Origin of the sequence: Actinoplanes cyaneus (assembly GCF_016862095.1) — a bacterium.
In the GTDB taxonomy this organism is placed as follows: domain Bacteria; phylum Actinomycetota; class Actinomycetes; order Mycobacteriales; family Micromonosporaceae; genus Actinoplanes; species Actinoplanes cyaneus.
This window is the reverse complement of record NZ_BOMH01000016.1, coordinates 230,541-284,751: the sequence shown is the minus strand read 5'-3', so window position 1 is coordinate 284,751 and position 54,211 is coordinate 230,541. Positions and strand designations below refer to the sequence as shown.

Genomic DNA, 54,211 nt, shown 5'->3' with positions numbered 1-54,211 from the left:
CGGGCGTGACCATGGCATCCGCGGGCGTGACCATGGCATCCGCGGGCGTGACCACGGCGGAGCCGGTGGACGCCGCCCAGGGCGGGGGGCGGTGTCCACCGGGCGGCTCCGGCCCGCCGCCAGCGGAGGTCTGCGAGAGCCCGGAGGCTCAGGAACTGGAGGCTCAGGGATCGGAGGCTCAGGAACTGGAGGCTCGGGAACTGGAGGCTCAGGGGAACTGCATCCGCCGGGGGCGCGGGATCACCGGAGGCGGGAGCGGCAGATCGTCGAGATGGCTCCAGTTCAGGGTGCCGTTGTCGGTGGACTTGACCTCGCCCAGGCAGGCCCGGAGAAGCCCGAGGTTGGGCGCCCCGGCGTAGCCCGCGATCACCACCTCGGGCTTCGGCTCGATGCGGGCGATGGCCGCGCAGATCTTGGCGACCTCCCGCTCGTCGACCGCGTCCAGCGGGAGCGGCGACTCCACCGGCGACCGGCGCCACGGCGGCCCGAACCGCCCGAGCAACTCCCGTGCGAGCCGCCCGAACGACCGGCCCACCTCGGCGTCGGCCATCGACAGCCGCGCGGACTGCCCGTAGCACCACGGCACCACGATGTGGCCGTTGATCAGAACCAGCTGGTAGACCGAGCGCGGAACACTGATGATCTCGGCACCCGGCAGCGTGCCCAGGAAGAGGACCAGTTCCTCATAGGGCAGTGCCCAGCGTGGGTTACCCAGCACGCGCTCCACGGTCTGAGTCATGGCCGAGTGTGCGTGCACCTCACGGTCGATCGCCGTGCTCAGCGCCTCGGGCACCCGGGTCCACAGCTCGTCGGCAATCCTGTCGCCGAACTGCTCGACCAGCCAATCGCTGGGACCGACGAGAACGTCTGGACGCATTCTCCACCACCACCGTCCGTGATTCCGGCGTCACTGCTGGCTAGAAGAGTTGCACTTCCGATGATCGACTGGAAGAGGCGGCAACGAGATCATAAAAACGAGCGTGAATGAAATCGCGCATGCCGATCAAAGGCGGGCCACCACGACGGGGCATCGAGCCGAGAAGAATCGAAACCTGCAACTTGCGCGGCGAACCGCACGCGCAAGTTGCAAGCCGGTTTCGCTTTTACCCGTGCCTGTCATTGGACACTGAACTTATTTCCGCCCGGTGACAGAGAAGCAACCATCACTTCACGAGCCTCGATCAAATAGACCGCGACCTGCGATGCCGCACTGACGCTGATCATCCGGCGTGAAGATGCAGGGTGGACCGGATGGACAGAAATCTCTTCCGATCCTTGCTTCCGCCTTCCATCTAGATCCACACATGCGTCGCCACCTCGTGGCAACCGGGTGAACCCCGGGCGTTTGCGCAACTTGGGACAAGCCCACTGTCGGATTCCCGTCAGAACATCTGTTCTTTGATCAAAAACTCCGGGCAAACGCTCTCCACGTGTCGACGCCCACCGCAGATCACCGATCTTGACGGGACGGGGCAGCCTCCCGCCGGACAGCCGGATCCGGACATCATGGAAACGGCGGATCAGCAACCGAATGGAACACCTCAGACTGGTATCGGTCCAGATCGCACCGGCAACAATTCCTGCGACGGCCGACGACCACTCCCTTCGGCAATCAGGCCGAGCCGGACGTCAATTCCTATTCAGCGGCGGACACCTGTGCCGCATATGCCGCCGCTACCGCACGCCCGGTCGCCGACTGCGCCCCGACCGTCTCCGCGGTCGCCTCTCGCACCGCCTCGGCCAGCGCCTCGCGTGCAGCACGCACCGTCACCTCGATCTCCCGGGCGGTCTCCGCCGCCGCCCGCCGCCGGACACCCTCGCCCAACTCGAGCCCGAGCAGGTCACCGCCGGGCCCGACGGTGGCGCTGACCAGCCCGTCCGGGCTTCGCGCCGTCCCGGACAGGCGAGGCAGCCGGGCGGACAGCGCACGCGCCCACCGTGCTCTCTCCGTGAACCCGGACCGCCACTCGTCGAGCCACGCCTGCGCGTCACCCAGCTCACGATCGTCGAGCATGGACCTTCCCCCTTCGCCGTGGCGCCCACGCTAGCCCCGTCGGCAAGATCACGGAGGGGCCTGTGGACAACCTCGGTCAGCCGGGCTCGACGGTGTCCCAGGAGTAGTCGAAGCCGGCCGGCGGCAGGCGCCAATCCCGCAGCACAGCGAGGAGTTCGGACTCGTCCGCGGCCTCCGCGTGCCGCAACCGGACGCCTGCGGGATCCTGGTCGTATCCCTCCAGCCGGTCCGACTCGTACTCCCAGTGGGTGACCAGGAAGCTGCGGCCGGCATCGCTGCGCGCCGCGCCGGCACGCAGGGCCGCCTCGTCCGCGGACCGGCCGCTGGGCACGATGTGCACGAACGACCAGCGGTGCGGCTGCGAGGCCGGGACCAGCACCGCCAGCCTCCGGCCGAGCCGCAACGCCGCCAGCTTCGGAGCCGGCCAGCTCCATTCGCGATGATCCATGACGCGCGGAAGCGTACCTGCGAAACGTCGGGCGAAGCCTGTGGGCGCCTCCGAGAATCTTCGCCGGAAAGGCCCCGAACTGGGCGGACGACCGGTGTTGAGTACCGAAGTTTCCGCAGACCAGCACCGGCCTCGACGATTCTGTCGGGGGCCCGCGCTACGGTGCCCGGGTGAATGAGGTCAGCCCGGCCGAGGAGGCCGCCACCGTGATCGCCGCCGTGCTCGGCGATCTCCGTTCCGGCCAGCATCGGGGCGTCGTCGTCGACTCGCCACCCGGCGCCGGCAAGTCGACGCTGGTGGTGCGCGCGGCCGGCGAGCTGGCCGCGACCGGCGAGCCACTGATGATCGTGGCGCAGACCAATGAGCAGGTCGACGACCTGATCGAGCGCCTCGGCACGCGCTCGCCGGAGGTGACGGTCGGCCGGCTCTCCGCCGTCGACTACGAGCGGACGGATCGGGTGAAGGAACACCCGGCCTGTCGCGTCGCGGCGAAGGTGCCCGACCTCGGCTCGCCGGCGATCACCATCGGCACGGCGGCGAAGTGGGCGACCGTCGCCGAGGGGAGCTGGCCCTGGGCGATCGTCGACGAGGCCTATCAGATGCGGTCCGATGCGCTGCTGCGGGTCGCGCCACGGTTCGAGCGGGCGCTGTTCGTCGGCGACCCCGGTCAGCTCGACCCGTTCTCCACCGTCGAGGTGGAGCGCTGGACCGGCCTGTCCTGGGATCCGATGCAGAGCGCGGTGGCGGTGCTGCTCCGGCACAACCCGGAGCTCCCGGTGCACCGGTTGCCGGTGTCCTGGCGGCTCCCCGCGTCGGCCGCGCCGGTGGTCGCCGAGGCGTTCTATCCGTTCACCGGCTTCCGCTCCGGCACCGGCCCGGGCGACCGCACGCTGCGCTTCGAGCGCCCCGCCGAGACCCCGCTCGACCAGGTGCTGGACACCGCCGCGAAAACCGGCTGGGGCCTGCACGAGCTGCCCGCACGCTTCACCGTGCGCACCGACGCGGAAGCCGCCACGGCCTGCGCCCAGCTCGCCGCCCGGGCGCTGGCCAGGGGCGGGGTCGCCGAGTCCGAGGCGGGGCGGGGCACGCTGTCGCCGTCCCGGATCGCGATCGGCGCCGCGCACCGCGACCAGGCCGCGGCGATCCGCGCGCTGCTGCCCCCGGAGGCGGCCGGCATCACCGTCGACACGGCGAACCGGCTCCAGGGCCGGGAGTATGACCTGACCGTCGTGCTGCATCCGCTCTCCGGCCGGCGCGACGCCACCGCGTTCCACCTCGAGTCCGGCCGGCTCTGCGTGCTCACCTCACGGCACCGGCACGCGTGCGTGGTGGTGGCCCGTTCCGGCATCCCGGAGCTGCTCGACGCGCACCCGTCGACCGAGCCGATGCACCTGAACGTGCCGGTCAAGTTCCCGGACGGCTGGGAGGCGAACCAATCGATGCTCGCGCATTTGTACCGGCTGTAACCCACAGTTGACCGTCGATGCGGCTACGGTGGTGCTATGACGCCCATCGGGGCTTATCGACCGATTCTCCGGCCACGTCGTGGCGAGTTCACGGCACTCGCGCACCTGTCCGAGGAGGAGGCCGCTCGCGTCACGCCGATCGTCGAGCTGGATCCGGCGATCGGCATCGTCCCGCTCCTCCGGGAGCTGCCGCCTCGCACGGACACGCTGGCCCTCGACTTCGGGCACGTGCCGGAGCCACCCGCGCCGCTGGCCCTGGCGGCGCAGCTCACGCGGCTGGGTGTGGCGATGGTGCCGGTGCTACGGCCGTACGAGAGCGGTCGCCGCCTGGTGGCCCATGGCATGGCCGCGCGGATGCACCACCGGCGAGCGGTCCTCCGGCTCCAGCCGCACGTCGACGCGGGCAATCCGGCGCAGGCCGAAGTGGTCACCGACCGGGTACTGGCCGCCACGGAGCTCGACCCGCACGAGGTCGATCTGCTGATCGACCTCGCCGAGACCGCCTGCCTGGCCCACGCCGACGAGGTCGAGGAGCGGGCGCGGCGGGTGCTGCGCTGGGCCCGGAGCATGCCGTGGCGCTCGGTCAGCGTCGCCTCCGGCGCGATGCCGCCGAACCTGGACGACCTGCCCACGGACCGCCCGGTGCCGGTGGGCCGGCTGGACGCGCGGGTCTGGGCCCGGCTCGGCGAGCCCGGCCTGGGGTATGCGGATTACGGCGTCACCTCGCCGGTCCGGCGCCTAGGGGTGCAACATCATCGCCAGTTGCCCACGTTGCGGTACACGTCCGAGCAGGACTGGTGGATCTACCGCTGGGCGCGGCGCGGCGGACGCGGTGACGACCGCTGCCACGACCTGTGCCGCACGCTGGTGACCTCGCCGCAGTGGCCCTCGGCCGGCGCCCGGTTCTCCTGGGGCGACGCCGAGATCGCCCGGCGGGCACGCACGGCCCGGGGCGCGGGCACCTCGGCGAGCTGGATCGCCTGGGGCACCTCGCACCACATCTCGCACGTGCTGCGGGCGCTGCCCGCGGCCTGAGGCCGAACGGCACAGCCACGACGGCAAAGCTGTCGTACGCTTGTTCTAATGTCGCTCACGGCTGCCCTCTCGTACGCCCGGCACGGCATCCCCGTCCTGCCGGTGCACACGCCTGACCGGGGTGGTGTCTGTTCCTGCCCCGGAGGAGAGCGATGCGACAGCCCCGGCAAGCATCCCCGCCTGCGCCACGGGGTCAACGAGGCGAGCACCGACCCGCGCCAGATCGAGATCTGGTGGTCGCGCTGGCCCCGGGCGAACGTGGGCCTGCGCACCGGCGTGATCATGGACGTGGCCGACATCGACTCGGTGGAGGGCTGGCACGCGCTGCGCCACCTCCTCGCCGACGAGATCCCGCCCGGGCCGCAGGTCCACACCGGTGGCGGTGGCCGCCACCTGTGGTTCCGCCCGACCGGCTTCGGCAACCGGGTCCGCCTGCTACCGGGGCTGGACTGGCGCGGTGCGGGCGGTTACGTGCTGGCCCCGCCGTCCCGGCACGTGACCGGCGGCGGCTACACGTGGATCCGCCGTCCCGGCCCGTCGCTGCCGGCCGGCCCACCGGCGCTGCGCGCCATGATCGCCGGGCCGCCGCCGGCGCCGGCGCGGCCGGTCGCGCACCCGGATCGCTACGCGCAGGCCGTGCTGGAGTCGGAGACCGAACGGGTGGCGCGCGCCGCCGTGGGTTGCCGCAACAACACGCTCAACCGGGCGGCGTTCGCCCTGGGCCGGTTCGTGGGGGCGGGCCTGCTCGACGCCGGCACGGTCCGGCGCGAGCTGGAGTGGGCGGCGCGTTGTGCGGGTCTGGGCCAGGCCGAGATCCGTGGCACGATCCGATCCGGCCTGCGCGCGGGCGCCCGGCAGCCGTTCATCGGAGCTTCCGGCCACGCCGCCTGACCGAGCCACCACGCCCCCGCACTGCCACGCCCCCACGCCGCCAGGTCCCCGTGCTGCAACAGCCCAGCCACCGCCGCCGCGCCCCCACGCCCGGGCCGCCACGCCCGGGCCGCAACAGCCCAGCCACCACCGTCACGGCTCAGAGCCGGCCCGTGCCGCGACGACTCAACCGCTCGACCCGCAGCCGCAGCTCGGCACCCGGCCACCGCAGCGACTCCAGGCCGTGACCGGCCGGAAAGCGGCCTTCCACGCTGCCACGACTCCCAGGCCCGACGGCATCACCACGCCCGGGTTGGCATGGATGAGGGGCCGGGGTGACCGATCGGCTGACCGGAAACGGATGATCGGGTCGGGAGCACACGGGTGAACGTGACCGGCGCGCCGGTAGCCTGGCAGGCAACCGGCTGGGGGGCGATGGTGCTTCAGTGGGACGTCATCGGCGACACCGAGCAGAGTGTGCTCGCCGATCCGGTGCGCCTGCGTTCGGTCCGGCGGCTGGGCACGCCGGGGCCGGATGAGGCGTTCGACCGGCTCGCGATGCTCGTCCGCAAGCTGGTGGACGCACCGCTCGGCGTGGTGTCCCTGGTCGACGCGGAGCGGCAGTTCCTGGCCGGCCAGGTCGGCATGCCCGAGCCGTTCGCCACCGAGCGCAGCATGCCGCTGACCCATTCGTTCAGCCGCCACGTCGTGGTGGCCGGCGAGATGCTGGTCATCCCGGATGTGCGCGCCGATCCCCGGATGCGGGGCAACCCGTCGATCGAGGGGTTGAACGCCATTGCGTACGCGGGAGCGCCGATCACCGACCCGGACGGCCTCGTCGTCGGGGCGCTGTGCGCTGTCGACCACGAGCCGCGGAACTGGACCAACAGCGAGATCGCCCTGCTCAGCGAGCTGGCCGCGGTCTGCTCGTCGGAGGTCTGCCTGCGCATCGCCCGGGCCGCCGCGGAGGACGCCCGGCGCGCCGCCGAGTCCGCCCAGCACCAGTTGGCGCTGCTCACCGACCTGACCGAGTCGCTGGCCGCGACGATGGACGTGGCGGAGGCGATGCGCCGCCTCGGCCGGATCGTCACCGGCCGGCTCGCCGACTGGTGCGTCGTCACGTACGCCGACGAGCCGGGCGCGAGTCCGCACGTCTCGGCCACCCACCGCGATCCGGCCCGCGCCGCCGACATGCAACGGCTCGCCGACCTGGCCGCCCGTTCGCGCACCGACCTGCAGGCGATCGTGCTGGCGGCACGGCGGCACGGGCGTTCGGTGCGGCGCGAGAGTGGCTCGGCGAGGTTGCGCGGCCGGCTCAGCGATGTGGAGCTCGCGGCGCTCGCCATGTCGGCCGGGCTCGGCTCGTCGATGGTGGCGCCGATCGTGTCGCCGGTGCGCCGCGTGGTCCTGGGCGCGGTGCTGCTGGTCAACGGGCCGGACAGGCCACCATTCACCGCGGCCGAGGAACGGGTCGCCGCGGAGATCGGCCGCCGCGCTGGGCTCGCGGTGGAGAACAGCCGGCTGTACCGGGAGCAGCGCCACGTCGCCGAGGTGCTGCAGCGGAGCCTGCTCACGGAGCTGCCCACGCTGCCCGGCGTCGAGCTGCACGCGCGTTATCTGCCGGCGCAGGACGGCGCCGCCGTCGGCGGTGACTGGTATGACGCTTTCGCCCAGCCCGACGGCAGCGTGATGGTCGCGGTCGGTGACGTCGCCGGCCACGACATCGAGGCCGCCGCGACGATGGGCCAGCTGCGGAACCTGGTGCGTGGCGACGCGTTCGGCCGCGCCGACGAGCCCGGTGCCCTGCTCACCCAGCTCGACGAGGCGTTGCACGGGCTGCGCGTGCCGGCCGCCGCGACCGCGGTGCTGGCCCGTGTCCGGCAGTCCTGGTCGGGTTACGCGATCAGCTTCGCGAACGCCGGTCATCCGCCGCCGCTGCTGCTCCTGCCGGACGGGCGGGTCCAGGTCTGGTGGATCCCGCCGGAGCCGCTCCTCGGCCTGCCCCCGCACCAGGCCCGCACCACCACCGTCCGTTATGTCCCGCCCGGCTCCACCCTGGTCCTCTACACCGACGGCCTGGTCGAGGACCGTCAGCAGCTCCTCGACGACGGTGTCGCCCGCCTCGCCGAGCGCCTCCGCGAGAGCAGCGCCTACCCCGGCGACGAGCTCTGCGCCCGCCTGCTCGACGTCGCCCCGCGCCGCAACGACGACATCGCCCTGCTCCTGGTCCGCCTCACCGGCTGAGAAAGATCAACTTCAAGATCTTGCGGTCCCCTCTCCGCTGTGGTCCGGATCGTCGCTCCCGCGGGGACCCTTCCGGGCTTCGCAGGGCCGCGAGGCGGCCCAGAACGCGAAACCCGCAAGGGCGACGTCCGCAGGTGGTGCGGGTCACAGCAGGAGAACCCGCGCAGGACCGCAAGCCGGCAGCACCAGCCCGCCGGTGAACCACGCGAGGCAGGCGGCAGCTCGAGCGTGCCGCGCGGCGGAGGTTCCGGCTGGTTCTCATGGTCGTTATGCGTGCCTCATAACGACCATGAGAACCAGCCGGAACCGCGAGCCGCGCCGCAGCCTCGGCCCGGGCGCGGCTCGCGCCCCCGGACGCACTCGACTAGGCCCGTCGGCTTCACACGCAGCGGCGTGCCAGCCGGCTCGACCGCCGCGGGACGCGACGCGGCGGGGCGACGGTCGCGGGACGTGGGCGACGGCCACGGGCGCAGCCGGCTCGACGGACACGGGACGACCACGGGACCCAGCTCGCTCGACCGACACGGGACACGGCGGGGCGACGGCCGCGGGACGGCCGACATGGAAAGTCGGAAGCGAGGGCTATGGGACGGCGGGGACTTGCGGGTCTTGTGGGGGTGGGGGGCCGCCGTGGGTCCAGGGAGTCTCGGTGGGGTCGGGAAGGGCGCCGCCGCGGCGGAACTCCTCGGTGAGCGTCGTCAGGATCACGCGCTCGCCGACGGCCGGAACGGTTCCCGGCTCGGCGACCAGTTTGCGGCCCATGCCACCGGAGAGCTCCAGCAGAACGTCGGTCTCGCCGGTCACGGGCACCGGGGCAAGCGAGATCACGCGGGCCTTCTGGGACGGCCGGGACGGCGAGGTCAGCGACGTGCCCGGCTCGACCCGTACCGACTCGGCGGTACGAACCATGATGCGCGGCCGCAGCACCGGCCGTTTGCCGCTGTCGTCGATCCGGTCGGGCGCGGCCAGCGTGACGGTCCCGGCGAACGCGGCCCCGGCCAGCCGGTACTCGGCGAGGACGAGCGGGTCGTCGAAGGCGCGCTGCACCGCGTACCGGGAGGCGGCCGATTCGAGCCGCTGCAGGCGTGCCGCGGCGGCGACCGCACCGTCCCGGCGGGGCTGCGGCGCTCCGCCGTCGGCGACGTGCTGCGCGAACGCCGTGTAGACGTCCCGGTCGGAGTCCCACCGCTGCCCGACTCGTGAGCCCACCGGCAGCCGGCGCAGCAGGTCGAGCACCCGCCACATCCGCTCCCAGGTCGGCAGCATGAGCTCGCGCAGCACGTCGGGCAGTTCGGGAGCGGACCGTTCGATCAGCGGCGCCAGCACCTTGTTGTCGAAGTCCGGGTCGGTCGCCGGGCCGGCCACCGGGCCGTTCTCCACGGCACGCGCCGCCGCCGCGCCCTCCTGGATCCAGGCCAGCAGCACGCCGAGCTGCGCGTCCTCGGCGCCGCTCTGCCCAGTGGCCCAGTGCAACCCGAGCGCCTGCACCGCGTTGACCAGCAGGGACGAGCCGGGCACCTCGGCGCTGGTGGCGAAGAACGTGAGCCAGCGCCCGAGCAGCGGCACCGACGCGGGCACCGGGTGCTCGCCGTCGACGGTCCGGAAACGGGTGGACCGGCCGAACAGGCGCAGGAAGTCGACGCCGGCCGGGTTCGGGACCCAGAGTTGCGGGGCGTCGGCGTAGCGGGTGCGCACGTCCTTGCCCCGGTCGATCGGGACGTCCTCGGTGGCGTCGGCGAACATGTCGACGTACGCGACGAGGATCTGACCCAGACGATCGGCGAACCGGAACCGTTCGTCGCGGTCCCGCGGCTGGGTGACGACGAGCAGTTCCGGTTTGTCCGGGTCGGCTCCGACGAGCGCGGCCAGCGGCGCATTCGCCTCGCCGGCCATCGCGAGCGGCACGAGCACCAGCGGATAGTCGTGAACGTGCAGGTGGCGGACGGTGGCGATCGGCTGCGCCCGCCCACTGGCGACCGCCTGCGCCCGGGCGAGGGCGGTGAGCGTACTCAAGAAAGCGCCTCTGACCGCAACCGGAGCGCCTGCCGCAGGAGCGCCGCGGCCTCCTCCTGCTCCGGCGTCGGCGTGCGGGTCCCGGAGGCGAGCTCGAGCACCTCCTCGACGCTCTCGATCCCGCCGAGCGCCTCCCGCACGGGCCGGCCGAGCGCCCCGGTCGTCCCGCTCGCCTCGTGCCGGCAGAACGTGGACAGCTCGCACGTGGAGAGGCACTCCGGCGCATAGCGGGGCGCCACGTGCCCGAGCGCCGCGACGATCTCGGACGCCGGCCGGTTCAGGTCGAAGGTCACCCCGGCCGGGAGCGCGTCGATGATCTCGCCGACGCCGGACAGCCGGGACAGTTGCCGGCGCAGCGTGGCGAGCTGTTTGCGCACGTCGAGGCGGACCGCGACCGGGCGCATCGCGAAGTTCTCCGGGCAGACCAGCACGATCTCGTGGTCGACGAGCAGCGGGTCCATCCCGAGGCGTTCGAGCAGTTGGCGCAGCGCGAGGACGTACGTCGCGGCCTGGATCGCCGCCGCGGAGACCTTCGCGCTCTCGGCCTGCCCGTCGACGATCGCGAACGACTTGATCTCGACGACCTGCAGGCGGCCCTGATGCGCGTACGCCACCAGGTCGGGCTCCAGGTAGACGGTCTGCCCGGCGACCTCGAGGGTGAGCAGCGGGTGGTCGATCAGCGCCGCCGACGCGGCGGAGAGCAGCGCGACCGTCCGCGCATGGCGGTCACCCAGGCTGTCGTCGGTGTCCGCCCCGAGGTCCCGGTAGGCGGCGGCGTCCGAGGCGCCGAGCACGGACCGCAGCAGCTCGCAGTCGTCCGCCTTGAGCATCGCCTCGAACGCGTTGCCGCGGGACAGCGCGAACCGGGACTGACCGAAGCTGCCCGGGAATCCGATCGTCTCGGCGAGCTTCAGCTTGTCGACGCCGGCCGCGTCGAGCACGGCCCGCCGGTTGCAGCCGGGGTTGCCGGTGAGCGCGGCGATCGTGCGCGCGTTGTGCCGCTTGGCCTTGCCACCGCCACGCAACTCGTCGAGCCGGCCCATCAACGGCCGTCCCGGGTGCAGCGGTCATCGGGGAAGCGGAGCGAAACCAGCCGGGTCATCAGCGCCCATTCCGAAAGCATCGACGAGTCAAGGGGAAGATCGACAAGTCAGGAGAGGAAGTCTACGGGACCGTGGCGAACTCGCCGCGTTTCACCCGCGAGAGGTGAATAAAACGCACATATCAGTCACAATTCGAGAGGCGCGCTAGGTTCGGGGCATGCCGAAGGCCATCTGGAACGACGAAGTGATCGCGGAGAGCGACGACACGGTGGTGCTCGAGGGGAATTACTACTTCCCCCGCGCCTCGGTGCGTGCGGACGTGCTCATCCCCTCCGACACGCACACCGTCTGCCCGTGGAAGGGCAAGGCGTCGTACTACTCGTTGCGGGCGGAGGGGCACACCGCGGCCGACGCCGCCTGGTACTACCCGGACCCGAAACCGGACGCCTCAGCCGTCCGCGACCGGGTGGCCTTCCGTAAAGACGTGAAGGTGGAGATCTAGGAAGACTCCGACGGTTCCTGCCGCGGCCCCGCGTGAGCCCCGGCCGGAACCTTCCAGCGCGGGGCCCGCTCACGCGATGCGCGGGTGGGCCTCCTCGATCGCGGTCACCTCGAGGTAGTCGAGCATGTCGCCCTGCTCCTCGGGATCCAGCGCCCGGAACGCCGCGTAGGCCTCCTCCCGGGCATTCTCCGTCTCCGCCGCCAGCAGCGCGATGATCGCCGACCAGGCCAGCGACACCCGGTCGAAGAGCCGCGCCCGGCGCAGCGAGGTGAGGCGGGAGAGCATCGCGACCTTGGCCACCGCGTCGTCGTCGGTCGCCAGGCGGTCGCAGAGCTCGAAGAGCGCCTTCCCCCGGTACGGATGCTCGGCCTCGACCATCCGCGCCAGCTCGGCGTTGCTCATCTGGTCGACCGGCGGCGCCGGCCCACGGCGTGGCAGGCGGGGGCTCGGCTCAGCGTGCACGACTGTCCCGCCCGCTCTCGAACCCGTTGCCCGGGGTCTGGTGCGGCAGCGACGGCACGGTGCTGAACGACGGGAACGGCGCCCGTGCCGGCATCACCGGAGCGGCAGGCTCGTCGAGCCCCTCCCCCGACTCGGGGAAACGCTGCGTGAAACTGTCCAGCACCGCCTTGCCGGTCTCGGTCTCCGCCCCGACGGTCGCCTCGACCGCGTCCGCGACCTGGCCGGCCAGCGCCGACTGGGCACGCCGGATCGTCCGCAGGATCTCGGCCGCCAGCCCGGGCGCGCCCAGGCCCAGGGACCGCTCGTCCAGCTCCAGGTCCGTCACGTTCCCCGAACTCGCGACGGTGACCAGCACCGCGCCGTCCGCACCGGAGGCCGACGCACGCAGCGTCGCCACCCGATCGGCCAGCGCGGCGGCCGCACCCCGCGGGCGGGATGCACCGTCGACGGCACCGCGTTCTCCACCCAGCACGATTTCGCCCTCCGTTACCGACTTACGGTGGTGATGACCCATGAGATCACGACCACGCCATCCCCGCGAGCACCCACGGTAGCGACTCCCGGCGCTCACCCGACCCGGCGACCGCCGTAACCTTCATGCAACGCATCGACCGCCACGATCGAGGGGGTGCCGTGGAGACGGGCCAGCCGGACGACGGACACGCCCCGGAGTGGCGATCCGCGATGATCGACGTCTCCGAGGCCACCCTCGCCGAGTTGGTCACCCGCGACGACTCGGCCCTGGACCGCTGCCTGCGCCGCCTCGCCGGCGACCTGGCCGGGCCGAGCGAGCAGATCGCCGGCTTCAACTCCGCGCTCTGAGCGGCCCCACCCGTTGCAACCGTTCCGGCTCGCCGACCCCGACCTTGCCGCGCTCGGCGCCGGCCGGCCCTCACCGGGCACTCTCGCCCTGCTGCGCAGAGCGCAGCTCAGCCGCCATCTCCTTCTCCTCCGCGAGATCCGGCTCAGGGCCGGCAGGAACCCGAGGTGGTACGACCGGCTGCACGCCATGCCGCCCGGCGAATCGCGCGACCGGATCGCCGACCCGATGACCGGCCTGTGGGCAGCCCAGGTGCTGTCCGCCCTCCGCGACGAAACCGCGCCCGCCTGCACGGAGTTGCCGGAGATCGCCGGCCAGGCGCTCTCCGTGACGCACGCCGGGCGGGCACTGACAGTGCGCCTGGACGATCGGGGGCCGCTGCGGCACCTGCTCGGGCTGGCGCCGGCCGAGCCGCTCACGCCCGCCGAGGTGGCACGCTGGCGGGACTCCCTCGGCGAGGCGTGGCGGATTCTGACCACCCGGCATCCGGGCGCGGCCGACATCGTCGAGGGCGTGTTGCGGGTGATCGTCCCGGCGCGCCCGGATCCGCGGGCCGAGGGGGTGAGCGCCACGTCGGCGGCCGCGTTCGGGGCGGTCGCGTTGTCCGCCCCGGCGAACGGCACGAGTCTCGCGGTCGCGCTGCTGCACGAGACGCAGCACAGCGTGCTGAACGCGGTGCACGGCCTGTTCGAGCTGGTCCGCCCGGACGACACGCTCGGGTATTCGCCGTGGCGCGACGATCCGCGGCCGGCGTCCGGGATCCTGCACGGGGTGTACGCGTTCCTCGCCGTCACCCGCTTCTGGCGAGCCGAGCTGCGCGGCGGTTCCGGTGCGGGCGAGGCGGCGTTCGAGTTCGCCCGGTGGCGGGCCGCCGTCCACGAGTCCGCGGGAGAGCTGCTCGCCGGCGGCCGGTTGACCGCGGCCGGGAATCGGCTGGCCGGCGCCGTGCGGGACGAGGCAGGCCCGTGGCGGAGCGAGCCGGTCGGCGCCGAGGTGGAACGGCTCGCGGATCTGGCCCGGGCCGACCATCACGTGCGCTGGCGGCTGCGGAACCTGACGGTCGCCCACGGGGACGTGGCAGCGCTCGCCGAGGCGTGGCACGCGGGCCGCGCCGCGCCCGTCGTCCGGTCGGTGGTGACCGCGAGTCCCCGGGTGGTCGAGCCGAGCCCACGGCTGCGGATGATCCGGGAGCTGCTGCGCGGCGACCCGGCCGGCCCGGCGCATCCCGGCGACGCCGCCTGGGTGCGGGGCGACGCGGGGGCCGCGCTCACGGCGTACCGAATGGGCCTGGGGAAGGACCGTGACCAGGAGCGGGCCTGGAGCGGACTCGCCCTGGTCTCCCCGCATCCTGCCCTGCGCAGCAGGCCGGAGCTGGTCCGAGCCGCCGCGCGGGCCCTGCCCGAAGCGGACATCGCGGACCTGGCCGCCTGGCTGTCCGGCGGCGAGCGCAGCTGCACGTGCAGCTGAGATTGCCGGCGCGACAGCCGGTTGCAATCCGGTTCACCTGCGGTTTTGCGCTCGGTTGCGAATGAGTGGAGCGAGCCGGATCACTCAACCCGCCCGCCACCGGACCGATCTGAGCGACCGGAGGTGGATCGTGGCTCGGAAAGCACTGTTGGACCGGATGCGGCGCGCCGTCGACGACGGCGTCGTGCTGGCTTCCCTGGTACTGCTGGTGTGGCCGGCGGCGGACACGGACGTGACCCTCACGTCCTGGCTCGTGCCGCTGGCCGCGGCTCTGTGTCTCGGCGTGGCGATACTGCTGGTGGCGCCGGAGCGGCCGGTGCTGCGGTTCGGGCCGGCGGCGGCCGCGCTGGTGGTGAGCGGCATCCGGCACGTCCAGGACGAACTCGCCCCGGGCGCGGTCTGGCTGCTGCTCGGCATGGCGGTGGCCGTCCTCGGCCGCCACTGGCTCGGCACCGGCACCGACAAGGCGCTGCTGCGCGAGATGACCACGCAGCGGGCGATGCTGGCCCGGCAGGCGTACCGGGATCCGCTGACCGGGGTCGGCAACCGCAAGATGTTCCTGGAGCGTGCCGAGCACGCGCTGGCCGAGGCGAGCCGGACCATGACCGCGGTGATCGTGGTCGACCTGGACGGCTTCCGCGAGCTCAACGACACGTTCGGCCACGAGGTCGGCGACGAGCTGCTGCGGGCCGCGGCCGACCGGCTGGCCGCGAACGTGCGGGCCAACGACGTGGTCGCCCGGCTCGACGGCGACGAGTTCGTGGTGCTGCTGCCCGGCCTGGAGGACGAGCAGGCAGCGGTCGCGGTCGCCGACCGGGTGCTCACCGAGCTGCACCGGCCGCTGGAGGTGGCCGGCCTCAAGATGACCGTCCGGGCCAGTGCCGGCGTCGCCCTGACGGCCGGTGGCGGCGGTATCGACCACGTGCTGCGCGAGGCCGACCAGGCCCTGCACCGCGCGAAGCTGGACGGCGGCGGGGCGGCCCGCCGGTTCGACCCGGAGCTGTTCGCCCTGGAGGAGCAGCGCCGCAAGGCCGAGGGCGACATCATCCGTGCCCTGGACATGGGTGAGTTCGAGGTGCACTACCAGCCGATCGTCGACCTGGACGGCGAGCAGACCGTCGGCGTCGAGGCGCTGATCCGCTGGCAGCACCCGGAGAAGGGCCTGGTCCCGCCCGGCCTGTTCCTGGAACTGGCCGAGCAGCTCGGGCTGCTGCCCCGGCTCGGCGGCTGGGTGCTGGAGGAGGCCTGCCGGCAGGCGGTCGGCTGGCAGCGGCAGTTCCCCGGCTTCGAGATGAACGTCAACCTGTCCGCCTCGCAGCTCAGCAACCCGAACCTGGTCGCCGAGGTCCGCTCGGTGCTGGAACGCACCGGGCTGGACCCGGAGCACCTGGTGCTGGAGCTGACCGAGTCGGTCGCGCTGGTCGACCTCGAGGAGTCCGCCCGGATCCTCAGCGAGCTGAAGGACCTCGGCGTGCGGATCGCGCTGGACGACTTCGGGACCGGCTTCTCCTCGCTCAGTCACCTGAGCGCGCTGCCGGTGGACGTGGTCAAGATCGACCGGTCGTTCGTGCAGGCGATGCCGGAGAGCGGCGGGGCGTCGGTGGCCGAGGCGGTGCTGCACATCGCCCGGACGTTCAACCTGTCACCGGTGGCCGAGGGCGTCGAGGACGCGGCCCAGGCCGACTGGCTGCGGGACCTGGCGTGCAGCCGGGCGCAGGGTTACCACTTCGCCCGGCCGATGCCCGCCCTCGACGTCACCGAGCTGCTCGACAGGCAGGCCGACGCCGAGAAGGACGTCGCCGCCTGAGCTGACCGGCGCGCCCGCGCCTCACAACGGTGGCAGGTCCACATCCGTCTCCAGACGCTGCCCGGCGGCGGTCACCCGGAACACCGGGTGGCCGTCGCCGTACGCCTTTCCCAGCGCCTCGACGGCCTGCCGCTGCGCGGCCTCGTCCTGGTCCGCCAGCGCCAGGTTCCACGCACAGGCCAGCGTGTCCGGGTGGTCGGCCCCGCGCACCACCCGGGACCGCCGCAGCGTGTCCGCCGCGAGCTCCCGCGCCGGCTGACCCTCCCCGGCCGCGAAAAGGTCCGCCGCCAGCCCGTTCGCGCAGCTCAGCGTGAACGGATGATCAGCTCCGACGCTGCGCCGCAGCCCACTGATCACCTCTTCGTCGATGGTCCGCGCCTCGTGGTGCTGGCCGGCCGCCCGGACCACCCCGGCCAGCCCGGCGGAGGCGGCGAGCGTGAACGGATGCTCGTCGCCGAGCACCGCGTGGAACCGGATCACCGCCCGTTCCAGCAGCTCGTGGGCGGCGGTCAGATCGCCGGCCGCACGCACGCAGTTGGCCAGCGACAATGCGGTCGCCAGCGTGTCCACGTTCAGGTCGCCGAACCGCTGCCGGCACGCCTCCAGGTTCGCGGTCGCCAGGTCACGCGCCTCGGCCAGCCCCAGCCGGTACGCCGCCATCGCCGTGAGCCGCCCGGCCCAGAGCGCGAACGGGTGGTCCTCGGCGACCTGCTCGGCGTGCCCGGCCAGCACGCCGGCGACCCCGGTGTAGTCGCCGAGCCCGTACAGGTCGTAGGCGAGCGCGGCCCGTGACGACAGCGTCTCCGGGTGCCCGTCCACGAAGATCGCCTGCCGATGCCGCAGCGTCTGCTCGTCCAGTGCCCGGGCGCCCCGGAAGTCGCCGAGCAGCCGCAGATCGATGGCGAGGTTGTTGGCGCAGCGCAGCGCGGTCGGGAAGCTCTCGCCGAACAGCCTGCGGTACCGCACCAGGTTGTCCGCGTCCAACTGCCGCGCCTGCCCGAAGTGGCCCTGCATGCGCAGGTCCCCGCCGACACTGTTGGCGGTGGCCAGGGTCGCCTCGTCGTCGGCGCCGAACACCTCCCGCTGGGTGCGCAGCGTCTGCAGGTTCAGGTTCCGCGCGTCGGCGGAGCGGCCCACCGCGCGCAGCGCGTTCGCCAGGTGGAACGAGGCGAGCAGCGTCTGCTCGGCGGACTCGCCCAGCGCGTCCCGCCACCGGGCGACAGCGGAGGCGGCCAGCTCGCGGCTCGAGTCGTAGTCGCCGCGCGCGAAGTGGAACCGGATGCAGTTGATCACCAGCTGGCGGACCTCCTCGGCGTCGCCGCCCAGCAGATCCGAGTGGATCAGGTGTGGGGCGAGCTCCGCGTACCGGTACCAGCCGGCCGGATTGTCCGGGTCGCCCGGGTCGGCCGCGGAGAGCATGCCGCGCACGATGCGCAGCAGCTCGGCGTGCCGCTCCGAGCTGAGCTCCTGACCGAACATGCCCCGGATCAGCGGGTGCACGGTGAGCCGCTCGCCCGACGGGTCCAGCCCAGCCAGCCCGAACCGGGCGATCCGGCGCATCGCGGCCCGCAGCCGGCGCTCGACCCGGACGGTCCGGGCGATCTCCGGCTCCAGCGGCAGCGTCCGCGCCGCCCAGAGCAACTGCCAGGAGACCGGGGCGCTGGCCAGGAACGTGCAGAGCTCCAGCAGCACCCGGTCGGCCGGGGCGGCCTCGCCCAGCGCGTCGGCGGCCAGGCCCCAGGTGACCCGGACCGGGGTGGGGAACGCCAGCTCGGCGGCGCGGCGCTCGTAGCGCTCCAGATACTCCCCGACCGGCCAGCCGGTGGCGGTGCGCACGGCGGCGGCCAGGTCCAGCGCCATCGGCAGGTCGCCGAGCCGGGTCGCGAGCCGGTCGGCGTCCCCCACGGAGAGCTCCGGCGCGCGGGCCTGCAACAGGTCGACCGCGTCCGCCCGGTCGAAGACCGGCACCGGCAGGGCCTGCGCCACCTCGGCCGTCCAGCGGGGATTCCGGCTGGTCACGAGCACGTGCCCGGCGCCGGACGGCAGGTACGGCATGATGTCCTCGGGCCGGTTCGCATTCTCGAAGACGACCAGCCAGTGCCGGTACGGCTCGCCGCGGCTCAGCGCGTCACGGACAGCGCCCAGCGTCCGGTTGAGGTCGCGCGCCTCGGGCAACCCCAGTTTCTGCGCGAGACCGGCGAGCGCGGCGCGCATCCCCGCGTTCTGCTCGGCGGGGATCCACCACACCAGATCGTAGGTCTCCGCATGACGGTAGGCATACTCCACCGCCAATTGGGTACGTCCAGTTCCGCCGAGTTGGTGGTCCGCACTCGGCAGCAGCACCACCGGACCGTTGCCGAGCAGGCCGCGCACGCGGGACAGCAGATCTTCACGACCCACGAAGCGGGGATTGCGCGGCGGCAGACCGCCACGGATCGGCACACCGTGCTCCTCACATCTTGGTGATGCCGATTACCGTACGTGGAACCCCCGCCACTGCAAAGCGGGCACCCGCCCGGCGAACGGAAGGCCCCCGGTGATCGAAGAAGTGACGAGCCTGGATGCTGACGGCACCCTCACCACCGTGTCGCTGCGCGGCGAGATCGACGTCCTCACGGTCGAGCAGGTGCGGGTCGCGCTGGGCGAGGCCGTCGCCGGTCGCCCCCGCCAGATCGTGGTCGACATGCACGACGTCGCGTTCATCGACTCGACCGGCCTCGGCGCGCTGATCTCCGGCTTCCAGCGGGCCCGTGACCAGGCGATCGCCTTCCGGCTCGCGCGCCCGAGCAGCAACGTCCGCCAGATCCTCGTCCTCAGCGGCCTGCTCGAGGTCGTCGAGGTCACCCCCTAGATCAACCCCATTCTCCGGTACGGCCACCCGCCGCCCCACCGGATTCGCGGCCCCGCCGAGCAGTCCGCGACGCCGCTGCGCTCCAGGCCGCAACGGCGCCGCCGCCCACCTGGTGATCCACACCCTGGGTGGCCTCACCCCACGCCGCCCGACCCAACGCCAGCCCGGGCCGTACCACCCCGGACAGCCGCGTCCCACGCCACCCGACGCAACGCCCGTCCGCGCCCTCCCCACCCCGGACAGCCGCGTCCCACACCGCCCGACGCGACGCCCGCCCGGCTCGAGGTCGCGGCCGCGCTCCCGACCCCGGCTGGTTGTCATGGGCGTTATTCGTCCCTCATAACGCCCATGACAACCAGCCGGAACCTCAGTCGCGGCCGCAGTCCGGTGCGGGCCGCAGCCCCGCGCGGGGTACACGCGGGACGGGGTATACGCGGGGCGCGGCTGCGCGCGCGGGGCGGGACTGCGCGCGGGGCACGGCTGCGCGGGGCGGGGCTGCGGCGGGCGGCTCATCGGCGTACGCGGGAAGGGGTTTCAGGCTTTTGACGGGACTGCGAGACCGAGGCCGGGGGCGACGGGCTTGAGGTGCTTGCCGGCGAAGAGCATGAGGCTCAGCAGGGACGCGAGGAGGGCGAGGGCGCCGGCACCGTACCAGGCCCAGGTGTACGCGCCGAGCTGGTCACGGACGAGACCGGCGGCGGTGGCGGCGATCGCGGCGCCGAACTGGTGGGAGGCGAAGACCCAGCCGAAGACGACCGGGCCGGCCGCGCCGAAGTACTCCCGGCACAGGGTGACCGTCGGCGGCACGGTGGCGACCCAGTCGAGGCCGTAGAAGAGGATGAACACCAGCATGCTCGGGTGTGCCGTGGCCGCCAGGATCGAGGGCAGGACGAGCAACGAGAGGCCGCGCAGGGCGTAGTACCCGCCGAGCAGGATGCGGCTGTCGACCCGGTCGGTGAGCCAGCCGGAGGCGATCGTGCCGACGATGTCGAAGACGCCGACCAGGGCGAGCAGGCTCGCGGCGGTGGTGGTCGGCATGCCGTGGTCGTGCGCGGCCGGGATGAAGTGGGTGCCGACCAGGCCGTTGGTGGTCGCGCCGCAGATCGCGAAACCGCCGGCGAGCAGCCAGAACGCCCGGGTCCTGGCGGCGTCGCGCAGAGCGGTGAGCGCGGTCCGCGCGGCGTTCCCGGCCGGTTTCGCCGGCGGGTCGGTGAGGCCGCCGAGCGCTGTCACGCCGAGGTCCTGCGGGTGGTCGCGGAGGCGCCAGAGGATCAGCGGCACGACGAGGAGCGCGACCGCCGTCACGGTCAGCGCCGCCGTACGCCACCCGTGGGTCTCGGTGATGCGCGACAGCACCGGCAGGAAGACCAGGTTGCCGGTCGCGCCGCCGGCCGTGAGCACGCCGGTGACCAGCCCACGGTGCTTGACGAACCAGCGGCCGGTGATGGTGGCGACGAAGCCGAGCGCGAGCGAGCCGGTGCCGAGCCCGACGAGCACCCCCCAGCAGAGCATCAGTTGCCAGCTGGAGTTCATCCAGATGGTCAGGCCGGAACCGAGCGCGACCAGGCCGAGCGCGACGGCGGCGACCCGGCGGATGCCGAACTTCGCCATCAGCGCCGCGGCGAACGGCGCGGTCAGGCCGTAGAGCAGCAGGTTCACCGAGACGGCGGCGGAGATCGTGCCGAGCGACCAGCCGAACTCGGCGTGCAGCGGCTCCAGCATGACGGACGGGGTGGAGCGGAAGCCGGCCGCGCCGATCAGGGCGATGAACGCGACGGCGGCGACCGACCAGGCGGGATGGAGGCGTGCTTTCACGATCGAGATTCTTCCGGTTCCGGTACGACCGGACGAGTGGCCGGGAGGCCATCATGCGCAAGAATCAGGCCATGGCTCAGGTGCTCGCGGTTCTCGTTCTGGACGACGTGGTCGGGTTCGATCTCGGCGTGCCCCCGCAGGTGTTCCGGGCGTCCCGGCGCAGCGACGACGATCAGCTCTACGACGTGCGGGTCTGCGGGCCCGGTCCGGTGCACAGCGCGGCCGGTTTCACCGTGATCCCGGATCATGGCCTGGACGCGCTGGCCGTGGCCGACACCGTGGTGATCCCGGGCATCCACGGCACCGGCCCGATGACCGACGGCACGCTCGACCCGGTGATCCGGGACGCGCTGCTGGCGGCGGCGGCACGCGGCGCCCGGATGGTGTCGATCTGCACCGGGGCGTCGGTGCTCGCCGCCGCGGGCCTGCTCGACGGCCGGCCCGCGGCAAGTCACTGGGGCTGGGAGTCGCGGCTGCGCCGGCTCTACCCGGAGGTCCGGTGGGACTTCGACGTGCTCTTCGTCGACGACGGCGACGTGCTGAGCTCGGCCGGCGTCGGCGCCGGGGTCGACCTCTGCCTGCACATCATCCGCTCCGACCACGGCGCCGAGGCGGCGAACCGGGCGGCCCGCCGGTGCGTGGTGCCACCGTGGCGCGACGGTGGCCAAGCCCAGTACATCGAGCGCCCGGTCCCGGCCGCCGCGGGCAGCGGCACCGAGCCGACCCGCGCCTGGGTCCTCGACCGGCTGAGCGAGCCGGTCACGCTGGAGGAGATGGCCGCGCACGCGCGGATGAGCGTGCGCACCTTCACCCGGCGCTTCCGGGACGAGACCGGCTCCAGCCCGCGGCAGTGGCTGCTGCGCCAGCGGGTCGAGCACGCCCGGCTGCTGCTGGAGTCGACCGACCTCGGCGTGGACGTGGTGGCCCGCCGCGCGGGGCTGGGCAGCGCCACGGCCCTGCGGCAGCACCTGCACGCCACCATCGGCGTCGCGCCCTCGACCTATCGACGGACGTTCCGCCACGTGGGCTAGCGGCTCAGTTTTGCGGCGGGATGTCCGATGGAGGGGTGTATAGCCCGTGCCGCCGCGGTTGAGGATTCCATGGACCAAACCTTCCGTCCGCTGCTCGAAGCCCTGAAGCAGATCGGTGTCGACCCGCATGCGGTCGACGCGGCTGCCGAGGAGGCGTTGCGCAGCGGACGTCCGGTGCGGGCCGTCCTGATCAACGACCAGGTGGTCACCGAGGAGCAGCTGACCCAGGCGGCCGCGGCCGCGTTCGGCATCAACACCCTGGACCTGGTCGGCTTCACCCCGGACCCGACCGCGCTCAAGCGCATCCCGCTGCCGGTGGTGCTGCGCCACCGGGTGCTCGGCCTGGCGATCAACGACGGCGAGCTGGTGGTCGGCGTGACCGACCCGGCCGACGTGGTGGCGCTCGACGACGTGCGGGCGGCGACCGGCATGACGGTCCGCCCGGTGGTGGTGGCCCGCAGCGAGGTCCGGCGGATCATCGAGAAGCTGCAGCGCGAGGACAGCGACCTCGGTGACCTGGCCGATGCGGGGGCCGACGAAGCGGCCGGCATGGCCGCGCAGCAGACCAGCACCGAGGACGCCCCGATCGTCCGGTACGTGAACAGCCTGATCGAGCAGGCCGTCATGAACCGCGCCTCGGACCTCCATCTGGAGCCGACCGAGGACGAGATGCGGGTGCGGTACCGGATCGACGGCGTGCTGCACGAGGTCGACATCGTGCCGAAGGGCGTGATGGCCGCGCTCACGTCCCGCATCAAGATCATGTCCGGGGTCGACATCACCGAGAAGCGGGTGCCGCAGAACGGCCGGATCACGGCGCTGATCCGGGACCGGACGGTCGACCTGCGGACCGCGACGCTGCCCACCGTGTGGGGCGAGAAGATCGTGCTCCGGGTGCTCGACACCGGCGGCATCGACCTGGACATCCGCAAGCTGGGGTTCACCGAGCACAACCTGAGCCGCTTCGAGGCGTCGTTCACCAAGCCGCACGGGATGGTGCTGGTCACCGGCCCGACCGGCTCCGGCAAGTCGACCACGCTTTACGCCACGCTGGGCCGGATCAGCAAACCCGAGGTCAACGTGATCACCATCGAGGACCCGGTCGAGTACCGGCTGCGCGGCGTCAACCAGGTGCAGGTCAACGCGAAGGCCGGGCTGACGTTCGCCGCGGTGCTGCCGGCCATCCTGCGATCCGACCCGGACGTCGTGCTGATCGGTGAGATCCGGGACGGCACCACCGCGCAGATCGCCGTCGAGGCGGCGCTCACCGGTCACCTGCTGCTCTCCACGCTGCACACGAACGACGCGCCCGGCGCCGTCACCCGGCTCACCGAGATGGGCATCGAGCCGTTCCTGGTCGGCTCGTCGCTGGACTGCGTCCTCGCGCAGCGGCTCGCCCGGCGGCTGTGCGACTGGTGCAAGGAGGCGTACGCGCCGACCGAGGAGGAGATCTACGCGGCCCGGTGGCCGCTGGAGGATCTGCCCTTCCCGCACGTGCTCTACCGCCCGGTGGGCTGCCGGAACTGCGCGAACACCGGGTACAAGGGCCGGATCGCGCTGCACGAGGTGATGCCGATCAGCGCGGAGATCGAATCACTGACGATCCGGCGCGCCCCGGCCGGCGAGATCCGCGAGGTCGCTGTCGCGCAGGGCATGTACGACCTGCGGGCGGACGGCCTGGCCAAAGCGTCCGGCGGACTGACCTCCATCCGTGAGGTGTCCCGCGTGGCGGTGTGACAGCTCCCTTGTCGCAACTAAACCGGATTCCCGTCGTGCCGATTCAACAAGCGTCGGAACATGAACGGAAAGGGCCGGAACAGCAGATGGACACGATCGAGCACGAGACGCGAGTCGCGGAGTCCGCCGGTAGCGCGGACGACCTCGCCGTGCTCGACCAGTTGCTGATCACGCTGGTCGAGTCACGCGGCTCGGACCTGCACCTCACGGTCGGCTCGCCGCCGATGATGCGGGTGGACGGCTCGCTGCGCCCGGTCCCCGGGTACGGCAAGCTGAACGCCGCGGACACCGAGCTGCTCGCCCGCGCGGCGGTCACCCCCGCTCAGTGGGAGACCTTCCGCACCGAGCAGGAGATGGACTTCGCGCACAGCATCATCGGGGTCTCCCGCTTCCGCGGCAACCTCTACCGCCAGCGCACGTCGTGCGGCGCGGTCTTCCGGGCCATCCCCCACAAGATCAAGCCGCTGGACGAGCTGGGCATGCCGGAGTCGGTGGGCCGTTTCGCCCACCTGCCGCGCGGCCTGGTGCTGGTGACCGGCCCGACCGGTTCCGGCAAGACCACCACGCTGGCCTCGATCCTGGACCTGGCCAACCGCAGCCGCGCCGACCACATCATCACGATCGAGGACCCGATCGAGTTCCTCCACCCGCACAAGCGCAGCATCGTCAACCAGCGCGAGGTCGGCTCGGACACCGAGACGTTCGCCAGCGCGCTCAAGCACGCGCTGCGGCAGGACCCGGACATCATCCTGGTCGGCGAGCTGCGGGACCTGACCACCACGTCGACCGCGCTGACCGCGGCCGAGACCGGTCACCTGGTGCTGGCGACCCTGCACACGCAGAGCGCCACGCAGACCATCGACCGGGTCATCGACATCTTCCCGCCGCACCAGCAGTTGCAGATCCGCGCGCAGCTGGCGGCCAGTCTCCAGGGTGTGGTCACCCAGGCGCTGGCGCCGCGGGCGGACGGCAAGGGCCGTGCGGTGATCTGCGAGATCCTGACCGCGACGCCGGCCATCCGGAGCCTGATCCGCGAGGGCAAGTCGCACCAGATCCCGTCGTTCATGCAGGCCGGCAGCAACGAGGGCATGCTCGCCTTCGACCAGCACCTGGCCGAGAAGGTGCGGGAGGGCGTCATCACGATGGCGACCGCCTTGGAGATCAGCCACTCGGCGGAGGAACTCAAGCGGCTCGTCGGGCGGAACTGACATGAGCGTCAACAAGACCTTCGCGTACAACACGATCGACGCCTCGGGCAAGAAGTCGAAGGGGACCATCGAGGCCCCCAACGAGGCGGCGGCCACCCACATGCTCCGGCAGCGCGGCGAGGTGCCGCTCGGCCTGACCGAGGCCGGCCAGGGCCTTCAGCGCGATCTGAAGATCCCCGGGCTGGGCAACCGGGTCAAGCTCAAGGACCTGGCGGTCTTCGCCCGGCAGTTCTCCACGATGACCGCGTCCGGCATGTCGCTGCTGCGCTCGTTGTCGATCATGGAGGAGCAGACCTCGGCGCCGCCCCTGAAGAAGGCGATCGGCGAGGTGCGCTCCGACGTGGCGGCCGGTGGCGGGCTCTCCGCGTCGATGGCCAAGCACGACCGGGTCTTCCCCCGGCTGATGATCGCGATGATCCGGGCCGGCGAGACCGGCGGCATGATCGACCGGGCGCTGGAGCAGATCGCCGACAGCCTGGAGAAGGACACCGCGCTCCGCGGCAAGATCAAGAGCGCGCTGACCTACCCGGCGATCGTGCTCGGGTTCACGTTCGTACTGATCGCGGCGATGTTGATCTTCATCGTCCCGATCTTCGAGCAGATGTTCAAGAACCTCGGCGGCGAACTCCCGGCGATCACCCAGTTCCTCGTCACGACCAGCCACAACATGTGGTGGATCGGGCCGCTGGTGCTGGGCGTCGGGATCGGCGCCACGATCGCGTACAAGCGCCAGCACCGGACCAGCGCCGACTTCCGCCTCAAGGTGGACAAGCTCAAACTGCGGCTGCCGGTCTTCGGGTCGCTGTTCCAGAAACTGGCGATGAGCCGGTTCTCCCGGAACCTCGGCCTGCTCCTCAACGTCGGCGTGCCGGTCATGCAGGCGCTCGCGGTGGTCGGCGAGACCACCGGCAACGAAGTGATCAACATTGCCATGAAGGACATCCAGGCGACCGTCCGCGACGGCCAGCCGATGTCCTCGGCGATGCGTCACCACAAGGTTTTCCCCGAGATGGTCAACCAGATGATCGAGGTCGGGGAAGAGAGCGGTCAGATCAGTCAGATGCTCGACAAGGTTGCCGACTTCTACGACAGAGAAGTCGACAGCGCAGCCGAGTCCCTGGCCGCCTCGATCGAACCGATCATGGTGCTCGTCATGGGCGCCGTGGTCGGCGGCATGGTCGTCTGCCTCTACCTGCCGATGTTCACCATCTACCAGAACATCCAGTCGAGCTGACTCTTCTTACGTGCGACGTCGCACCCCGCACCACCCGGCCGAGTCCCGACGGCCGGCTCTCCCACCCCACCCTGCCCTGAAAGGCACCCCACATGCAGAACGTCATCGACCGCTTGGCCGTCAAGCGTGACGACATCCTCGCCAAGAAGGACGACGAGGGCTTCACCCTGATCGAGCTCCTGGTCGTGGTGGTCATCATCGGTGTCCTGGTCGCGATCGCCGTGCCGGTCTACCTGAACTACCGCCAGGGCGCGGCTGACAAGTCGGCGCAGTCCGACGTGCGCGGTGCGATCAGCGCGATCGAGCAGTACTACACCAGCAACGGCAACACCTACCCGACCACCGCGGCCAGCAGCATGCAGTCCGGCGGGGGGACCTCCTCCACGATCGTGCTGACGGCAACCACCGGCGGCGCCCCCGGCACCATCACCGTCTCCGACAAGACCGAGCTGACCTACGTGCCGCCGTCCGGCACCGGCACCACCGCCACCAGCTACAAGATCTGCGCCCGGAACACCGGCGGCAGCGGCAAGACCTACCTGTACGACGCCTCGGTCGGCGGTTCGGTCAAGACCGCGGCCACCGGCGCCACCCCCTCCACGACCGGCTGCAGCTGAACCACCGCCGGCAGCAGTAACGCGATAGCGCGGTAACGGGTGGCGTCACCGCCGGTGATGCCACCCGCCCGCCCGTCCGAGAGGAGCCCGCATGCCTCTGATTCCCCTGCTGGTCGTCGTCGGCGTGCTCGGCCTCGCGGTCGGCTCCTTCCTCAACGTGGTGATCCACCGGGTTCCCCGCGACGAGTCGCTGGTGCATCCCGGCTCGCACTGCCCGAGCTGCGGTCACGCCGTGCGCAACCGGCACAACGTCCCGGTGCTCGGCTGGCTGGTGCTGCGCGGCCGGTGCGCCGACTGCGCCACCCGGATCAGCGCCCGCTACCCGCTCGTCGAGGCCGGCACCGCCGCCCTGTTCGTCGCGGTGGCCGCGCGGTTCGGCTGGTCCTGGGCTCTGCCCGGGTACCTCTACCTGGCGGCCGTCGCCATCGCCCTGGCCCTCATCGACCTGGACGTCATGCGGCTGCCCGACAAGATCGTTCTTCCCTCGTACGCGGTGGCCGCCGCCCTGCTCGTCCCGGCCGCCCTGCTCGCCGGCGACCCGTCCGCCCTGTTCCGGGGTGCGGTCGCGGCAGTCCTGCTCTACCTGCTCTACCGCGTGCTCGGCAGCTTCGGCATGGGTGGCGGCGACGTGAAGCTGGCCCCGCTGCTCGGCTTCTACCTCGGCTGGCTGGGGTGGGGGGCGGTCGCGGTCGGCGCGTTCTCCGGGTTCCTGCTCGGCGGCGTGGCCGGCGCGATCCTGCTGCTCCTCGGAGCGGCCGGCCGCAAGAGCCGGATCCCGTTCGGGCCGTACATGCTGGCCGGCGCGTTCCTGGCGGTCTTCGCCGCGGCGCCGATCGCGAATTGGTACACCGGCCTGCTCACCCCGCTCGCGTAACGACCGATAGCTCGTAGGACACCCTTAGCAAGGAAGGAAAACCGATGGCTGGCGCAACTCCGATCGGGCTGGACATCGGCTCATCCTCGATCCGGGCCGTCGAGGTCCGTCGCACGCGCGACGATTACTCGCTGAGCAACTTCGGTCAGATCCCGCTCGAGCCGGGCGCCGTGCACGGCGGGGTGGTGCAGGACCCGCTCGCCGTGACCAGCGCGCTCAAGCAGCTCTGGGCGGCCTCCCGCTTCGGCACCAAACGGGTCAGCCTCGGCGTCACCAACCCGCAGCTGGTGGTCCGCGAGATGTCGATCGCCAACCTGCCGGCCGGGCAGATGCGCCAGGCCCTGCCGTTCCAGGTCAAGGACGCGCTCCCGCTCGCGGTCGAGCGCTCGCTGCTGGACTTCTACCCCCTGGAGCAGCCCGGCGACAGCCCGACCGTGCGCGGCCTGCTGATCGCCATGCCCAAGGACGCGGTGGTCGGCCTGGTGCAGGCGGTGGAGAAGGCCGGACTGCACGTGACCGGCGTCGATCTGGCCTCGTTCGCGCTGCTGCGTGCCGCCTCCCGGCTGGACGCCCAGGTGGAGGCGATCGTCGACATCGGCGCCGACATCACCAGCGTCGTGGTGCACGCGGACGGTGAGCCGCTGTTCGTGCGGACGCTTCCCCGCGGCGGCGCCGAGATCACCGACAGCATCGCCACCCGGCTCGGCATCCCGGCCCCGCAGGCCGAGGACCTCAAGTGCCGCTTCGGGCTGCACGGCGACGGCAACCCGGACAGCGTCGCGGCGATCACCGACGCGGTCCGCCCCCTCGCCAGCGAGCTGCGCAGCTCCTTCACCTACCTGGCCTCGGGCGAACGGCAGAAGCAGGTCACCCGGCTGGCGCTGTCCGGTGGCGGCGCGCTCATGCCCGGTCTCGCCGAGCACCTGCAGGAACAGCTCGGCGGCATCGTCGTGATGTACGCCGACAGCACCTCCCGCCTGCGCGACACCCGCCGCGCCCGGGAGCGTGGGTTCGACAGTTTCGTGCCGTCGGCGGCCGTGTCGATCGGCCTCACCCTGGGAGCCGGCCGATGACCACGACCGCGTTGATGCCGCTGGACCCGTCGGTCTCCCCGCAGCACGCGAACCGCATCCTGCCGATCCGCGCGAACCTGCTGCCGCAGGACATCAGCGACGGCCGGCGGGCGCGGCGCACCCGGGCCGTGGTGATCATCGCGGTGGTGCTGGTGCTGGGGCTGCTCAGTGGCTGGTACTGGCACGCCACAGTGCAGAAGCAGGAGGCCGAGGACGACTTCTCGTTCGTCACCGGGCAGGTGTCGAGGGTGCAGGACGACCAGGGCGCGTACAAGGATCTGACCACCACCAAGAACTCCAACACCAAGATGAACGGCCAGCTCACCAAGCTGATGGCCGACGACCTGCCCTGGCAGACCGTGCTCGACCTGGTCCGCACCACCGGCACCAAGTATGAGGTCAGCATCACCCAGCTCACCGGACAGCTGGCCCAGGACGACGGCAGCGCAACCACCGGCGACGCGGTCGGCTCGATCAGCATCAACGGCAAGGCGCCGGACAAGAAAGCCGTCGCCAAGTACGTCCTGGCGCTTGTCGATCTGGAGTCCAAGGGCTTCACCGACCCGTTCGTCAGCAACGTCTCCGGGGCCGACAAGGACGGTGTCACGTTCACCATGACCGTGTCGCTGACCAAGGTCGCGCAGTGCGGCAAATACACCACGAAGTGCAAGTAGGAGAGAACTGATGAGCCTGCTCCGCTCCGACCGCGTCTGGCTCTTCGGCGGGATCGGGCTGGTCGCGCTGCTGGTCGCCGCCGGCTGGTTCCTGATGATCAACCCGAAGTACACCGAGGCCTCCGACATCCAGGCCCAGGTGGAGGACACCACGGTCCAGCTCGCCAAGCTGCGCAAGAGCCTGGCCGAGCTCAAGGCCGACAACGCCAACCTGGCGACCTACAAGGCCGAGAAGGCGCGGCTGATGGAGGCGCTGCCGACCGGCGCCGAGATCCCTGCCGACGACATCCCCGCCTTCCTCACCCAGCTCCAGGTGATGGGGATGAAGCTGGAAATCGACGTGGACGCCTACTCGGCGACCGGCCGCGCCAAGTCGGACGTGGTGGCCACCGTCGAGGAACTGCCGATCGCGCTCAACGCGAAGGGCTCGATCAAGGCGATCAGCACGTTCATCAGCCAGCTGCAGAACACGCAGCCCCGGGCGATGCTGGTGCAGTCGGCCGACCTGAAGTTCGACGACAAGGCCGACACCGCGGAGCTCGGGCTGACCCTGAACGTCTTCCGGAACCCGGACGCCGGCACCACCGCGGTGACCACCAACTGACCACGACGGCCGGGCCGCCATCCAGCGGCCCGGCCATGTCTCATCGCAGCAGGTCGGCGACGCCGTCGAAGGCCGGCCGGCGCACCGCGAACCGGGTGATTCCCCACCGGGCCTCGATCCGGTCCAGCTTGCCCCGGATCTCGCTCAGGGTGCCGGCCAGCGCATACGGCGTCTCCGCCATCTCACCCTCGCTGACCTCGGCCTCCGCTGCCAATTTCGCGTACGCCGCGCCGGCGTCGCCGGTCACCTCGAAGTAGTGCACGAGCGCCTCGACCGGCGTCCCGCCGGCGAGCTCGACCTGCGCGTCCACGTCCTCGGCCCGGAACCGCGCGGTGTGCATGTGCCCGTCCGCCAGGGTGCGGCCCAGACCGGAGAGGGCGATCAGGTCGGCGTTCCCGGCGGCCCAGCGCAGCAACCGCGTGTTGCCACCACCGAACATCAGCGGCACGCGCTCCTGCACCGGGCGGGGCTTGTCCAGGCCGTCGCCGGCCAGCATCCGGACGGTGGCCTCGGCGACCGCGATGCAGTGATCGACCCGCTCCCGGACGCCGGGGCGCTCGCGACCGACCGCTGCCCACTCGGCCGGGGTGTGGCCGGCGCCGATGCCGAGGATCGCCCGGCCGCCGGAGATCAGGTCGAGGGTCGCCACGTCGGAGGCGATCAGGATCGGCTCACGGACGCCGGCGTTGACGACGTAGGACCCGAGCCGGATTCTGCTGGTGACGGCGGCCGCGGCGGCCAGCACCACGAACGGCGAGGTGGAGGTGCCGGGGTGGTCGGGGGTGTAGAGCGCGTGGAAGCCGGCGGCCTCGGCGCGCCTGGCCAGATCGAGCCAGTCGGTGGCGTCCGTGGGCTGCGCCTGCAGCGAGAATGTGGCCATGCCGGGATTCTTCCGACAGAGCACGCTCGCGGCCGCTTTCTTCTGCCGAGGGCAGACGAGGACGGGTCTGCTGCCCTGACCGTGCCCACCCGCGGACGCCGCCCTTGCGGGCTGAGCGTTCTGGGCGCGCCAGCGCCCTGCTCGGCCCGGAAGGGTCCCCGCGGGAGCGACGATCCGGACCACAGCGGAGGTAGGCAATACGGATCTTTCTTTGACCGCTACTGATCCGCAACCAGCAATACCTGGTCCAGGGCTGGCGACCGACGATGGGTGAGGCGTACCCGAGGAGGAGCCCCATGAACGAGAACCTGATCCTGATCGCCGACGACGACGCCGATGTCCGTGACCTGCTGTCGGTCAGCCTGGAGGCGGCCGGATACCGCGCGCTGGGCGCCAAGGACGGGCACACCGCGGCCCGGATCCTCACCGTCGCCAAGCCGATCGGCATGATCACCGACGTGCGGATGCCGGCGATGAACGGCATGGAGTTGTGCCAGCTCGCGCGCGGCAACCCGGAGATCAGGGAGATGGCGATCCTGATGGTGTCCGGAAATGCCCATGCCTATGACGTGGACGCCGGGCTGATCTCGGGCGCCGACGGCTACCTGGCGAAGCCGCTCGCGCCGAAGGCTCTCGTCACCGAGCTGCGGGAACTGATCAGCCGTCGTCACCCGGGACGGTGAGGCTCGTCAGCCGGTCCGCGGCCGAGGGCATCGGGCTGCGGACCTGACGAAGCGTCGCAGCGTCACCACCTGCGCCGTTGGCCGGAAACGGGGCAGCGGCGCCGCTTCGTCTTTGGCATCATCTGGCGCGTGTTCCGTCTCTACTCACTGTTCGTGCTGGTCGACCTGGCACTGCTCGTGATCGCGCTCATCGACTGCCTCTCGGCGGAGGAGTACGCGATCCGCGCCCTCCCCCGCGGCCTCTGGGTCTTCCTCATCCTGCTGTTCTCGCCGATCGGCGCGATCGCCTGGTTCGTGGCCGGCCGCCCGGCCCGGCCGGTCCCGCTGAGCAACGGCACCGTCTGGCGTCCGGGCGCCGGCTTCCCGGAGAACCAGCACCCCAACGCCCGCCGCGGCCCGGTCGCCCCCGACGACGACCCGGAGTTCCTGCGTGGCCTCGCCACCTCCCGCACGGAGGACGAGAACATCATGAAGTCGTGGGAGGCCGACCTGCGCCGCCGCGAGGACGAACTACGCCGCCGCGAGAAGGACCTCGACGGCGAGAGGGACTGACCGTCCGCCGTCATCCACACAGGACCGCCTCGCGGTGGGGGGTCTCAGGGGAGATCGAACGGGAGCTTGATCCCCTCCAGGGTGTCCTTGCAGGGGCAGGTGCGGTCGGCCGGGAGCTTGGTCACCGCGTCCAGGAGCACGTCGCGCAGGCGGGCCGTGTTCTCCGCGAAGACGCCGAAGACCTCCTCCTGGGTGACGCCGTGGTCGCCCTCGACACCCGCGTCCAGGTCGGTGACCAGCGCGATGGCGGTGTAGCAGAGAGCCAGCTCGCGGGCCAGGACCGCCTCGGGGTGACCGGTCATGTTCACGATCGTGCCGCCGATCGAGGTGAACCAGCGGGACTCGGCGCGGGTCGAGAACCGCGGACCCTCGACGACGATCATGGTGCCGCCGTCGACCGCGTTCACCCGGGCGGCGGAATCCAGGACCGCGGCGCGGCCGGCCGGACAGTACGGATCGGCGAAGGACACGTGCACCGCACCCTCGTCGTAGAACGTCTGCACCCGGCCACTCGTGCGGTCGATCAGCTGATCCGGCACCACGAACGTGCCCGGGCCCAGCTCCGGCCGCAGGCCACCGACGGCGCACGGTGCGACGATCTGGCGCACCCCGAGCGAGCGCAGCGCCCACAGATTCGCCCGATAGGGGATCTTGTGCGGCGGGAAACGATGGTCCCGCCCGTGCCGCGGCAGGAACGCCACCCGCCGCCCGCCGACCTCGGCAATCGTGATCTTGTCGGATGGCGGACCGTACGGCGTCGTGACGTCGTGTTCAATGGCGCCGTCGAGCAGTGCGTACAGCCCTGATCCACCGATGACGCCGATCTCTGCTGCCGGGGGTGACGGGTTCATGTGCAGACCTTATCCATGGCCGGAAAGTCGGGCTAATGTGCTGAGCATGGCGTTGACGTCGAACGGGCGGCAGGTACCCCGTGTTCGGTGAGGGGCAGCGGATCGGAGGCCGGTCGGTGGAGTCGATGACCGGTCAGTTGCTGGTTGCCACCCCCACCCTCAAAGATCCGAACTTCGACCGTACGGTCGTGCTGCTCGTCGCCCACGAAGCGGGCGGCGCCCTGGGGGTGGTCCTCAACCGGGCCACCGAGGTCCCGGTCGCCGAGGTGCTCGGCAACTGGGGCGATCTGGCCGGCGACCCGGCAGTGCTCTTCGAGGGCGGCCCGGTGCAGCCCGAGTCGGCGATCTGCCTGGCCCGCACGCGCCCCGAGGTGAAGAAGCGGGTGACCGGTTTCCACCCGGTCGCGGGCTCGCTCGGCACCCTCGACCTCTCCGCCGACCCGGAGCGCCTGCGGGAGAACGTGGCCGGCATCCGGGTCTTCGCGGGATATTCGGGGTGGTCCGCGGGCCAGCTGGAGGAGGAGATCGCCTCCGGCTCCTGGTTCGTCTTCGACGCCCTCCCCGGCGACCCGTTCGTGGAACGGCCCGACGACCTGTGGGCCATGGTCCTGCGCCGCCAGGGCGACATCCTGGCCGCGGTCGCCCACTTCCCGCCGGATGTCTCGCTGAACTGAGGGGGTCCTGCAGGGGGCCCTCCGGGGGTGTGTAGTATTTCCAGCGTGCCCGGGGGGAACGCCGGGGGCAAAGTAGTAGTGCAGCAGGGTTAGAGCAGTGCACCAAGGGGCTGTGGCGCAGCTGGTAGCGCACCACACTGGCAGTGTGGGGGTCAGGGGTTCGAGTCCCCTCAGCTCCACCCTTGTGAAACGCCCGGACTGAGTCCGGGCGTTTGCTGTTTGTGCCAGATCCGTGCCAGATTACTGTTCGGCCTGGGTCCGCGCCTCGACGATCAACGCGTCCAAGGCTGCCGCGATGGCCTGATCCCGATCTCGGCTGGCGTGCTGATAGATCATGGCGGCCCGGGTGCTGGAGTGGCCGATCCGGGCCATCAGTTCTCGTAGCGTCGCGCCGCTCTGTGCGGACCAGGTACTACCTGTGTGCCGCAGATCATGGAGGTGGAGATCCATCTCGGTCGGGATCTTCGCCCGGTCGAGGGCGGCCTTCCAGACTCGGTTGAAGTTACGGCGACGCGGGATGCCGCCCAGCGGCCCCAGGAACAGTCGCCCGTCAGGGCCAGGCTGGGCGTAGCGGTCCAGATGCCTCTCGACGTCACCGCGTAGGCCTGTGGGCAGGCTGACCGGGCGCTTGCCGGCTTCCGACTTGGGGTCGCCGTCGACCTGGGTACCGTCTTCCATCTCGGCGGTAGCGAGCCGGACACGCAATTCCATGGTGGTGAGGTTGATGCTGTTGCGACGTAACGCAACCAACTCGCCGAAGCGCAGTTGAGCGAAGGCAGCCAGCAGAACGAGCAGGCGATAGCGCGGCTGGATGTGCTCGGCGATGGCGAACACCTGGTCCAGGGTCGCGGTTTCGCGTTCGTCGGCCTTCTCCTGAGATGCGCCCTTAATGCGGCAAGGATTACGCCGAATCAGTTCGTCGTCGACCGCAGTCCCAAAAACGGCATGCAAGATCCGATATGTCTTGGCGACCGTTGGTCTTCCGATTCCGGCATCAAGCCGTTCGGTCCGCCACGATCGAATTCGCTGCGGAGTAACTTGATTGAGTGCGACGTTGCCTAATTGCGTCCGGACATGTAGCCGAATATTGCGCTCGTATTCTTCACGGGTGCGAGGCTTCAAGTCGCGTTCTTTGATCCAGCGGGTTATGTAGTCGTCGAGTTCGACCTTGCCCGCATCGGGGTCAACCCACTCACTCTTGAGTATGTCGGCCTCGACCTCCACGAGCCACTGTTCAGCAGCCCGCTTGGTGTCGAAGGGAGAGCGGCCGAGACGGGGCAAGCCGTCCGGGCCGGTGTACCTGGCCTGCCAGGAGCCGGAGGGAAGCTGACGAACACTTCCGAACCGGCGTTTCCGTCCCTTCGCGTTCCCGGACACTCAGGCGGCCCTCCTTCCTCGTGACGGTCGCCGAATGGTCGAGACCGTGCACTGATCGATGTAGGCGTTGAGGACGCTCTCGGCAATGCGCACATGGCGGCCGAAACGCTTGAATTCGATGCGCCTTTCCTCTACCAGGCGTCGCGGGAACCGTATCGTGGTTCCCAATATCTCGGCAACCTCCGGTAGGGACAGATATTTCTCAGCCAATGGTGATGCCTCCACTCGGTATGTCACGCGGCTATCGGATCGTTGAGAGCGATGGCGCTACCCACTTCATGCGCCAGTTCTTCGCGTCCGATGGCTTGTCGCTCGCGTGCCTGTGCCGCAGCGGTGTTGGCGAGGAGTGCATCGCCGGTGGTATGCCAACCGGCTCCGGCGAAGGTCAGGGTGCCGACGATGAGGGTTGTTTCGTCGAGGTGGTCGACGGTGCGCACGGTGGTGTCGGCCGGGTCGGGTTCGGTGCGGCGGAAGTCGATGCGGGTCTCGCGGAGCAGGCGGAAGGTGACGGAGTAGCGGCGTGCCTTGGTGAGGAAGTGGCCGCCGAATCCGAGCATGTGCGCCCAGCGTCGCAGCCGGGGGTACGGGTTGCTGGGTTTGCGGGTGCTGGGCTGTTTGGTGTCAAGGCTGGCTTGACGGTCGGCGGCGCAGACGGGGCAGGTGCGGTAGCGAGTGCGGGTTCCGCAGTCCGGGCACTGCCACGGTTTGATGAACGGGTTGCGGATGGTGGCACCGGCTGTGCCGGTGTAGATCGAGAGCCGGGCGGCCGGGTTGCCGGTGGGGGTGTCCGGGTCGTGGCCGAGGGTCCAGCAGGCGTGGATGAGGCGGGCGATGTGGTCACCGGTCGGGTCGGCGTGCTGGGCGATGACGTCGCTGGTGATGCGGGTCGAGTTGTGGCCGGTGATCTCGGTGCTTTTGGTGGCGTACTTGGCGAGGTATCCGGCGACCATGCTGTCGGTGACGTCGCCGGTGCCGGTGAGGCTGATCGCTCGGATGTCGATCTGTTCGCCCCAGGCCATGGGCCAGCCGTCGGGCCGGTCGGGGTGTGCCGGGGTGGTGAAGTCGATGTCGCTGGCGGCGTGGAGCGCGTCGACCAGGTCGCCGATGCCGATGCCGGGCGGTGGCGCGACGATCCGTGAGGTGTCGGTGGGGTCGACGCCGTCGAGCCGGATCAGGGCGTGGAAGTGGACCGCGCCGCGGCGTTGCATCTCGGCGGCCTTGCCGTGCGCGAGCCGGATCGGTGGGATGCGGCGGACTCGTTTGCCGTCGGTGACTTCGTGGAACGGGATGCCGCGCGCTTTGCACAGTTTGGCGAGGCGGCGTTCGGCGTCCTGTTTGGTGCGGTGCCACAGTTCGCCGGAGAACAGGTTCCAGACGACGTGGTGGGCGTGGTCGTAGCAGTCCAGGCACAGGGGCCGGCCGAGTTGCGCATCGGCGGGTTCGTGGCGTGTCCAGCAGACGGCCGCCTGGTTGTGCTGGCAGAGGGCGGTGTCGCGGCGGGCGTGGCAGGGTTCGGGGCGGCAGGCGCAGCGTTTCCGGTCGCGGCAGGTGTGTTTGCGGACGTGCCGGGTGTGGACCGCGCCGAACGAGGGGGCGGTGAGGGTGACGAATACGGCCGGGTGCCGGGCGACGGTGGCGGGGATGCCTTTGCCGCCGATGAGTCCGGCGCGCAGGATCTGGTAGGCGTCGCGCTGGTAGGTGTGGGCGCAGGAGGGGCAGACGGTGGAGCGCCGGTTGCCGCAGGCTTTGTAGATTGCGGCGTCCGGGAGCTGGTCGGTGTGCCGGGAGTCGAGCAGGCGGCCGGTGGCGGCTTCGATGGTGTCGAGGGTGCCGGTGAGCCGGATCGGACGGGTGCAGCCTGCGGCGGGGCGGATGTGGTCGAGCCAGTCGAAGTAGCCGGGTGTGGTGGCGCGGGTGAGGGCTTGGCCGGCTGCGGTGTATCCGGCGGGTGGGGGTGTCCAGGCGTCGGCGTTCGAGCCCGTACCCCGGGCAGACTGCTCCCGGGGTACGAGGTCCAGCGTCGACGTGTGCATGGTCAGGCAGCGATCCCGGTGGTGGGGTGCTGCGTGCCTTCATGGCCGACGAAGGTGCTGGTGATCTGTCGTTCGATGACGATGGTGCGGCAGGCCGGGCATTGCCGGTCGTGGGGTTCGTGACGGCCGCAGTCGATCGTTGCGGTCTTGTCGCCGCAGCGGATCGTGATGGGGTTGCGGCAGGGGCCGCCGTCGACGGTGGCGACGATGGTGCGGCGGGTGTCGACCGGGTGAGGTTGCGGGTCGGCCGGGCAGGTGTGGGTGATCTGGTGGATGTCGACGTGGACGAACGTCATCGCACACCACCGGTCAGGGTGGGAGTGTGCCCGTTGAGGCGTGCCGGGGCCGGGTTGGTGGCACGGATGGCGGTGATGAGGCTTCCGGCGACGGCCGGGCTGATGTTGAGTCGCAGGGCGAGATCGTCGGCGGTGATGGGCTGTCCGGTGGTCTGCTCGTGCTGGACGATCGAGAACCTTGCTGTGGGCAGCAGGTGTGCCGGAACGTCCGGCACGGTTTGAGGATCGGTCGCTGCCGGTTGGGCGGGCGGGTCGACCACGGCGGCCGGGGCGGTGGTGTGGCCGGGTGCCGTCGGGGCCGGGATGTTGTTGGCCCGGATCTTGTTGACGGCGGTCATGAGGTCGGCGGCTTGTTTGTCGATGGCGGTGAAGTCGGGCCGGATGCGTCCGGCGACGAGTTCGACGCCGATGACCAGGACGACGACGAGGGCGAAGACGAGGCGCATGCCGAGGTCGCCGGGTGCGGCGAAGTTGACGGTGGCCGAGAGCAGGGCCGCGCCGATGAAGACGGCCATGGCCCAGCGTTTGGCGTCTTTGACGATGCCGTGGGTACGGACCACGATCAGCATGGCCACCATGGCGGTGTCGAAGATCGCCGGGGGCAGGTAGGCGAAGTAGCCCGCGCCTTTGCTGGACAGGTAGTGGGCCTGGTGGAGGTAGCTGGTGATCAGCGCTCCGATGAGGGTGGCCCGGTTGTAGCGTTTGACGCTGTCGATGGCCTTGAGCATGTTCGGCACCGCGCTCTTGGCGTACTCGATGGCGAACTGTTCGGTGAGGCTGTGCCCGTCGGCCACGACGCTGCTGGTCGGCTGGTTGGTGGGCTTGTCGGCTTTCCAAGGCCGTTTCATCGGATGCCTCCGTCGTTGGTGACGGGGATGATGGCGACGACGCCTATGCAGCTGGAGCACCAGACGGCGGACAGGCCGTCGCCGAGCATGTCGTTGATGCGGTCGTCGAGGGTTTCGCTCTCGGCGGGGAACAGCGACAGGCCGCCGCATTCGTCGCACCACCGCTGGGTGGGGCAGAGTTGCAGAACGGGGCCGAGGTCGGGGTGGATTCCGGCCGGGCTCATGCCGCCGATGCACCACAGGCAGTTGTCGGCGGCCAGGTGCGCGCCGAGGTCGATGAGGCTCATCGGGTACCTCCGGTCAGGAAGTTGTGGTGGTTGACGAGGGCGGCCAGGCCGAGGCGGCGGCGAGCGCGAAGGACGGCGTAGACGCTGTGTCCGGTCCGTAGTGCGATGTCGGTGTCGGGAAGTCCCTGGGTCCACAGGGATCGGACGGCCGCTTCCAGAGCGGCGAGGTCAGCGGCGCGACGGTTCCGCGCGTTCTGCGCTGATTCGGGGTGCTCGGCCGGGAGTAGAGCCCGCAGGATCCCGATTCGGATGCGGAACAGGGCGGCGAGAGCGGTGATGGACGTGCCACGGTCCAAGCCAGTGAGGACTACTTCGCGTCGCTCAGGCCGGCTCATCGTGGCGAACCGTTCGGGCTGCGTCGTCAGTGCGCGGTCGATGGCGACGTGGTCGTGCGGGTAGTCCTGCGGAAGGACGGTCAGGCATGCCGGGCAGAGGATGATCGTGGTCATCGGGTGCCTCCCGTTTCGCAGATCAGGCAGGCTCCGGTGCGGGTCGGGATGTAGTAGTCGCGGGTGATGCCGCAGGTGCCGCACGTGCGGCGGGCGATGAGCATCCGCTCGATGACGGCGAGCTGCGCCGGGCTGGCCACACGCTTGGATGCGGCCAAGTCACGGCGGTAGAGATAGGCCTTGCGGATTTCCTTGCGGTGCCGCCACAGGATCTGCGCGACGGGGTCGTAACCGTTCGGCCGCAGGCCGTCGGCGCGCAGTTGGCGGCGGGTGGCCAAACTCTTGGGCGCGTACCGGTAGGGGAAGGTGGGGAAGCCGTAGCGGCATCCGGTGGGGTCGTAGAACTCGACGCGGATGCCGGTGCGGGCTCCAAGGGCGTCGAGGAACGGGTTGGTCAGCGCCGTGGTGGTCACTTGTCGCCTCCCCACCGCTGGTGGGCGGCCTGGCGAGTGATGCCGAGCCGGTCGGCGATCTCGGCCCAGGAGTAGCCGTGGGTCCGTAGGCCTTTGACGGCGTCGGTGATGGCGTCGTCGAGCAGGTCGGAAAGGCCGACCATGTCGCGCAGGGCTTCGACGTCGCCGGTGGCGACGCGGCGGGCGAAGGCGCGGATGATGCGCCGGACGAAGGCGGCGTATTCGTCGTTCTCGACGACGTCGCGGCGGCGCGATTTCGGCGGCCGGCTATCCCCGGTCGGGGTGTGGAGTGTCAAGGCCGGGTTGACGAACGACGGGCTCATTGGGCACCCCCGGTGTGGTGGATGCTGTCCCAGTCGTTGGCGGCCTCTCGGAGGGCGTCGACGACGTCCTCACAGGTGCGGCCTTTCTCGTCATTCCAGTCGCCGACGACGTCGATGGCGCTAATGACGTTGACGTCGAAATCGGGGTCGAGGTAGGCAGCGAAGGTCCGCATGGCGCGGATCGAGGCGGCGGTGAGGGCCTGGTCGGCGTCGTCGTCCGAGTGCAGGATCGGGCGGCCGTAGGCGGCGACGTTGATCGCGCCGAGGGTGCAGGCGCGCGGGAAGGCGTCGCCGGAGGCGTAGTCGTAGAAGTTGCCGGTCATCCAGCCGTGCAGCCACAGGTAGAGGGCCGCGCCTCGGAGCAGATCGGCCGGTGTCATGTCCGGGTCGGTGTCGGGTGTGTTGGCCGGTTGATGGGTAGGCTTCACAGCAGCCACGTCCTTTCGGGGCTGTTGGTGGAGGTCGGCAGAACCCGCGTGCTTGCAGGCTGGTGGGGTTCTGTCGACCGCTTCCGTTATGCGGTGGTGCGTCCGGGTGCCGTCGAGCGGCGGGGACGGTGTGCTCGCGTGTGGGCGACGGTGAGCGCCAAGGCGAGAACGGCGACCGGTGCGGGGTGCCGGGTGAGGTAGCCGACGACGAGACCGGCGACGTAGGCGGTCGCGGTGGCGGGTCCGGTGATCACCCGGTGGGGGTGGCTCATGCGGCCATCTCCCAGTCGAGGCGTGCGGCCGGAACGGTGAAGTTCGCCGGGGTGCCGTGGTTCGGCCGGCGTAGCCAGGCGGCGTAGTCGGCGATGGCGTAGATGTCGGCGTCGGTGAGGTAGGCGACCTTGATGCGCTTCGGGACGGTGCCCTCGCCGAGGAGCCAGGCTGCTCCCCGGTTCTCCATGTCGATGTCCGACGCGGAGTAGCCCAGGTCGGCCCAGCCGGAGCCCAGGATGACGTCGGAGGAACCGACGGTGGTGCACCGGAAAGCACACCGGTAGCCGAACAGATCGCGCAGGCTGGCGGCGATGATGTCCCAGGAGGGTCGCTGGGTGGCGGCGACGACGGGCATGCCGCAGGCGCGGCCGATCGAGACGAGCCCGCGGAGCAGGCTTTCGAATTCGGCCTGTTGTTCTTTGGTGCCGAGCACCTTCAGGTACATGGCGAGTTCGTCGATGATCGTGACGATGGTGGACAGGTTGTCCTCGCGGGCGATTTTGCGGCGCCGGTTGGCGAGCAGCCACAGGTAGCGGTTACGGGCGACGGTCAGCAGCCGACGCAGGATGGACAATCCTTTTTCGATGTCGTCGCCGACGAATTCGTCGGCGATGTCGATGTAGGGGCCGAGCTCGACCCACTTGCCGTCGAACAGCACGAGCCGGGTGTTGTCGCACAGCGCGGCGGTGGCGGCGACGTTGTTGAGCAGGCCGGATTTACCGGCTCCGGGCTCACCAGCGGTGAGCAGGTTGTGGAAGACGATGTCCAGCGAGACGTGCTGGCCGAACTCGTCGATGCCGATGAACATCGGGTCGAACATCGACATGCCAGGCCCGACAGGCACCCGGTCGGTGCCGAGCGGGTGACGGGCAGTGGTGGACATGGCTATCGCCTCCTGGGCGGTAGGTGTGGCCCAGCACGGTGATGGGCGTTCTGGGCCAGCAGGGCTATGCCGGTTGCGACACGATCAGCGGGTCGTAACCGTCGGCACGGCGCACGGGACGGCGTTGGGCTTCCTGCATGAACAGGGCCGCGTTGTGTGCGCAGGTCGAGGCGGCAGCCAGGACCTGATGCCGGTACGGGAAAAGACCCGCCTCATCGGTCGCGGCGGGCTGGAAGATGTCCTCGGTGTAGACCTCGCTGAGCTTGCAGGCCATGGCCGACAGGTTGACGGCCGTCTGCACCAGGTACGCGATGACGTCGCGGGCGGTGCGGGTCCGGGCGATGGCTTCGGCCTTCACGAAGACCTGCCGAGGGGTGTAGCAGTTCCTGACCATGTCGCGGTCGACGGCGTTGAGGTCGATCATCAGAATCGCTCCTTCAAGGTTTAGATCCACTCGTTGATGTCGTCGCCGTCGGTGGCGGCAGCAGTGGCCGGTTTCCGGCTGTTGGCAGCCGCTTTGGGCTTGTCCGGCGTGGTGGCCGGGATGTCGTCGACGTCGGGCAGGTCGAGGCCGGTGACGGTGGCCGGCTCTTTGTCATCCAGCGGGATGGCGGGGTCGATGACGTCGATCAGCGGGGAGTTCACCGAGGCGGTGAGGACTTCGCGACGCTTGATGTCGAAGCGCACGAAGGCGGCGTTGCCGCGTCCGGCCTGTTCGATCAGGACCGAGGAGGCGTGGCAGGCAACAGCGATCTTGTCGAGCTGCTGCGTTAGGTAGGTCAGGGAGAGACCGGGCCGCAGCAGGACCCAGACGCGTTCGCCGATCGGTGTCGGCCGGGCTCCGAGGATCAGCGGGAGGCTGCCGGAACGGTTGGTGATGATGAACTGGGAGAAGCACACCCGCAGGCGGTGCCGCACGGCGACACACCAGAACAGGGCGACGGTCCAGCGCCGTAGGACCGGCACACCGGCCGGGACGCCGACGATGACGGCGAGGATGGCTGCGGTGAGCAGCCCAGGGGTGCTGGCGGCCAGAACGGTCCAACCCCAGGCGGTGAGAACGGTGGCGAGGATTTCGGGGGTCCACCACCAGATGAGTCGCAGGACCGGCCAGCTACGCACCAGGGCCCAGATGATGCCACCGCAGACAGCGGCGACCGGGATCGCGACGAACGCGGCCAGCAGCGGGTGCATGTGGCTCTTGGCCACGACCAGGGTGACCAGGGCGGTCACGATGGCGGTGAGGATGAACGCGAAGCGGGCGTTCTCGGCAGCGGAGCGGTGTACGCGCTGCTCGATGACGGTGACAGTTCCGGAGCCTCGCCCAGAACGGCCGGGACGGGTAGATTTGGACACGACACGTCCTCCCTTGCGGGTTGGATGGGTTCAGGCGTGGGGCCGGAAGGTATGCGACCGAAACCGGCCCCGCGCTTTTTTACTGGTGATCAGCGCCCACGCGGAGCGCGAGTGTCAGCGCTGTTGCGCTGGGGGTTCGGCTTCGCGGTGTACCGCGAGAAGCCCAGAATGGCGACATTGCTGTAGCCCTGACGAGCAAGATCCGCCCGGATGGCGGCGACATCGTCGGCCGATGAGATCGGGCCATCGAAGGTGAAGTCGGCGGCTCCGATGCCAAACCCGTTGACGGGGGACTGGTGAGAGAACGAGATGTAGTAACGGAACATGACAATTCCTTTCGCAAAGAAGAATGAGGGTGTGGCCGCATAGTGCGGCCGGAGGCCGGAACGAATATCGCTCCGGCCATCCGATGAATGAGCAGGCATATGGCAGCAAAGGCTGCCCAGATGAGACATGCCACGGACACTGTGGCGGGAGTACGGATTAGGTTGCGAAGCGCCTACTTCGCCGAGGGTGCCTGGAGCGGCTTCAGCGACACCGCGCGGAACGCGACGCCGTTACGCCCGTTGGTCGCCCACGGAATGGCCTCCAACTGCTCGACAGCGACGAGCTGCCCCACGGAGACGTTCGGCTTTTCTCCCGCCGTCGTCACCGTGATGACCTCGCCACCGGTCTCGTCGAGCACGAAGACCTGGGTGGACCACATGAGCCGGCCAGTGTTCTTCTCGGAACGCTGGTTGCCGTTCTGGTCGTTCTTCGGCTCGGTCTGCTTCGAGACCGTCACCTGCTTACCGGTCGTGTCCACGTACAGCTTCACGAGGAAACCTCCTTGTCTTGAGCGCGTCCCCTGCGGACGAGTGCTCTGCAAGAAGCTTCCCCTCACATGCATCGATCTCCTGGCAATAAAAAACGACCCGCACTTTTGTGCGGGTCGCCTCATTGAAGTGGGACTAGATGACTAGTTACGCGCGTGCATCAGTGCATTTGGCAGCCAAGAAGGATCAAACCTAGATACTACGGCTTTGCCACTGCCAGACTCCACGGGGTCAGTGCCAGGTTTGCCAGTCTGAATGTCAAGTAGCCTTACTCCGGCCTGAGTCAGGGCTGCGAGAGTTGACTCCCACTTGAAGTGACCCCATAGCTTATTGTTGACCATTGGTGCCATGACCACAGGAAGTCCTTGGCCAATCGACTCGCATGCAAGACTCACTGCGTAATTGTCTGCTATGCCAGCAGCAATCTTATTCGCAGTGTTGAAGGTGGCCGGGCAGATGATCAACGCATCAATATCCGTGCGAACTCGCTGCTGAGCGGGTGCCCGGAAATCGAAGCGGATGTCGAGAGCGGACTGCATGGCGGGGTCGACCCAGTCTATTGCCATAGGCGTACCAACAACCTGGGTGTGCCAACCCGCCTCCACAAGTGCATGTGCCATGTCACCTACGCGACGGGCGAGCGGAGCGCCGCAGACGATGAGAGCTACTACCGGCATAGATCCAGTCTGTCAGTCAAGGACACCGGCACGTACCGCTAGGTTGTGCAGAGCAGTGAACTTCGTTCGCTTCGAACGAGTCAGCATCTCGCGGACCATCTCGCGGACGACAACGTTATAGCGGATCGCGTTAGGCGCGACTCGCTCTGCCTCCAAGAGGTGCAAGATCGCCTCTGAGTCTCGCTTGCGCTGCGCTTGAGCCCACGCGAGGTCGAGGTACACCTGGGCGCGTCGGCTGTTGAGTCCGGCCGGCAGAGCATCTGGATCAACTGCGGTCGCTACTTCAAGAGCCTCTCTGGCGTCACCCAACTCGGCAGCGACGCTTACGCGGTGAATCGCCACATTCGTGGGACCGAATGCTGTCCAGGCGAAATTGGCGTCATGACCGAGCATCTCGGCCAGGTGCTCGGCTTGATCCAGACGACCGTATGCCTCCACCCGATCTGTTCGCCGCCCAGCGATCACGGCACTGATCAGCCACAGCGAGCCCGCCACGGACACTAGGCTTGGAGCATCCGACCGGGCTTGAGACGAGAGACGCGACGCCATCTTGAGGGCGAGATTCTCCGCGTCTTCCGGACGGTCAGCCCTCAGAAGCGCACAGACAACCTGATAAGCAGCCATGCCCTGAGCTTCCAGGGAACCCGCTTCAAGAGCTGCATTCGCACAGCGATCGGCGGCTAGTTGAGCCAAGTCGGCAGCGCCCATCTTCGTGAGTAACTTAGCAGCCATAACGTAAGTGGATACGTAGCTAAGAAGCATCTCCCGACGATCGTCTACATCCTCGACGCGGTGAAGCGAGTCGGCGGCAAGAAGAATTTCGGGAAGGTCAGTCACAACACCTTCATATTCTGCCGCTTGGTACCGTTGATGTGCATTAGCTGCAATAGAACGTAGGCTCGCTGAGGTAATGGTGGTGGCGATATCTTCACCGAGCAGGTGATCGTATCGAGCGAAGTAACGACGAACATCGTCGAGGTCTGCTGGTGTAGTGCCGCCATTCGGCGCGTACTGCCACGGCCTGCCCGTGAGCGATTCAACGTCAACATGGAGTACCTTGGCCATGTCGAGCAGGATTGACATGCGGTCGACCGATCGGACGCCGCGCTCAACCTGCGAAAGCCAAGACTCTGACCGGCCGATAAGGCCAGCGAGGGTCGTCTGACTCAGACCCCTACGCCGACGGTATGCAGCTATCCGTTCGCCAATCGATCCCGATACCATGCTTCAATGATCCCACAGCTATCGCAGCGGAAAAAGCCCTTAGAGATGTCCGATTGTCCTCAATGGCTGATCAAGAGCGCTCTGAGCTGCTCCGCAACCTCTTCGATGTCCGGAAGATAGCTGCTCGTAGATCAGGCGCAGCTTCCGCAATGAAGGACGTCACTAGATGGTGTTGGCCGTAGCGCTGTTTGATCTCTGCCACTCGGTCGTCGAAGGTCGTGGGCTCACCGTCGGGCGTGGTGGTGAGGTCGCAGAACCAGAGGGCATCTCGGATCGGTGAAGATTCGTCAAGAAACTCACTTAACTCGTCCTCCAGTCCTCGCAACCGGGCTTCGCGGATGGCGCAAGAATGATGCGCGACCAGATGAACCAAGCGCTCGGGTGCATCAATCGACCGAAGAAAGAGAGCGCCGTCGAGAGGATGAAAGCCTGTACGGGCGAGATCAGGCGCGTAACCGATGTCATGGAGTACCGCAGCCGCTTCTAACAAAGGAGCGTCATCGCCTACAGCCGCAGCCACGGTGCGAGCCTTCGCGGCGACACCTTGCACATGAGACCAGCGACGCGGCAGCACTGGCGCGAGCGTCCGTTCGGAAGTTTGGTAGGCCCAGGAGACCAGCGACATGCATTGACGGTAACTGCTACGGGGCAAGTGCCATAGGGGGCGCGGAGTGGCCGGTCGACTGCCGGATCTTGTTCAAACTTTCTGTACGTCTTCAAGGCGGCCCGAAACGGGCCGCTCACGCCGCCGCCTGGGCGCGTGCTGGTCGCTTAGCTGGCGCACGCGACCGCCACGCAGGCAGCCCGTCGGCTGGCGTGTAAGAGCGGGATCGGGCCGCGTCGACGACAGGCCAGCTGGTGGGGGTTGGGCTGGTGGGTTTGGGCCGGCAGCCGACCCGGTGCGGCTAGGGCGGCGCGGCCGAGCTGCCGCGCCGGGCCGCAGCGCGAATCACGGCCGTCGGTGCCTGGGGTGGCGGCGCGCAGTGTGTCCGGGCCGCCCTCACGATCAAGGGCGCTTCGCGTCGCAAGCGACGGCCGCAAGCGGCCGCCCTTGAGTCGTGAGCCTCTGCGGCCCTAGCGAACAGAGGTTAAGGGCAGGCCAGTGGCCTGCCCGCATCGTGGCGCGTGCCGCCACCCCTGTCCCCGACTTGTGCGACCTCACCGACCCGGCGTCAAGGCCGTCTTGACGCCGCGGGCCGCTCCCGCGCGGTGGGCGGGTCGATGGTGACGGTAGGTTCGCAGCTTTCAAGCCTGGAGCGACGTATCTTGATGCCGAGGACGACGGATGGAGACGCAGGCATGGTGGCCGCTTCTAACTGGGTTTCGGACAACACTAGCTTCCTCGTTGGAACGGTGTTAGGCATCGCAGGCATTGTGACGGGTGCCTATTTTTACATCCGTAGCAAACAGACAAAGACTTTAGACTGGCGGGTCGTAAGCAATAATGCTATTGCTGCGGCGCAGGCTGCCCGTTCGGTAAATATGCAAATGATTTGGAAGGGTAAACATCTCAGCCACCCAAGGCTAATCGTCGTTAAAATCGCCAACACGGGGACTGAGGCAATATCCTGGCAGGATCTTTACGAACCTATCCAGATAAGCGTCGAAGGTGGGAATATCCTCGATGCGACGATAGTCGACCGGCCTACTGAAGCCAATTTTCTGACAGATGAAGCGAAGTTAACAGACGACTCTATTGCCTTTAGTCCGAGACTGCTGAATTCGGGCGAAGCTTTCACCGTCCAACTGCTTCTTGACGCCGAAAAAGTGTCTGTTGAAGTCCGGTCGCGTATCGCGGGGCTCTCTCGTCCAGTAGGGGACTTAGAAGGCATGAGGAATGCCCGGCAGAAGAAGGCGCAGAGATGGGCGGTCAGATTTGGAATCGTTCTTAGTGTCACGCTCGTCACTCTAGGCATCTCCGCCCGGCTTTTCGGATTTGCCGACAAAATTACGCCTTTAATCGGCCTACTCGCCCTGATGCTCGGGGTGTGTGCAGGCGTGCTCACTAGTGCTACGGCTAGCAAAGCAAGTCGGGGCCGCGGCGTCGAGCTGATTTGAGTGGGTGACTAACTGGGTGACAACGCTAGTGATCCCTGCCAGACGTCCGCGGACGATCGTGGACGGAGGTGCGCAGGTCAAAGGATTGTTGACCAAGCTGATCCAAGATCATAAATTGCCTGGGGGTCAAGGGGTTGCGATCTCGTCCCAGCCGGGCGGTCAAGGGGTAGCTGTGGCTACTGGCGTTGGCCTAATTCAAAACGTTCGTAACCCGTGTCCACGATGTAGATTTTGGATACTAATGTGGTTAAGAAGATAACTGCCTCACGAGCACCTTCAAGGCTGGAATTTCCTCCCACATTGTGAAGGGCCGAGTTAGCTACATTCACTACGCGATCACCCCATGACTTGAGCTTCGCGTCTATTTTATGAGATTCAAACAATGCGCCTAACGCTTGACTTGCCCTGAGGTCATGATGACCTAGGTCCGTGCTTATGGCTTCAATAACCGACCTCGTTAGAGCAAGAGTTGCTGTGGGTGAAGAGTGGGCTAGCCTTGCAGCCTCTCCCATCGCAGCAAGAATGCTATGTGGAACGTCGGCCGTAAGAAGGCCGAAAATTATGCCCTCAGTGTAAGGATCAAGGTACTCGCGTGCCTGCTTAGAGCTATTGCTCACTTCGGGTACAGCATCGAGCGGTGCAGACTCTAGCCGGTAGAGCCGACGGAACTTCTCAACGTCGCCACTCAAATAGGTGACGACCCTTTCTACCATTTCCCATCTTGGCACGCTCTTACCGTTTTCCGCGTCGCTTAATGAAGCAGCGCCGTATTCCACTTCACTAGCAACCGCACGCAGGCTGAGACCCACGTCCAGTCGTAATGCACGGAGTTCCTCGCCTAAGGTAAGTCTCGGTTCGGCGGTTTCGTTGAGATAAATCCTTGAGATCTCTGACCAATCGCCACCAAGCGCCTCCACGATTAGTTGAGCAAGGCGCGGACTGGGACGCTGATGGCCATTTTCAACCTTAGACAGAAAACTTTTTGAGTAGTGAATCCGCTTAGAAAGTTCAGCAAGACTAATTCCGGCGCGCCGGCGAAGCTCTCGGAGCGCTTGCCCAAGAGTCAAGGTTGCGGAAGGCGTACTGGCGAGACCGCCACGCTCGTCACGGTTGCCACTCATCGAGGGCCCCTGATTCGTCCTTGTGACCATGGCGTTCGGTATGTACGGTAGCCACCGAACAAGCCGAACGGCTCCGAACGCCGCCCAGAGGGCGGGGCGTTCGGCGGCAAGTAGATCCGATGAGAGGTCTTCGCCATGTTGATCGATGCTCGCTGGCTCGTCCTGGGAGTTGTATTCGGAGTCGTGCTTCTGTGTGTACGCAGGCGGAAGGAGTGGGCAGAGCCTGTCCTCGTGGCCATCGCCGTGACGACAGTGCTCATCACGCTCCTATTTTTCGTACCGAAACCGCCTCTTGTGTTCGGTGGCATGCGGCCGAACACCGAACAAGCATCGAGTCTACGGGATCCACACGGACGCGGTCTGGAGATCAGGCGCGTGCCAGATCCGTGCCAGGACGGCCGGTCATCGACGGGAAGTGGCGGGGAATTACGGTAAGCCAAGTCGAGTCTGGCGAGGTCAGCGGCTTGCAGCTCAGCCAAGATCACCGAGGACCCCCCTGGCAGTGTGGGGGTCAGGGGTTCGAGTCCCCTCAGCTCCACCCTTTGAACAACGCCCGGACTTCGGTCCGGGCGTTTTTGTTTTCCCGCCCTTGAGCAGCGGGCGGCTCTGTTCAGTTTTTACTCGCGTTCAGAGAACCTGAACGACGTTGGAAACCGAACACGGGTCGGCGCGGACGCTGCGGAGCGTCTCCCAGGATTCGCCGAAGAGCGCCTGCGCGAACCTGGCATCACCGTCGAGGAGTCATCGGCCGTCGTAGCGCTGAAAGGTCTGAACCTAGCTACGCCCCGACGAGGAGGATCCGGTCGTGCAGGCCCAGAACGCCCCTTGGCCGATGGTCTACGCCGATCTCCTGGCCACCGGTGATGCCCGCCTCGCCGAGGTGGCCCGGACGTGAGGCCGACACCGCGACGCCGACACCGTCGACCTCATCAACGCCATGAAGCTCACCTGATCGCGGCCACGAGGTAGCCCGCTCCGATGGCCTCGGCCGGTGCGGATGACTCGGCGGGATGCGATTGTGGAGTCACTGACCGAGGCTGGGGGTGGCCGTGGCGGACGACGACCGTTATCTCTGGCTGGAGGAGCTCGACTCGCCCGAGGCGGGGCGATGGGTCGCCGAGCGGAATGCGGAGACGCTGGCGGCGCTCGGGGCCGGCGCGGAGTTCGCGCAGTTGAAGGACGCGATCCTGGAGACGTTCGACAGCAAGGAGCGCATCCCGTATCCGGGCTGGCGCGGTGACGGTCTCTACTACGACTTCTGGCGGGACGCCGATCATCCGCGCGGCCTGTGGCGGCGGACCACTCCCGAGCAGTTCCGGCGGCACGAGCCGGAGTGGGAGGTGCTGCTCGACGTCGACGCGCTGAACGCGGCCGAGGGCACGAACTGGACCTGGAACGACGTGACGGTCCTGCGGCCGGGTTACGACCGGTGCCTGATCAGCCTGTCCCGGGGTGGCGCCGACGCGGTGGTGGTCCGCGAGTTCGACCTGACGACCCGGACCTTCCTCGAAGCCGGCGGGTTCACGCTGCCCGAGGCGAAGACGAACGTCGGCTGGATCGACGTGGACCACATCTACGTGGCAACGGATTTCGGCCCGGGCTCGGTCACGTCGTCGGGCTATCCGCGGATCGTCAAGCGGTGGCGCCGCGGCACGCCGCTCGCCGAGGCCGACGTGGTCTTCGAGGGCCGGGCCGCCGACGTCGAGGTCTGGGCCGGTCATGATCCGACGCCCGGGTTCGTGCGTGACCACGTCCTGAGGCTGGTCGACTTCTACCGGCGTGACGTGTTCCTGCGCTCGCCGGGCGGGGACCTCGTGCGGCTCGCCGTTCCGGAGGACGCCGGCTGTGACTGGCACCGCGAGTGGCTGCTGCTCCGCCTGCGCTCGGCGTGGACGGTCGACGGGACGACCTATCCGCCCGGGGCACTGCTGGTGACCGATTTCGACGATTTCCTTTCCGGCGTACGGCGGTTGACCGTCCTCTTCGAGCCAGGCCCGCGCACGTCGCTGCGCTCCTGGGCGTGGACGCGTAACCACCTGCTCCTGGTCACGATGACCGACGTACGCACCCGGGCGTTCGTCCTGTACCCCGGCGAGGACGGCTGGCGCCGCGAGCCGCTGGACGGTGAATCCGGGACCGATGACCTGGAGATCGTTCAGACCGACCCGGACCGCGACGACTCGTACCTGATCTCGTCCGAGGGCTTTCTCCGGCCGGACACTCTCAGCCTCGGCGCCGTCGGTGGCCGCACCGAGGTCCTCAAACGGGAGCCCGCGTTCTTCGACGCGTCCGGCATGTCCGTGCGACAGTTCTTCGCCGTTTCCGCCGACGGGACGCGCGTGCCGTACTTCGTCGTCGGCAGTCAGGAGAACGCGCCGGCGATCCTGCACGGGTACGGCGGTTTCGAGGTCTCCATGACGCCCGGTTACAGCGGCGCGTGGGGGCGCGGCTGGTTCGCCCGCGGCGGCACCTACGTGGTCGCGAACATCCGCGGTGGCGGCGAATACGGCCCGGATTGGCACAAGGCGGCGCTCCGGGAGAAGAGAATTCGCGCGTACGAGGATTTCGCCGCGGTCGCCGTCGATCTCGTCGCCCGGGGAATCACGACGCCGGAGCGCCTCGGCATCACCGGCGCCAGCAACGGCGGGCTGCTCATGGGTGTCATGCTGACGCGGTTCCCGCAGCTGTTCGGGGCGGTCGTGGCGTCCGTCCCGCTGCTCGACATGCGCCGGTACACGAAACTGCTGGCCGGGATGTCGTGGGCCGCCGAATACGGTGATCCCGACGTGGCGGCCGACTGGGAGTTCCTGCGGGGCTACTCGCCGTATCACAATGTCGCGCCGGACCGTCCGTACCCACCAATTCTCTTTCTGACCTCGACCCGCGACGACCGGGTGCATCCGGGGCATGCCCGCAAAATGGCGGCGCTGCTGCGCGAGCTCGGTCACGAGGTGGCGTATTACGAGAATGTCGAGGGTGGGCACGGCGGCGCGGCCGACAATGGTCAGGCCGCCACCATCCAGGCCCTGAGCCTGGAGTTCTTCCGGCGCAAGCTCAGGGCCTGACAGCAGGTTCTTGGAACGAACCGGTCAGAACGAACGCAGGATGTCGTTCACGCGCTCCTTCGCGTCGCCGAAGAGCATGGCGCTGTTCTCGCGGAAGAACAGCGGGTTCTGCACCCCGGCGTAGCCCGACGCCATCGAGCGCTTGAAGATGATCACTTCGGCGGCCTCCCACACCTTCAGCACCGGCATGCCGGCGATCGGGCTCGACGGGTCGTCGGTCGCGGCCGGGTTGACAGTGTCGTTGGCGCCGATCACCAGGACCACCGACGTACGCGCGAAGTCGTCGTTGATCTCGTCCATCTCCAGCACCACGTCGTAGGGCACCTTCGCCTCGGCGAGCAGCACGTTCATGTGCCCGGGCAGCCGGCCGGCGACCGGGTGGATGCCGAACTTCACGTCGACGCCCTTGTCGCGCAGCTTGCGGGTCAGCTCGGCGACGCCGTACTGCGCCTGGGCGACCGCCATCCCGTACCCCGGAGTGATGATCACCGACTGGGCGGTGGAGAGCAGTTTGGCGACGGCGTCCGCCTGGATCTCCCGGTGCTCGCCGTAGTCGGTGTCGTCGGACGGCCCCGCCTCGATCCCGAACCCGCCGGCGATCACCGACAGGAAGGAGCGGTTCATCGCCTTGCACATGATGTACGACAGGTAGGCGCCGGACGATCCGACCAGCGCCCCGGTCACGATCAGCAGGTCGTTGGAGAGCAGGAAGCCGGAGGCCGCCGCCGCCCACCCGGAGTAGCTGTTGAGCATCGACACCACGACCGGCATGTCCCCGCCACCGATCGAGGCGACCAGGTGCCAGCCGAGCGCCAGCGCGACCACCGTGACCGCGATCAGCAACCACAGGTGCGGGTCGATCACGAACCAGACCGTGAGCAGCACGAACACGGCCAGGGCGCCCAGATTGAGCAAGTTCTTGCCGGGCAGCACGAGCGGCCGCGAGTTGATCCGCGCGGACAGTTTCAGGAACGCCACGACGGAGCCGGTGAACGTCACCGCGCCGATGAAGACGCCGATGAACACCTCGGCGCTGTGGATGCCGAGCAGGTCCTGACTCGCGAGCGCGGCCGCCTCGGCACCGCCGGGGTCCGCCTCGACGTGCAGGTATCCGTTCCAGCCGACGAGGACCGCGGCGAGGCCGACGAAGCTGTGCAGCAGCGCGATCAGCTCCGGCATGCCGGTCATCTCGACCTTGCCGGCCCGGTACAGCCCGATCGCGGCGCCGACCGCCGTGGCGACCAGGAGCAGGGCCAGGCCCGTACCGCTCAGATCGCCGTCGATGGCCAGGGCGACCGTCGCGATCAGCGCGAGCGCCATGCCACCGATGCCGAAGGTGTTGCCGAGCCGCGCGCTCTCGTGCCGGGACAGGCCGGCCAGGGCCAGGATGAACAGCAGGGCGGCGACGAGATACGCCGCCTGGGAGGCCTTTTCGATGGTCATCGGCGTCAGCTCCTGGTGAACATGGCGAGCATGCGGCGGGTCACCGCGAAGCCACCGAAGACGTTGATGCTGGCCAGCAGGATGGCGGCGAACGACAGCGCGGTGACGGCGGTGCCGCCGTGCCCGAGCTGCAGGAGCGCGCCGACCACGATGATCCCGGAGATCGCGTTCGTCACCGACATGAGCGGCGTGTGCAGGGCGTGGTGCACGTGCCCGATCACGTAGTAGCCGATGACGATGGCCAGCGCGAACACCGTCAGATGTCCACGCAGCGCGACCGGGGCGAGGGCGGTGAGCACGAACAGCAGCGCCGCGCCCACACCGACGAGAGGAAGGGTCCGGTTCTTCGGCTCTTCCGCGGCTTTCCTGACCGCCTGCGCTTCTTCCGCCGGTGCCTTCTCCACCGGCGCCGCGGACACCGCGACCGGCGGCGGGGGCCAGGTCAATTGCCCTTCCCGTACGACCGTGATCGAGCGCTGCACCACGTCGTCGAAGTCGAGCACCAGCCGGCCGTCACGCTCGGGGGTCATCAGCTTCATCAGGTTGACCAGGTTGGTGCCGTACAGCTGGGAGGCCTGCGCGGGCAGCCGCCCGGCCAGATCCGTGTACCCGATGATCGTCACGCCGTTCGCCGTGGTGATCGCCTCGCCGGCGACGGTTCCCTCGACGTTCCCGCCGTTCGCGGCCGCCATGTCGACGATCACGCTGCCCGGCTTCATGCTGGCGACCATGCGCTCGGTGATCAGCCGCGGTGCCGGGCGTCCCGGGATCAGCGCGGTCGTGATGATGATGTCGACCTCGGCGCACTGCTCGGCGTAGAGCCGCGCCGCCCGCTCGTTGTAGTCGTCGGACATCTCCTTGGCGTAACCGGTCGACGAGACCTCGACATCGGCCGCCCGCACCGCCAGGTACTCCCCGCCGAGCGACTTGACCTGGTCGGCCACCTCCGGCCGCGGATCGGTGGCCAGCACGATCGCGCCCAGGCTGCCGGCCGCGCCGATCGCCGCGAGCCCCGCCACGCCGACGCCCGCCACCAGCACCTTCGCCGGGGGCACCTTGCCGGCCGCGGTCACCTGCCCGGTGAAGAACCGCCCGAACGCGTGCGCCGCCTCGATCACCGCGCGGTACCCGGCGATGTTCGCCATCGACGACAGCACGTCCAGCGACTGCGCCCGCGAGATCCGCGGAACAGCGTCCATCGACAGCACGGTGATCGGCCGCCGCGCGAACTCCGCCACCAGCTCCTCGTCGAGGCGCGGGTTGAAGACGCCGACGAGCGTCGCCCCCGCCGCG

Annotated in this window: 57 protein-coding genes and 1 tRNA gene (1 of these 58 running past the window's edge); 25 read left to right on the top strand and 33 right to left on the bottom strand. The window is 69.3% G+C overall.

The features are described from left to right. Positions 1 to 208: 208 nt before the first annotated feature. The 3 genes from Acy02nite_RS11175 to Acy02nite_RS11165 form a co-directional block, all read right to left on the bottom strand. Positions 209 to 877: a hypothetical protein gene (locus Acy02nite_RS11175; RefSeq protein WP_203739879.1), complete on the bottom strand. Its 669-nt coding sequence runs from the start codon at positions 875 to 877 to the stop codon at positions 209 to 211. A 759-nt stretch (positions 878 to 1,636) separates the two neighbouring features. After that, positions 1,637 to 2,014, bottom strand: coding sequence for a YbaB/EbfC family DNA-binding protein (locus tag Acy02nite_RS11170; protein ID WP_203739878.1), 378 nt, complete (start codon positions 2,012 to 2,014; stop codon positions 1,637 to 1,639). 76 nt (positions 2,015 to 2,090) lie between these two features. Further along, the gene (locus Acy02nite_RS11165) at positions 2,091 to 2,462 is read right to left on the bottom strand and encodes a hypothetical protein (protein ID WP_203739877.1); all 372 of its coding nucleotides are present in this window, start codon (positions 2,460 to 2,462) and stop codon (positions 2,091 to 2,093) included. Between the two features lie 170 nt (positions 2,463 to 2,632). Between Acy02nite_RS11165 and Acy02nite_RS11160 the strand changes: the two genes are divergently transcribed. The 4 genes from Acy02nite_RS11160 (at position 2,633) to Acy02nite_RS11145 (ending at position 8,077) form a co-directional block, all read left to right on the top strand. Next, a complete protein-coding gene (locus tag Acy02nite_RS11160; RefSeq protein ID WP_203739876.1) occupies positions 2,633 to 3,928 on the top strand; it encodes an AAA family ATPase in 1,296 nt (431 codons plus the stop codon). 36 nt (positions 3,929 to 3,964) lie between these two features. Continuing rightward, entirely contained in the window at positions 3,965 to 4,963 is a 999-nt protein-coding gene (locus tag Acy02nite_RS11155; protein WP_203739875.1) for a beta family protein, read from the top strand. A gap of 48 nt (positions 4,964 to 5,011) precedes the next feature. Beyond that, complete coding sequence (locus tag Acy02nite_RS11150; RefSeq protein ID WP_203739874.1) at positions 5,012 to 5,854, top strand: bifunctional DNA primase/polymerase; 843 nt, start codon at positions 5,012 to 5,014, stop codon at positions 5,852 to 5,854. Between the two features lie 414 nt (positions 5,855 to 6,268). Continuing rightward, on the top strand, positions 6,269 to 8,077 hold the full coding sequence (locus Acy02nite_RS11145; RefSeq protein ID WP_203739873.1) for a SpoIIE family protein phosphatase: 1,809 nt from the start codon (positions 6,269 to 6,271) through the stop codon (positions 8,075 to 8,077). Positions 8,078 to 8,659: 582 nt separating this feature from the next. Here the strand turns inward: Acy02nite_RS11145 and Acy02nite_RS11140 are convergent. Next, positions 8,660 to 10,090, bottom strand: coding sequence for a hypothetical protein (locus Acy02nite_RS11140; protein ID WP_203739872.1), 1,431 nt, complete (start codon positions 10,088 to 10,090; stop codon positions 8,660 to 8,662). Next, positions 10,087 to 11,133: a hypothetical protein gene (locus tag Acy02nite_RS11135; RefSeq protein ID WP_203739871.1), complete on the bottom strand. Its 1,047-nt coding sequence runs from the start codon at positions 11,131 to 11,133 to the stop codon at positions 10,087 to 10,089. Before Acy02nite_RS11135 ends, Acy02nite_RS11140 begins: the two co-directional genes overlap by 4 nt. A gap of 217 nt (positions 11,134 to 11,350) precedes the next feature. On the opposite strand from Acy02nite_RS11135, the gene Acy02nite_RS11130 reads away from it, so the two are divergent. Further along, positions 11,351 to 11,635 carry a DUF427 domain-containing protein gene (locus tag Acy02nite_RS11130; RefSeq protein WP_203739870.1) on the top strand — a complete coding sequence of 95 codons (285 nt, stop codon included), beginning with the start codon at positions 11,351 to 11,353 and terminating at the stop codon, positions 11,633 to 11,635. 69 nt (positions 11,636 to 11,704) lie between these two features. On the opposite strand, the gene Acy02nite_RS11125 is transcribed toward Acy02nite_RS11130, so the two are convergent. Both Acy02nite_RS11125 and Acy02nite_RS11120 read right to left on the bottom strand, forming a co-directional pair. Then, complete coding sequence (locus tag Acy02nite_RS11125; protein ID WP_203739869.1) at positions 11,705 to 12,037, bottom strand: hypothetical protein; 333 nt, start codon at positions 12,035 to 12,037, stop codon at positions 11,705 to 11,707. A 49-nt stretch (positions 12,038 to 12,086) separates the two neighbouring features. Continuing rightward, positions 12,087 to 12,569: a YbaB/EbfC family nucleoid-associated protein gene (locus Acy02nite_RS11120; protein ID WP_203739868.1), complete on the bottom strand. Its 483-nt coding sequence runs from the start codon at positions 12,567 to 12,569 to the stop codon at positions 12,087 to 12,089. Between the two features lie 161 nt (positions 12,570 to 12,730). Between Acy02nite_RS11120 and fxsA the strand changes: the two genes are divergently transcribed. The 3 genes from fxsA to Acy02nite_RS11105 all read left to right on the top strand — a co-directional run bounded on the left by fxsA (position 12,731) and on the right by Acy02nite_RS11105 (position 16,191). Continuing rightward, positions 12,731 to 12,919, top strand: a complete 189-nt coding sequence (gene fxsA / locus Acy02nite_RS11115; RefSeq protein WP_239174562.1) for an FxSxx-COOH cyclophane-containing RiPP peptide — start codon at positions 12,731 to 12,733, stop codon at positions 12,917 to 12,919. 13 nt (positions 12,920 to 12,932) lie between these two features. Next, positions 12,933 to 14,384: an aKG-HExxH-type peptide beta-hydroxylase gene (locus Acy02nite_RS11110; RefSeq protein ID WP_203739866.1), complete on the top strand. Its 1,452-nt coding sequence runs from the start codon at positions 12,933 to 12,935 to the stop codon at positions 14,382 to 14,384. A 130-nt stretch (positions 14,385 to 14,514) separates the two neighbouring features. Continuing rightward, a complete protein-coding gene (locus tag Acy02nite_RS11105) occupies positions 14,515 to 16,191 on the top strand; it encodes a putative bifunctional diguanylate cyclase/phosphodiesterase (RefSeq protein WP_203739865.1) in 1,677 nt (558 codons plus the stop codon). A 21-nt stretch (positions 16,192 to 16,212) separates the two neighbouring features. Here Acy02nite_RS11105 and fxsT read toward each other — a convergent pair whose 3' ends face one another. Continuing rightward, positions 16,213 to 18,633, bottom strand: coding sequence for an FxSxx-COOH system tetratricopeptide repeat protein (gene fxsT, locus Acy02nite_RS11100; RefSeq protein ID WP_203739864.1), 2,421 nt, complete (start codon positions 18,631 to 18,633; stop codon positions 16,213 to 16,215). Positions 18,634 to 18,727: 94 nt separating this feature from the next. Here fxsT and Acy02nite_RS11095 point away from each other — a divergent pair, with 94 nt between their 5' ends. Further along, complete coding sequence (locus Acy02nite_RS11095; RefSeq protein WP_203739863.1) at positions 18,728 to 19,042, top strand: STAS domain-containing protein; 315 nt, start codon at positions 18,728 to 18,730, stop codon at positions 19,040 to 19,042. A gap of 534 nt (positions 19,043 to 19,576) precedes the next feature. Here the strand turns inward: Acy02nite_RS11095 and Acy02nite_RS11090 are convergent. Beyond that, the gene (locus Acy02nite_RS11090; protein WP_203739892.1) at positions 19,577 to 20,860 is read right to left on the bottom strand and encodes an MFS transporter; all 1,284 of its coding nucleotides are present in this window, start codon (positions 20,858 to 20,860) and stop codon (positions 19,577 to 19,579) included. 50 nt (positions 20,861 to 20,910) lie between these two features. On the opposite strand from Acy02nite_RS11090, the gene Acy02nite_RS11085 reads away from it, so the two are divergent. From Acy02nite_RS11085 to Acy02nite_RS11045, 9 genes are all read left to right on the top strand, one after another. Next, positions 20,911 to 21,888: a GlxA family transcriptional regulator gene (locus tag Acy02nite_RS11085; RefSeq protein WP_203739862.1), complete on the top strand. Its 978-nt coding sequence runs from the start codon at positions 20,911 to 20,913 to the stop codon at positions 21,886 to 21,888. Between the two features lie 69 nt (positions 21,889 to 21,957). Continuing rightward, positions 21,958 to 23,625: a GspE/PulE family protein gene (locus tag Acy02nite_RS11080; RefSeq protein WP_203739861.1), complete on the top strand. Its 1,668-nt coding sequence runs from the start codon at positions 21,958 to 21,960 to the stop codon at positions 23,623 to 23,625. Between the two features lie 86 nt (positions 23,626 to 23,711). Then, positions 23,712 to 24,833: a type IV pilus twitching motility protein PilT gene (locus Acy02nite_RS11075; RefSeq protein ID WP_203739860.1), complete on the top strand. Its 1,122-nt coding sequence runs from the start codon at positions 23,712 to 23,714 to the stop codon at positions 24,831 to 24,833. 1 nt (position 24,834) lies between these two features. Further along, positions 24,835 to 26,067 (top strand): type II secretion system F family protein, encoded by a 1,233-nt coding sequence (locus Acy02nite_RS11070; RefSeq protein ID WP_203739859.1) that lies wholly within the window; start codon positions 24,835 to 24,837, stop codon positions 26,065 to 26,067. A 92-nt stretch (positions 26,068 to 26,159) separates the two neighbouring features. Continuing rightward, positions 26,160 to 26,684 carry a type II secretion system protein gene (locus Acy02nite_RS11065; protein WP_203739858.1) on the top strand — a complete coding sequence of 175 codons (525 nt, stop codon included), beginning with the start codon at positions 26,160 to 26,162 and terminating at the stop codon, positions 26,682 to 26,684. A gap of 91 nt (positions 26,685 to 26,775) precedes the next feature. Beyond that, positions 26,776 to 27,558, top strand: a complete 783-nt coding sequence (locus tag Acy02nite_RS11060; protein WP_203739857.1) for a prepilin peptidase — start codon at positions 26,776 to 26,778, stop codon at positions 27,556 to 27,558. Between the two features lie 44 nt (positions 27,559 to 27,602). Beyond that, positions 27,603 to 28,631: a type IV pilus assembly protein PilM gene (pilM, locus tag Acy02nite_RS11055; protein WP_203739856.1), complete on the top strand. Its 1,029-nt coding sequence runs from the start codon at positions 27,603 to 27,605 to the stop codon at positions 28,629 to 28,631. Continuing rightward, positions 28,628 to 29,305 carry a PilN domain-containing protein gene (locus Acy02nite_RS11050; protein ID WP_203739855.1) on the top strand — a complete coding sequence of 226 codons (678 nt, stop codon included), beginning with the start codon at positions 28,628 to 28,630 and terminating at the stop codon, positions 29,303 to 29,305. The genes pilM and Acy02nite_RS11050 overlap by 4 nt, the downstream gene beginning before the upstream one ends. 10 nt (positions 29,306 to 29,315) lie before the next feature. Beyond that, a complete protein-coding gene (locus tag Acy02nite_RS11045) occupies positions 29,316 to 29,909 on the top strand; it encodes a type 4a pilus biogenesis protein PilO (protein ID WP_203739854.1) in 594 nt (197 codons plus the stop codon). A gap of 40 nt (positions 29,910 to 29,949) precedes the next feature. Here Acy02nite_RS11045 and Acy02nite_RS11040 read toward each other — a convergent pair whose 3' ends face one another. Further along, a complete protein-coding gene (locus Acy02nite_RS11040; RefSeq protein ID WP_203739853.1) occupies positions 29,950 to 30,789 on the bottom strand; it encodes an LLM class flavin-dependent oxidoreductase in 840 nt (279 codons plus the stop codon). A 296-nt stretch (positions 30,790 to 31,085) separates the two neighbouring features. Here Acy02nite_RS11040 and Acy02nite_RS11035 point away from each other — a divergent pair, with 296 nt between their 5' ends. Together Acy02nite_RS11035 and Acy02nite_RS11030 are read left to right on the top strand one after the other, a co-directional pair. Further along, on the top strand, positions 31,086 to 31,472 hold the full coding sequence (locus Acy02nite_RS11035) for a response regulator (protein WP_203739852.1): 387 nt from the start codon (positions 31,086 to 31,088) through the stop codon (positions 31,470 to 31,472). Positions 31,473 to 31,601: 129 nt separating this feature from the next. Continuing rightward, the gene (locus tag Acy02nite_RS11030) at positions 31,602 to 32,024 is read left to right on the top strand and encodes a PLD nuclease N-terminal domain-containing protein (protein WP_203739851.1); all 423 of its coding nucleotides are present in this window, start codon (positions 31,602 to 31,604) and stop codon (positions 32,022 to 32,024) included. A 44-nt stretch (positions 32,025 to 32,068) separates the two neighbouring features. Here Acy02nite_RS11030 and Acy02nite_RS11025 read toward each other — a convergent pair whose 3' ends face one another. After that, entirely contained in the window at positions 32,069 to 32,875 is an 807-nt protein-coding gene (locus Acy02nite_RS11025) for an S-methyl-5'-thioadenosine phosphorylase (RefSeq protein WP_203739850.1), read from the bottom strand. Between the two features lie 125 nt (positions 32,876 to 33,000). Here Acy02nite_RS11025 and Acy02nite_RS11020 point away from each other — a divergent pair, with 125 nt between their 5' ends. Both Acy02nite_RS11020 and Acy02nite_RS11015 read left to right on the top strand, forming a co-directional pair. Beyond that, the gene (locus Acy02nite_RS11020; protein ID WP_203739849.1) at positions 33,001 to 33,549 is read left to right on the top strand and encodes a YqgE/AlgH family protein; all 549 of its coding nucleotides are present in this window, start codon (positions 33,001 to 33,003) and stop codon (positions 33,547 to 33,549) included. A gap of 106 nt (positions 33,550 to 33,655) precedes the next feature. Further along, positions 33,656 to 33,728 (top strand) — tRNA-Ala (locus tag Acy02nite_RS11015). Positions 33,729 to 33,789: 61 nt separating this feature from the next. Here the strand turns inward: Acy02nite_RS11015 and Acy02nite_RS11010 are convergent. From Acy02nite_RS11010 to Acy02nite_RS10920, 19 genes are all read right to left on the bottom strand, one after another. Beyond that, entirely contained in the window at positions 33,790 to 34,926 is a 1,137-nt protein-coding gene (locus Acy02nite_RS11010) for a tyrosine-type recombinase/integrase (RefSeq protein WP_203739848.1), read from the bottom strand. Further along, positions 34,927 to 35,151: an excisionase family DNA-binding protein gene (locus Acy02nite_RS11005; RefSeq protein ID WP_239174568.1), complete on the bottom strand. Its 225-nt coding sequence runs from the start codon at positions 35,149 to 35,151 to the stop codon at positions 34,927 to 34,929. It lies immediately after the preceding gene. An 8-nt stretch (positions 35,152 to 35,159) separates the two neighbouring features. Then, positions 35,160 to 36,959, bottom strand: a complete 1,800-nt coding sequence (locus tag Acy02nite_RS11000) for a replication initiator (protein WP_203739847.1) — start codon at positions 36,957 to 36,959, stop codon at positions 35,160 to 35,162. A 2-nt stretch (positions 36,960 to 36,961) separates the two neighbouring features. Then, on the bottom strand, positions 36,962 to 37,255 hold the full coding sequence (locus Acy02nite_RS10995) for a hypothetical protein (RefSeq protein ID WP_203739846.1): 294 nt from the start codon (positions 37,253 to 37,255) through the stop codon (positions 36,962 to 36,964). After that, positions 37,252 to 38,103: a DUF2637 domain-containing protein gene (locus tag Acy02nite_RS10990; RefSeq protein ID WP_425548126.1), complete on the bottom strand. Its 852-nt coding sequence runs from the start codon at positions 38,101 to 38,103 to the stop codon at positions 37,252 to 37,254. The genes Acy02nite_RS10995 and Acy02nite_RS10990 overlap by 4 nt, the downstream gene beginning before the upstream one ends. Next, positions 38,100 to 38,390, bottom strand: coding sequence for a hypothetical protein (locus Acy02nite_RS10985; protein ID WP_203739845.1), 291 nt, complete (start codon positions 38,388 to 38,390; stop codon positions 38,100 to 38,102). Before Acy02nite_RS10985 ends, Acy02nite_RS10990 begins: the two co-directional genes overlap by 4 nt. Continuing rightward, a complete protein-coding gene (locus Acy02nite_RS10980) occupies positions 38,387 to 38,839 on the bottom strand; it encodes a hypothetical protein (protein WP_203739844.1) in 453 nt (150 codons plus the stop codon). Before Acy02nite_RS10980 ends, Acy02nite_RS10985 begins: the two co-directional genes overlap by 4 nt. Next, positions 38,836 to 39,252 (bottom strand): RRQRL motif-containing zinc-binding protein, encoded by a 417-nt coding sequence (locus Acy02nite_RS10975; RefSeq protein ID WP_203739843.1) that lies wholly within the window; start codon positions 39,250 to 39,252, stop codon positions 38,836 to 38,838. The genes Acy02nite_RS10980 and Acy02nite_RS10975 overlap by 4 nt, the downstream gene beginning before the upstream one ends. Beyond that, positions 39,249 to 39,575: a hypothetical protein gene (locus tag Acy02nite_RS10970; RefSeq protein ID WP_239174558.1), complete on the bottom strand. Its 327-nt coding sequence runs from the start codon at positions 39,573 to 39,575 to the stop codon at positions 39,249 to 39,251. Before Acy02nite_RS10970 ends, Acy02nite_RS10975 begins: the two co-directional genes overlap by 4 nt. Beyond that, positions 39,572 to 39,955: a DUF6197 family protein gene (locus Acy02nite_RS10965; RefSeq protein WP_203739842.1), complete on the bottom strand. Its 384-nt coding sequence runs from the start codon at positions 39,953 to 39,955 to the stop codon at positions 39,572 to 39,574. Before Acy02nite_RS10965 ends, Acy02nite_RS10970 begins: the two co-directional genes overlap by 4 nt. Before the next feature lie 134 nt (positions 39,956 to 40,089). Then, a complete protein-coding gene (locus tag Acy02nite_RS10960) occupies positions 40,090 to 40,275 on the bottom strand; it encodes a hypothetical protein (RefSeq protein WP_203739841.1) in 186 nt (61 codons plus the stop codon). Beyond that, a complete protein-coding gene (locus tag Acy02nite_RS10955) occupies positions 40,272 to 41,159 on the bottom strand; it encodes an FtsK/SpoIIIE domain-containing protein (RefSeq protein ID WP_203739840.1) in 888 nt (295 codons plus the stop codon). Before Acy02nite_RS10955 ends, Acy02nite_RS10960 begins: the two co-directional genes overlap by 4 nt. 64 nt (positions 41,160 to 41,223) lie before the next feature. Then, on the bottom strand, positions 41,224 to 41,583 hold the full coding sequence (locus Acy02nite_RS10950; RefSeq protein ID WP_203739839.1) for a hypothetical protein: 360 nt from the start codon (positions 41,581 to 41,583) through the stop codon (positions 41,224 to 41,226). A 20-nt stretch (positions 41,584 to 41,603) separates the two neighbouring features. After that, positions 41,604 to 42,515, bottom strand: a complete 912-nt coding sequence (locus tag Acy02nite_RS10945) for a hypothetical protein (protein WP_203739838.1) — start codon at positions 42,513 to 42,515, stop codon at positions 41,604 to 41,606. Between the two features lie 89 nt (positions 42,516 to 42,604). Beyond that, the gene (locus tag Acy02nite_RS10940) at positions 42,605 to 42,841 is read right to left on the bottom strand and encodes a hypothetical protein (RefSeq protein WP_203739837.1); all 237 of its coding nucleotides are present in this window, start codon (positions 42,839 to 42,841) and stop codon (positions 42,605 to 42,607) included. Between the two features lie 173 nt (positions 42,842 to 43,014). Beyond that, positions 43,015 to 43,332 carry a hypothetical protein gene (locus Acy02nite_RS10935; protein WP_203739836.1) on the bottom strand — a complete coding sequence of 106 codons (318 nt, stop codon included), beginning with the start codon at positions 43,330 to 43,332 and terminating at the stop codon, positions 43,015 to 43,017. A 141-nt stretch (positions 43,333 to 43,473) separates the two neighbouring features. After that, complete coding sequence (locus Acy02nite_RS10930) at positions 43,474 to 44,007, bottom strand: flavoprotein (protein ID WP_203739835.1); 534 nt, start codon at positions 44,005 to 44,007, stop codon at positions 43,474 to 43,476. A gap of 12 nt (positions 44,008 to 44,019) precedes the next feature. Continuing rightward, entirely contained in the window at positions 44,020 to 45,231 is a 1,212-nt protein-coding gene (locus Acy02nite_RS10925) for a helix-turn-helix domain-containing protein (protein ID WP_203739834.1), read from the bottom strand. Positions 45,232 to 45,301: 70 nt separating this feature from the next. After that, positions 45,302 to 45,856, bottom strand: coding sequence for an HD domain-containing protein (locus tag Acy02nite_RS10920; RefSeq protein ID WP_203739833.1), 555 nt, complete (start codon positions 45,854 to 45,856; stop codon positions 45,302 to 45,304). A 596-nt stretch (positions 45,857 to 46,452) separates the two neighbouring features. Here Acy02nite_RS10920 and Acy02nite_RS10915 point away from each other — a divergent pair. Continuing rightward, a complete protein-coding gene (locus Acy02nite_RS10915; protein WP_203739832.1) occupies positions 46,453 to 47,289 on the top strand; it encodes a hypothetical protein in 837 nt (278 codons plus the stop codon). A gap of 176 nt (positions 47,290 to 47,465) precedes the next feature. Here the strand turns inward: Acy02nite_RS10915 and Acy02nite_RS10910 are convergent, their stop codons facing one another. Beyond that, entirely contained in the window at positions 47,466 to 48,410 is a 945-nt protein-coding gene (locus tag Acy02nite_RS10910; RefSeq protein WP_203739831.1) for a helix-turn-helix transcriptional regulator, read from the bottom strand. An 805-nt stretch (positions 48,411 to 49,215) separates the two neighbouring features. Between Acy02nite_RS10910 and Acy02nite_RS10905 the strand changes: the two genes are divergently transcribed. Both Acy02nite_RS10905 and Acy02nite_RS10900 read left to right on the top strand, forming a co-directional pair. Beyond that, positions 49,216 to 49,305: a type IV toxin-antitoxin system AbiEi family antitoxin gene (locus Acy02nite_RS10905; RefSeq protein ID WP_203739830.1), complete on the top strand. Its 90-nt coding sequence runs from the start codon at positions 49,216 to 49,218 to the stop codon at positions 49,303 to 49,305. Positions 49,306 to 49,459: 154 nt separating this feature from the next. After that, positions 49,460 to 51,475 (top strand): prolyl oligopeptidase family serine peptidase, encoded by a 2,016-nt coding sequence (locus tag Acy02nite_RS10900; protein ID WP_203739829.1) that lies wholly within the window; start codon positions 49,460 to 49,462, stop codon positions 51,473 to 51,475. A gap of 24 nt (positions 51,476 to 51,499) precedes the next feature. On the opposite strand, the gene pntB is transcribed toward Acy02nite_RS10900, so the two are convergent. Together pntB and Acy02nite_RS10890 are read right to left on the bottom strand one after the other, a co-directional pair. Continuing rightward, complete coding sequence (gene pntB, locus Acy02nite_RS10895; protein ID WP_203739828.1) at positions 51,500 to 52,918, bottom strand: Re/Si-specific NAD(P)(+) transhydrogenase subunit beta; 1,419 nt, start codon at positions 52,916 to 52,918, stop codon at positions 51,500 to 51,502. A 5-nt stretch (positions 52,919 to 52,923) separates the two neighbouring features. Further along, positions 52,924 to 54,211: the 3' portion of a Re/Si-specific NAD(P)(+) transhydrogenase subunit alpha gene (locus Acy02nite_RS10890; RefSeq protein WP_203739827.1), read on the bottom strand. Its footprint extends 239 nt past the window's final position; 1,288 of the gene's 1,527 nt are visible here — the last part of the coding sequence; its start codon lies beyond the right edge, outside the window; the stop codon is at positions 52,924 to 52,926.

Excerpts from the sequence above, each read along its gene's own strand:
- Acy02nite_RS10965 (WP_203739842.1), bottom strand. The coding sequence starts at position 39,955 with ATGACACCGGCCGATCTGCTCCGAGGCGCGGCCCTCTACCTGTGGCTG.
- Acy02nite_RS11060 (WP_203739857.1), top strand. The coding sequence starts at position 26,776 with ATGCCTCTGATTCCCCTGCTGGTCGTCGTCGGCGTGCTCGGCCTCGCG.
- Acy02nite_RS10985 (WP_203739845.1), bottom strand. The coding sequence starts at position 38,390 with ATGAGCCTCATCGACCTCGGCGCGCACCTGGCCGCCGACAACTGCCTG.
- Acy02nite_RS11135 (WP_203739871.1), bottom strand. The coding sequence starts at position 11,133 with ATGGGCCGGCTCGACGAGTTGCGTGGCGGTGGCAAGGCCAAGCGGCAC.
- Acy02nite_RS11085 (WP_203739862.1), top strand. The coding sequence starts at position 20,911 with ATGCGCAAGAATCAGGCCATGGCTCAGGTGCTCGCGGTTCTCGTTCTG.
- Acy02nite_RS11000 (WP_203739847.1), bottom strand. The coding sequence starts at position 36,959 with ATGCACACGTCGACGCTGGACCTCGTACCCCGGGAGCAGTCTGCCCGG.
- Acy02nite_RS11065 (WP_203739858.1), top strand. The coding sequence starts at position 26,160 with ATGCAGAACGTCATCGACCGCTTGGCCGTCAAGCGTGACGACATCCTC.
- Acy02nite_RS10960 (WP_203739841.1), bottom strand. The coding sequence starts at position 40,275 with ATGAGCCACCCCCACCGGGTGATCACCGGACCCGCCACCGCGACCGCC.
- Acy02nite_RS10980 (WP_203739844.1), bottom strand. The coding sequence starts at position 38,839 with ATGACCACGATCATCCTCTGCCCGGCATGCCTGACCGTCCTTCCGCAG.
- Acy02nite_RS10930 (WP_203739835.1), bottom strand. The coding sequence starts at position 44,007 with ATGCCGGTAGTAGCTCTCATCGTCTGCGGCGCTCCGCTCGCCCGTCGC.
- Acy02nite_RS11165 (WP_203739877.1), bottom strand. The coding sequence starts at position 2,462 with ATGGATCATCGCGAATGGAGCTGGCCGGCTCCGAAGCTGGCGGCGTTG.
- Acy02nite_RS11170 (WP_203739878.1), bottom strand. The coding sequence starts at position 2,014 with ATGCTCGACGATCGTGAGCTGGGTGACGCGCAGGCGTGGCTCGACGAG.
- Acy02nite_RS10990 (WP_425548126.1), bottom strand. The coding sequence starts at position 38,103 with ATGAAACGGCCTTGGAAAGCCGACAAGCCCACCAACCAGCCGACCAGC.
- Acy02nite_RS11020 (WP_203739849.1), top strand. The coding sequence starts at position 33,001 with ATGACCGGTCAGTTGCTGGTTGCCACCCCCACCCTCAAAGATCCGAAC.
- Acy02nite_RS10950 (WP_203739839.1), bottom strand. The coding sequence starts at position 41,583 with ATGATCGACCTCAACGCCGTCGACCGCGACATGGTCAGGAACTGCTAC.
- Acy02nite_RS10940 (WP_203739837.1), bottom strand. The coding sequence starts at position 42,841 with ATGTTCCGTTACTACATCTCGTTCTCTCACCAGTCCCCCGTCAACGGG.
- Acy02nite_RS11045 (WP_203739854.1), top strand. The coding sequence starts at position 29,316 with ATGAGCCTGCTCCGCTCCGACCGCGTCTGGCTCTTCGGCGGGATCGGG.
- Acy02nite_RS11175 (WP_203739879.1), bottom strand. The coding sequence starts at position 877 with ATGCGTCCAGACGTTCTCGTCGGTCCCAGCGATTGGCTGGTCGAGCAG.
- Acy02nite_RS10920 (WP_203739833.1), bottom strand. The coding sequence starts at position 45,856 with ATGTCGCTGGTCTCCTGGGCCTACCAAACTTCCGAACGGACGCTCGCG.
- Acy02nite_RS10915 (WP_203739832.1), top strand. The coding sequence starts at position 46,453 with ATGGTGACGGTAGGTTCGCAGCTTTCAAGCCTGGAGCGACGTATCTTG.
- pntB (WP_203739828.1), bottom strand. The coding sequence starts at position 52,918 with ATGACCATCGAAAAGGCCTCCCAGGCGGCGTATCTCGTCGCCGCCCTG.
- Acy02nite_RS11040 (WP_203739853.1), bottom strand. The coding sequence starts at position 30,789 with ATGGCCACATTCTCGCTGCAGGCGCAGCCCACGGACGCCACCGACTGG.
- Acy02nite_RS11070 (WP_203739859.1), top strand. The coding sequence starts at position 24,835 with ATGAGCGTCAACAAGACCTTCGCGTACAACACGATCGACGCCTCGGGC.
- Acy02nite_RS11035 (WP_203739852.1), top strand. The coding sequence starts at position 31,086 with ATGAACGAGAACCTGATCCTGATCGCCGACGACGACGCCGATGTCCGT.
- Acy02nite_RS11155 (WP_203739875.1), top strand. The coding sequence starts at position 3,965 with ATGACGCCCATCGGGGCTTATCGACCGATTCTCCGGCCACGTCGTGGC.
- Acy02nite_RS11080 (WP_203739861.1), top strand. The coding sequence starts at position 21,958 with ATGGACCAAACCTTCCGTCCGCTGCTCGAAGCCCTGAAGCAGATCGGT.
- Acy02nite_RS11145 (WP_203739873.1), top strand. The coding sequence starts at position 6,269 with ATGGTGCTTCAGTGGGACGTCATCGGCGACACCGAGCAGAGTGTGCTC.
- Acy02nite_RS11025 (WP_203739850.1), bottom strand. The coding sequence starts at position 32,875 with ATGAACCCGTCACCCCCGGCAGCAGAGATCGGCGTCATCGGTGGATCA.
- Acy02nite_RS10970 (WP_239174558.1), bottom strand. The coding sequence starts at position 39,575 with ATGAGCCCGTCGTTCGTCAACCCGGCCTTGACACTCCACACCCCGACC.
- Acy02nite_RS10955 (WP_203739840.1), bottom strand. The coding sequence starts at position 41,159 with ATGTCCACCACTGCCCGTCACCCGCTCGGCACCGACCGGGTGCCTGTC.
- Acy02nite_RS11130 (WP_203739870.1), top strand. The coding sequence starts at position 11,351 with ATGCCGAAGGCCATCTGGAACGACGAAGTGATCGCGGAGAGCGACGAC.
- Acy02nite_RS10995 (WP_203739846.1), bottom strand. The coding sequence starts at position 37,255 with ATGACGTTCGTCCACGTCGACATCCACCAGATCACCCACACCTGCCCG.
- Acy02nite_RS10925 (WP_203739834.1), bottom strand. The coding sequence starts at position 45,231 with ATGGTATCGGGATCGATTGGCGAACGGATAGCTGCATACCGTCGGCGT.
- Acy02nite_RS11050 (WP_203739855.1), top strand. The coding sequence starts at position 28,628 with ATGACCACGACCGCGTTGATGCCGCTGGACCCGTCGGTCTCCCCGCAG.
- pilM (WP_203739856.1), top strand. The coding sequence starts at position 27,603 with ATGGCTGGCGCAACTCCGATCGGGCTGGACATCGGCTCATCCTCGATC.
- Acy02nite_RS11125 (WP_203739869.1), bottom strand. The coding sequence starts at position 12,037 with ATGAGCAACGCCGAGCTGGCGCGGATGGTCGAGGCCGAGCATCCGTAC.
- Acy02nite_RS11150 (WP_203739874.1), top strand. The coding sequence starts at position 5,012 with ATGTCGCTCACGGCTGCCCTCTCGTACGCCCGGCACGGCATCCCCGTC.
- Acy02nite_RS10910 (WP_203739831.1), bottom strand. The coding sequence starts at position 48,410 with ATGAGTGGCAACCGTGACGAGCGTGGCGGTCTCGCCAGTACGCCTTCC.
- Acy02nite_RS11075 (WP_203739860.1), top strand. The coding sequence starts at position 23,712 with ATGGACACGATCGAGCACGAGACGCGAGTCGCGGAGTCCGCCGGTAGC.